We start from the raw sequence: 57,671 nt of genomic DNA on the forward strand, positions 1-57,671 counted from the left end.
GTAAAGGGGGCGGATGATCTCTTCTTTTTGCCACTCAGCCAAAATGAACGGGGCTCTAGCGTGTCGCCCCTTCGTGTGAACCACATACGATTCGATGAACCTGACCACCCGGTCCGCTCGGGGCTCCGACCACCGGAACACCCCAGGGGCAGCGTCGGCCGGACCGTACGGGGACAACTCCAAAGCCTCACCACCTCCGGTGTATGTGTTGCACCTTTGAACATCTACCGTTACTGTCGCGTGGTCAGCTACGCCAACCAGCAGAGGGGGACACCCCGTGTTTAGCCGTAGAGCCACCGTTGATCCGAGCCCTGACACCGTCGCCACCCAGGTAAGCCCTGTCGCTGTTGTTGATCACAACGGGCGGACGGACGTCGCTGCCAACCTCTACCGGTCCGGCACCCCCGTGGAACGGGAGGTGACCGCAAAGATGATGTTGAACGCTGGGCAGCGGCTGCTAGATGACGTCAAGGCCCTTGAGGTACTTGAGTGGTTCTCTGGGGGCGCAACCACCACCCTTCGCGCCGAAGCGGAAGCGTTGATCATTCGGGCGCTGTGGATGGCTCCCACTGGGATCGGAATCAAGATCGGTAGTGCCTGGTTCCGGCTTCAAGGGCTCACCCCTGAGGGGGTTGTCAGGTACGGGCGCAAAGGCCCGGACGGTGAACTGATCAACGTCGGGGAAGTCGTCGCGACCGACGTTGAAGATGTGGCGCTGTAGCACCGACTGAACCAGGGGAGCCCTCCGGGGCTCCCCTTCCGTCGCCCCGAACATCCTGAGAGGATCCGAGAGTGACCGAATTTAAGCGCCGCGACGTCGTGACCGTCGAGGGGTACGAAGGTACGTACACCGTTGACATGGTTGTTGACACCACACCTTCGCTGGTGGCCGCCATCGGGCCGCATTCCTTCTACTTGAAGCACGACATCACTGGGGTATCCCTGTTCACCAACGCGCTTTCTATGACGCTGGTGAAGGCTGCCGAACGTCCGAGCTTCAAGAACACCCCGAGGCGCACCCGATGACCAGCGCTGAACCCATCCGAATTGAAGAAGGGATGTGGGTCCGCTTTGAAGGCAGGCTAGGACGTGTCTTGACCGTGAGGCGCTACCACACCGAGGCGCTTAAGTTGGTTGAGGTTAATTGGCGCTACGGCGGAACCGGGGTGTTCACTCGGAACTACAGGGGAGATCAGGACGACATCAAAGAACTTGAAGTGATCGGATGGGCGTTGCCGCCCCGTGAACCCCGACCGCATCCGTCGGTGACCGATCCGACTCTGCAAACGTCGATAATGCTCGGGGAAGCCCGGGACGTCTGAGGAACCAAACCATAGGGGAACCCGATGAATGGCATTCGCACGGAACCGCAAACCGCCAACGAAACGAAGATAGGACATTTGATCCTAATTGACGGTGAAATCAAGACCGTTGCTGACCGCTGGTCTGTTTCCTCCCGTGACCCCAAGGAAAGCGAACGAACGGTAACATTCCGGTTCGCCGAGGGGGGCACCGCGTCAGGGCTCCAAGGGCAGACGGTTTACCGCGTCATAGACTGAGTCGAACAACCTAAAGGGCACCCCTCCGGGGGTGCCCTTCTCTGTTGGCGCTGCCGGGCGGATTCGAACCGCCGACACTGACCCCAAGTGGGTCCGCTCTACCACTGAGCTACGGTAGCGAAGCTAAGATGTCCCGATGGATGAACGGTTGTACGTCCAACGCGTCCGGGAGTGTTTGAAGCTCGGAGGGAATCAGACCACCCCGAAGTTTTACGCCTTGGCACAGCTCCACAAAGAGCTAAACGACCAACCGCCGATAGAGGCGTCTGTGTACGTCCTCAGCACCATGAATAGCACCATGACGGCATGGAAGCGGCTAAAGGCAATCCGGTTGCACCTGGACCGCATCGAAAGCCGACGGTTAGAGCAGGGGTGGAGGGATTCGAACCCTCACGCGTGAGCTTTGGAGGCTCACCGACACAACCAGCGCTCACCCCCCGGAAAGACGCTAGGGGAGGGCTCAGAACGGGTTTCCGCCCAGGAACCCGGAGCCCTCAACCCTCAACCGTCGATTCTTGACGACGTCTAGCCTTACGCGCTTTCTTTTGGGCTGCCCGTTGAGCCCGATACTTTTCGGGATTCTTCTCCCGGTACGCGGCTTTGTCGCGTTTCTTCTTAGCCCGGTGACCCTCGGGGTTACGGTTCCGTCGCTTTTCCTTCTCCGACCACCGGGAGCCAATGCGCCGTAGGTGCCACCAGCCGCACACCTCACCAGCCGGACAGGGGTACGGGGTGACGCCTCGGTCATCTGGGTTGCTCTGCTGTAGCCGAGTGGTGATCAATGCCGCCACCGGGAGCGCCGCGCGCTCCGAGGGGAACCGCTTCTTCCTGGGGGTTGGGCACTCTCGGTAGACCATGACCGGGATGGTAGCGGGCACAGCCCCTACGGCACCTCTGGACACTCTGGAGCCCTCAACCTCGACAGCATGTCACGCTAGCCGGCTAGCGACTGCTCAATGTCATCTTCGTCGGCATCATCCGACGTGATCCCCAGGTTTTGCCGATCCTTCGGGCTGAACCCGAAACGGCCACCAAACTTCAACATCGTGTCCGAGGCGTCACGCATAATCTGGGCAGCGGGGTTCTTCACCAAACCGCCATCCCGACCGGGGATCAAAGAACCGTGTTCCTGAAACGACGCTCGGGCATCATCGAACATTTCCCAAGCGGAACAGTAAACCACCAGGGCGGCATAATCGACCAATTCGATTTTGCCAACCTTAGCCAAATACGAAGTAATACGGCACCATTCCGCGAACGCTTCCCCCTTAAGGTCAGCGGGTGGCCTCGGAATCCCCGTCGTTGAATTGTGCGACGAAGTGACAGAACGGTTCCCGGGATTACCGTGCAAAAGCTTAACGTTTGCGGGCTTCCTGTCCGCCATACTGTCACCTCCAAAATATGCATAAAACCATTCGAGCCGATCCGAGAATATACGGCCAGAATGTATAAAACCCGTGGCGAATTCCCACGAACCCGGCAAGATCCGCAGCGACACACACGCGCCTAAGAGCGTGGGTCTGGCTTATGGGCCGGATGTCCTTTTTGACCCCCCCTCCCCTGTGACCTGGGGAGGTGCTGTGTGCATATTATGTGATGCTTTATGCAGAATGGTTATGCGTTTTACTGTATAGCATTCGTCATAGTATGCGCTCTATAAGCGGTTGCCCCTGCCACTGTTGCACCTGGGGCACGCTGGTCTGAGGTTGTGTATCTGATTAGTACCCCCTCTAGATAGGGGGATAATGTGGTCTGCCGTCGTGGCTATACGACGGTTACACAGTACGCATAATGGGCTACCTTCTAGGATGGTAGCTCTATTGCGTAAATACTCAGCGTCGTATCCGCGCTGAGTGGAGCTAAGTACATGGGTTCTTTTGGGTCGGTGTCTGGTGCACCGACTTTCCCCTAGTGGTATTAGGGTTTTGCATTTGGTACAACTACTGTATATAGGTGACCCCCTTTGATTGGGGGTCACTAGTGTATTACCTATATAGGTATAGGCAGCGCCTTTGTTGGCGCTGCTATCTATGTAGGTTGTTCGGGGCTCGGGTCACTCCGTGCCCCTTACCCCTCACTATATATACGGGTTCGGTTCGGGTACGGGGCGAACCGAATAACGGTGTGATCTGGGTTACACACGGGGTTTGGGCTGGTCACGCAACCCCGACGGACCCAGAGAACCTGTGTCGTAGCGTCTTCTCAGCGCCACGACGGACCACCCTGGGGTGACGGTGTCCCCACACCGGAGCCCCTTTGAACGGTCCCGAAGGGTAGATGTCCAACGTCAGGGAGGTTCAGCGTGGAGAACAGCCGTAGGAAGCCCCGTACGCCCCGCGTAGGGCACATCGGTCAGGCATACCTAGAGGCAATGGAGCGGAAGCGCCTCAAGGCTGCTGAGGGCATCCGGAAGGTCGCTGACGCTGGGAACCACCAGTGACCCCGGTGTCAGACCTTCTCCGCCCCCTGGGGCGCTTCACTGACCACCGGACGTACCCAGCCGCTGTGTCGTCCGTGGAACGGGTGTTGAGCACCCAGGGAGAAGGCGTAGCCAAACAGCACGTTAGGCGGCTGGTGGAGTTGTTCGAAGACTTGTACCTCAGCCGTCATATCCGGTGATCCGGGCAACCGTCGATGCACCCGACGTAGCCCGAGCTTTCTACAACGCTCACGCGTTCATTCCCGCTAGATCCCCCATCCCGTTGGCTCTCATCCGGGTCACCCCTCAGGGTGTTTACACCTCGGGCACCGATTCGTACGCCGCCGGTACGGACTTCGCCAAGGCGTCCGGGTTCCTCGGGGAACCCACTGACGTTCTAGTCGGTCGGGATGATCTGTTAGCGCTAGAGCGGTGTGCCCGTGAAGCAAAGAAGGTTGTTGCGACCGTTGAAGTTCGCTCCGACGGATTGACAGTGGAGCCCATCGGGTGTCACCCGGTGACGGTCCCCGTTCACCTCAGCCCCGAACAACTTGAGTTGCACCACCGGCTAACGGACATCATCGGGGCAGCGGAGAAACGCCCTGGGGTGATCCCAGGTGTCATGACGCTAGACCCGGTGCTGTGGTCGCGGTTCGCCAAGGTCAAAGCCGATAAGTCTGAGCGTATGGCGGACGTGTTGATGACCGACGGATACGAACCGGTGCTTATCAAGATCGGACCAACCTTCAAAGGGCTGCTGATGCCCATTGAACGAGAGATACACGAAACCAACATTGGACCGGAAGGATTGTGGTAATGGAAGGTGTCGAGAGGGAAACCGATGGTGTCGTTTGGGCTTCCATGATGCTGGCCGCGTCTCAGCGCGAACGCAACCCAGCGGCTGAACGGTATTGGCGGGTTGTGGTCGCTGCCGAATCCCTGAGGCTGGTTCAGTCGGTGAACGCCCTTCCTCCGTCTGAGCGTCCAATCGGCTGGGATCCCGAGTGAATGCCGACGGCTAAACCTCGGTGGTGCTTTCACTACTCCCCGAAGAAACTCCGGTATCCCGACCGGCTTGACGCTCACATCGCGTTGACGATGGCTCAGCTTCACGGGCGCTCCGAGCGCCGTTACTACTTCCACCCGTTGTGCCGTGGATGGCACCTAACCTCAATGGAGGAATTCACCGATGGCCGTTGATGTGCCTGTGATGCCGGACGATGATCTGTCTGAGCTGATTCCCTATGACCAACCGGTCCGGTTCGTCACGGACACCGAGGGGGTTACGGTTGATCGGGCTCCCGACCCGGAGCCCTACCGAACCCCTCCGATGAACCCGGAGCGTAAGGCTGAGTGGGTGGCTGATCTTCGGTCAGGGAAGTACACCCAGGGGAAGAACACTCTTCGGGACGCTGACGATCACTTTTGTTGCCTCGGGGTTGCCTGTGACCGGGCAGTGAAGAACAACGTCATTCCCGAGCCCAATCAGCATTGCGACGGTGAGTGGGTTTACCTCAGTCATGAAACCGCTCATCTTCCCGACGCGGTGAAGGATTGGATGGGGCTAGCGGACTGGGATCCCATGGTCACCATCGACGGTGTTACCGCCCCGCTTTCCCACCACAACGACTACGGTCGGACGTTCGCGCAGATTGCCGACGCTATCGAGGCGCAACTCTAGGCACCCATACAGAACCCCCCCACACCTTCGGGTGTGGGGGGGGTTCTGGGTTTTATAGTTCCTCAATGGGGATGATTCTGTTATCCCTGTCCCTGAGCTGTTGTTGAACCGGACGGTACGTCCTGGGGTCCGTGTGTCCAACGGCTATCAGATCATCAATCGGCTTACCGTGAGTGGTACACAGCATCGCTGTACTTGTCTCCGCACCAGACGACATCGTGTAGCACTTGACATCATCGGAGGTGTCGCACACTGCACATATTCGTTCGTATATCGGCATCGCACCCTTCCCGAAGGTAGCCCCGTTCCACGGAGCCGAGGTTACCCCGGGTAGTTGACGTCAAGGCGCAACCCACACCCGGTGGGGGAGCACACGTTACTACTACTTGCGGCGTACTGCTGGTGGTAGTCCTCGGCGAAGTAGTAGCTGCCGAGCGGGGCGATCTCAGTGGTGATCTCACCCTTGCCGGCCCGCGTCACGATCGGCTGGAACGCGTCCCGGGACGACTCCGCGATGGTCCGCTGCTCGTCGGTGGTCGTGTAGATCGCCGAGCGGTACTGGGTACCGACGTCGTTGCCCTGGCGCATGCCCTGGGTCGGGTCGTGGTTCTCCCAGAAGACCTTCAGCAGATCCTCATAGTTGATCTTGCTGGGGTCGTACACCACCTGGACGACCTCGGCGTGCCCGGTCCGGCCGGAACACGTCTCCTCGTACGTCGGGTTCTTGGTGATGCCACCCGCGTAACCGGCGGACGTGGTGTAGACGCCGGGCAGCGTCCAGAACAGCCGCTCGGCACCCCAGAAACAGCCCATGCCGAAGACCGCGACCTGAAGGCCCTCAGGGAACGGGCCCTTCAACGGGGTGCCCAGCACCTCGTGGCGGTCGGCGACCGGCATGGCGATCGGACGGCCCGGCAGGGCCTGGTCGGGCGAGACCATATCGGCGTTCATACGGCGCAAAAACACGGTGGGATCTCCTCTCGTACCACTCCCAGCGTGTAACACCGGAGGGTCCACCTTCCTTACCCGGGTGACAGTGAGTCAGGCCCCGCCGGGGAGCGCCGCCGCGATCCGGTCCGCGTACGTCTGGGCCTCGGTGTCGTCGTCGTACCGCGTACGTGGCCAGAAGAAGCCCCGCAACCCGTCGCCCTTGGTACGCGGGACCACGTGGGTGTGCAGGTGGGGCACCGATTGGGACACCTTGTTGTTCATCGCCACGAAGGTCCCACCGGCGCCCAGGGCGGTCTCCACCGCCACCGCCAGTCGCTGAACCATGGCGAAGTAGTCGGGCAGCAGGTCGGCCGGCAACTCCTGCAGGGTCACCAGGTGCACCCGGGGCACCACCAGGACATGCCCCTTGAACACCGGCCGGGTGTCCAGGAACGCCACCCCGTCCGGGGTGTCGACCACCCGGAACGCCGGCACCTCGCCCGTCACGATCCCGCAGAACACGCAACCGCTCATCGGGCCAGGCTATGCGGCGGCCTCGCGCGTCACGGCGCCCCCCACGCGTGAATCGGCTGTGGTAATCATCTACGTGAATGGATGAACACTGGGTGATCCCGGCCGTCGGCGTGCGCGTCGATGCTCCGAAAGGACCAAGCTTGCAGATCAGAAGAGCCCTCACCCTGGCACTGGCGGCGCTGACCGCCGGGCTGCTCACCGGCGCGGCCCCGGGCCACGCCCAGGCGGCCGCCGCGCCGACCGCCACCCCACTGCCGCTGAGCATCGTGGCCGACGTGGTGTCGGCCGGTGACCGGGTCTTCGTCAGCGGTGGCAGCTCCGCCACCGATGTCGTGGTGACCAGCGCGACCGGCACCGTGGTCGGCACCCTGTCGGGCCTGCCCGGCCCCACCGACCTGCTGCTCAGCGCCGACCGGCGGACCCTCTACGTGGCGCTGCCCACCGCCAACGCCATCGCCGCCTTCGACACCGGCTCGCTGATCGAGTCGGCCCGGTACGACACCGGCGCGGGCGAGTGCCCGTCGTCGCTGGCGTTGACCGGCCGGTACCTGTGGTTCGGCTACGGCTGTGACCAGTGGGGCGGCAACATCGGCCGGATCGACCTGGGCCGTCAGCCGGCCCGCCTCAGCACCGGCGTGGTCAGCGAGGACTTCTACTACGCTCCGCTGCTGGCCGCCGCCGCTCAGAACCGGGCGGTGCTGCTCGCCGGTCAGCCGGGGTTGAGCCCGGCGTCGGTGTACGCATACGAGATCGGCGCCGCAGGAGCGCTGACCATGCTGCGGACCAACCAGTTCTCGGCCGTCGGCAGCAACCTGCGCGACATCGCCCTCGACCCGACCGGCACCACCCTCTACACGGCTGCCGGCTCGCCACCGCTGGTGCAGGCGTTCCCGTTCGCCGACATCGCCACCCCCACCGCGACGTACGCCACCGGTCCGTACCCGCGAGCAGTCGAGCTGTCGCGTCTCGGCACCCGGATCGTCGCCGGCGCCGACGCCGCCTACGCCCCGGACGTCTTCGTGTTCGCGGCGGACGGCACCGAACAGGCCCGCTACGAGTTGGGCGATGAACTCAGTGCCGGCGGGCTGGCCTGGGCGCCGAACGAAGCCCGGGTCTACGCGGTCACCTCAGACTGGACCGGAGCCCGTCCGGCGACCCTGCACGTCCTGCCCGTTCCGGCCGGCTGACCGGGCACCAGGAGCGCGAGGGTCGGGCCGGTCGGTCCGACCCTCGCCCGGGAGCGCGGGTTCCGTTCCAGCCCTCGGGACGGGGCACTAGCCTCACCAGAATGAGTCACGGCTTCGAGACGCTCGCCATCCACGCCGGTCAGGACCCCGAGGCCCGCACCGGCGCGGTTATCCCACCGATCTACCAGACCAGCACGTACGCCCAGGACGCCGTCGGCGCGCCTCGCCTCGGCTACGAGTACAGCCGCTCCGGCAACCCGACCCGTGACGCGCTACAGGAGTGCCTGGCGGCGCTGGAGGGCGGGCCGGTGGGGCTCGCCTTCGCCAGCGGCCTGGCGGCGGAGGACACCCTGCTGCGGGCCGTGTGCCAGCCCGGCGACCACGTGGTGATCCCGGACGACGCGTACGGCGGCACGTACCGGCTCTTCGCCCGAGTCGCCCAGCGCTGGGGCCTGGAGTTCAGCCCGGCCAAGGTTTCCGACCCGGACGCGGTCCGGGCGGCCGTGCGGCCCGGCCGAACGAAGATCGTCTGGGTGGAGACGCCGACCAACCCGCTGCTCGGCATCGCCGACATCGCCGCCCTGGCCGCCGTGGCACACGACGCGGGCGCTCTGCTGGTGGTGGACAACACCTTCGCCTCGCCGTACCTGCAGCAGCCGATCGCCTTCGGTGCGGACGTGGTGGTGCACTCCACCACCAAGTACGTCGGCGGGCACTCCGACGTGGTCGGTGGCGCCCTCGTCGTCGCCGACGCCGGGCTCGGCGAGGAGTTGCGCTACCACCAGAACGCGATGGGCGCGATCAACGGCCCGTTCGACGCCTGGCTCACCCTGCGGGGCATCAAGACCCTCGGGGTACGCATGGACCGGCACTGCGACAACGCCGAGCGGCTCGCCGCGTACCTCGACGGTCACGCCAAGGTCGCCCAGGTGCTCTATCCGGGGCTGCCCTCGCACCCCGGTCACGAGGTCGCCGCCAAGCAGATGCGCCGGTTCGGCGGCATGATCTCGTTCCGCGCCGCCGGTGGTGAGGACCACGCCGTGGACATCTGCAACCGGGCCAAGCTCTTCGTGCTCGCCGAGTCGCTGGGTGGTGTGGAATCCCTGATCGAGCACCCGGGTCGGATGACACACGCAAGTGCTGCCGGCTCGCCGCTTGAAGTTCCCGGCGATCTCGTGCGACTGTCTGTCGGCATCGAGACGGTCGACGACCTACTCGCCGATCTGGAGCAGGCGCTGGGCTGACCGCTGGGGGAGGATGGCCGTGCAGGACATCATGGCGACCTGGGTCGGAGCGACCGCCAAGCAGATCGCCCGGGGCGTACGCCGAGGTGACGTCTCGGCGACCCAGGTCGTCGCCGATCACCTCGAGTACATCTCCCGAGCCGACAGTGAGCTGGCCGCGTTCCGCGCCGTTCGCGGCGGTGAGGCGATCACCGAGGCGGAGAAGGTCGACGAGCAGGAGGACCTGGCCAACCTGCCGCTGGCCGGGGTTCCGGTGGCGGTCAAGGAGAACACCCCGGTCGCCGGCCTGCCCACGTGGAACGGGTCGGCCGCCGCCCGCACCGACGTGGCGGAGGCCGATCACGAGGTGGTGCGTCGGCTGCGCGGCGCCGGGGCGGTGATCCTCGGCGTGACCCGGATGCCGGAGCTGGGGCTGTGGGCACTGACCGACGACGACAGCGCGGTGACCCGTAACCCGTGGGACAGCACGCGTACCCCCGGTGGGTCCTCCGGTGGTGCCGCCGCCGCGGTCGCCGCCGGGCTGGTGCCGATCGCGCACGCCAACGACGGTCTCGGCTCGATCCGGATTCCCGCGGCCTGCTGCGGACTCGTCGGCCTCAAGCCCGGTCGGGGCGTGGTCCCCTGCCAGCTCGGGGCGGACGACTGGTTCGGCCTCACCGAGCACGGCATGTTGACCAGCACGGTCGCCGACGCGGCGGTCGGCTTCTCGGTGCTCGCCGGCCGGCGTCCCGAGAAGCTGGTCCCTCCGCAGCGGCTGCGGGTGGGTGTCTCGCTGCGCTCCCCGGTGCGCGGTGTCGCACCGGACGCACCCAACCGGGACGCTGTCGCCGCCGCCGGTCGGCTCCTCGCCGCCGCCGGGCACGACACGGTGCCGGCCGATCCGGTCTACCCGACCGCGCTCGGCCTGCAGGGCATCGCCACCTGGTTCGCCGCAGCCGCCACCGATGTCCGGGCCTCCGGTCTGGACCGGCGTGGGCTGCAACGGCGTACCCGCCGGCACGTCGCGCTGGGCGAGTGGGCGCAGCGTCGCGGCTACGTGCGGGAGGCGGACCGGGCAGCCTGGCGGCAACGGTCGGTCGACTTCTTCACCGACCACTCGGTGGACCTGCTGCTCACCCCGGCGCTGGCCAGCGCGCCACCGGAGGCGGCCCGCTGGTCGGAGCGGTCCTGGCGGGCGAACATGACAGCCAACATCCGGTACGCCCCGTACGCCGCACCCTGGAACATCGCCGGCCTGCCGGCGGTCGTCGTGCCGGTCGGCCGCCGCCCGGACGGCCTGCCGGTCGCCGTGCAGCTGGTCGGTCCGCCCGGCTCGGAGCTGCTGCTGCTCGGTGTGGCCGGTCAGTTCGAGATGGCCGCCCCGTGGACGCGCCACGCCCCCGGCTACCCCCGGGTCGGCACGGAGTCGCCGGCCACCGCCTGACCGTCGACGGTGTGCGCGCTGTCGGGCACTCCGGTGTCGCCGCCGAGGGCTCCGCAGGCGGGTGGCACGATCGGGGCATGACGGAACTGGTCGGTCTCGACGACGTGCGGGCCGCACGGGAGTTGCTCGCTGGCGTCACCCGCACCACCCCACTGGAGCCCTCCCGGCCACTCAGCGCGGCGCTGGGCGGGCCGACGTGGCTCAAGTGCGAGAACGTGCAGCGCGCCGGCTCGTACAAGGTGCGGGGCGCGTACGTGCGGATCTCCCGGTTGTCGGCGGCGGAGCGGAAGCGCGGCGTGGTCGCGGCGAGCGCGGGCAATCACGCGCAGGGCGTCGCTCTCGCCGCCGGCCTGGTCGGCACGCACGCCACAGTCTTCATGCCGGTCAACGCGCCGCTGCCGAAGGTGGCCGCCACCAAGGGGTACGGCGCGCAGGTCGAGTTGGCCGGGAACACCGTCGACGAGTCGCTGGTCGCGGCGCACACGTACGCCGAGCGCACCGGCGCGGTGCTGATCCACCCGTTCGACCACCCCGATGTGATCGCCGGGCAGGGCACTGTGGCGCTGGAGATCCTCGAACAGTGCCCGGACGTGAAGACGATCATCACCGGGGTGGGTGGCGGCGGTCTGATCTCGGGCATGGCGGTGGCCGCGAAGGCGTTGCGCCCGGACGTCCGGATCATCGGCGTGCAGGCGGCCGGGGCGGCGGCGTTCCCGCCCTCACTGGTGGCCGGGGAACCGGTCCGGCTGCCCATCTTCTCCACCATCGCCGACGGCATCGCGGTCGGCCGGCCGGGCGAGATCACCTTCAACCATGTGCGCAAGCTGGTCGACGAGATCGTCACGGTCTCCGAGGAGGACATCTCCCGGGCCCTGCTGATGCTGCTGGAGCGCGGCAAGCAGGTGGTCGAGCCGGCCGGGGCGGTCGGAGTGGCCGCGCTGCTGGCCGGCGTGGTCGAGGTGGAGACGCCGGTGGTCGCGGTGCTCTCCGGCGGCAACATCGACCCGTTGCTGATGCTGCGGGTGATCGAACACGGGTTGGCCGCGGCGGGTCGCTACCTGCGGGTGACCGTCCGCTGTTCGGACCGGCCGGGGCAGCTCGCGTCGCTGCTCACTCAGATCGCCGAGCACCGGGCCAACGTGGTGGACGTGGAGCACCAGCGGGCCAACCCGCACCTCGGCCTCGGCGAGGTGGAGGTGGCGCTGTCGGTGGAGACCCGGGGTGTCGAGCACTCGGACACCCTGATCAGCGCCCTGCGGGCCAGCGGCTACCAGGTGGTATTCGCGGCCGAGGCGTGACACCGGTGGGTGCCACGCCTCGGATGCGCGGTGTTTCGACAACGGGTGCCGGCGTCGGTCGAGCCGGCCGGAAGCGGGTAGCGCGACCGGCGACGGTCAGCCGGAGAACGGCTCGAAGCTGACCACTGTCACCTTGATGTCGGCGCCGCTGGGGGCCGTGTAGGTGCAGGTCTGCCCGGCTCGACCGCCCAGGATCGCCTTGCCCAGCGCGGACTCGGGGCTGTAGACGGTCAGGTCGGTGGTGGCCGCGATCTCCCGGGAACCGAGCAGGAAGGTCTCGGTGTCGTTGGTGTCGTCGTCGAAGTAGATCGTCACCACCATGCCCGGCGACACCGCGTCGGCGGTCGGGGCCTCGCCGACCTTCGCGGTGCGCAGCAGCTCCTGCAGGTAGCGGATGCGACCCTCGGCCTTGCCCTGCTCCTCGCGGGCGGCGTGGTAGCCGCCGTTCTCCCGCAGGTCGCCCTCCTCGCGCCGAGCGTTGATCTCAGCTGCGATCGCCGGGCGGTTGGCGATGTGCTCGTCGAGCTCGGCCTGGAGGCGGTCGTACGCGTCCTGCGACAGCCAGGTGGCGGGCGCCTCGTTGCCAGTGGACACAGGCGTTCTCCTCAGTTGTGCGTGGCTGGCTGACAGGTGAACTACCAAGTTACCAGTGCGGTACGACACAGCGTGTCGGCCATCACCGCCGGTGTCCGGATCCGACACCGGCGGTAGGCGCCCCGCCAGCCCGGCTTCTGGTGCTGTTCGAGCAGCTCAGGACGGTGCTCGGCAGCGCAGGACCTCACCGATGAACGGCCGCGCGGTGGTGGCCAGGCGGTGCTGGGTCGTGACGTGCCGATCCCCGGGATCGGCGGTCACTGTGACCTGTTCCCGGCCGACCTCGGCGCCGGCACGGTCCCGGGCGCGCAGCACGCAGACCGCCGATCCGCCGGGCGGAACTGTCACCCGAAAGTCGACAAGCACCTGCTTGTCCGTGATGTCGGTGTACGTGATCACCTGGGCGTCGTAGACCGGGTCGCCGTACTGGCGGTAGAGCCGCACCGAGATCACGGTCAGCGTCGCGACGAGGGCAAACAGTGCCAGCGCGGCCAGCAGCGTACGGCGGCGCTTTCCGCCCGGTGCCCGACGGCGGCCGTAGCGCCCGGCCGGGAATACCGGCGCGCCTGGTGAAATTGTGGCGTGCGTCTCGGTCACCGGCGGGTATCTCCTGGCGTTGTTGTCGGCGGCATCGGCAAGAATGACAGAGCCCCATCCTCCCACCCGGTCCAGCGGCAGGAATGGCAGGTCATGCCCGGCGCTGGTGGCCGGTGACAGGGTGCGGTGAGGAAAGATCCCGGCAGGTCAGCCGGTCGAGCCCGGTCGGGTCCACCGTCCGGCACAGACGAGGAGCGCCGAAGTTGGCAGAGCAACTGCGTCTCATGGCCGTGCACGCGCACCCGGACGACGAGTCGAGCAAGGGCGCGGCGACCACGGCGAAATATGTCGCTCAGGGGGTGGACGTCCTGGTCGTGACGTGCACCGGTGGCGAGCGCGGGAGCGTGCTCAACCCCAAGCTCGACCGACCCGACGTGTGGGCCAACATCGGCGAGATCCGGCGTGCCGAGATGGACGCCGCGCGGGCGATCCTCGGCGTCGACCAGGCATGGCTGGGCTTCGTCGACTCGGGGCTGCCCGAGGGTGATCCGCTGCCGCCGCTGCCCGAGGGCTGTTTCGCCCTCCAGGACGTCGAGGTCGCCGCGGGCCCGCTGGTGCGGCTGATGCGCGAGTTCCGTCCGCACGTGGTGACCACGTACGACGAGGAGGGTGGCTACCCGCACCCGGACCACATCATGTGCCACAAGGTGAGCGTGGCCGCGTTCGAGGCCGCCGGTGACCCGGAGCGCTACCCGGAGCTGGGCGCGCCCTGGCAGCCGCTGAAGCTCTACTACGACATCGGCTTCTCCAAGGGCAAGATCATGGCCCTGCACGAGGGCATGCTGGCCGCCGGTCTTGAGTCGCCCTACGAGGAGTGGCTCAAGCGGTGGGAGGACCGCCCCGACAAGGGCCCGCGGATCACCACCCGGGTCGAGTGCGCCGAATACTTCACGGTCCGTGATGACGCGCTGCGCGCCCACGCCACCCAGGTCGACCCGGACGGCTTCTGGTTCCACGTGCCGATGGAGCTCCAGCAGCGCGCCTGGCCGACCGAGGATTACGAGCTGGCCCGCTCGATGGTCGACAGCCCACTGCCCGAGTCCGATCTCTTCGCCGGGGTGCGGGAGACGGCGCACGCGCGCTGATTCCCGGCGGGGCTACCCTGGTTACCAACCGCACATCGGAGGAACGCCATGCTGACCGCTGCCCAGGTGCTCGCGGAGAACAACTTCGGGGACACCCGCACGGGTGGTCTGGCCGGGCCGATGGGCCTCTTCCTCATCCTGCTGCTGGCCACCGCGACCATCCTGCTGATCCGCAACATGAACGCTCGGCTGCGCCGTCTGCCGGACCGTTTCCCCCAGCAGTCCGGGCCGACCGACCCGACCAGGGCCGATGCGACAGTCGTCGATCCGACAGACGGGACCGGGGCGCGTGATTCATCCACGCCCGCTCCCAACGGGCACCAGCAGCACCTGAACGGGTAGTCCGCGCGTGAATCACGCCGAACCGGGTGGTCGCCCCCTGTTGCGGCCACCCGGTTTGGCTTAGCCTTCCGCCGGGGGGACCAAAAGTCTCCGAGCCGTGTGCGGGAGGGGGCGCCGATGACCAGCACAGCACCGGCCGCCCACCGCGACGTCGGTCGGTCGGCTGACGGGGGAGGTCGATGACCTCCGGTCCGGCCGACGACCCGTTCGATCGGCTCGGGGTGCGTGGCACACCGGGCCGGCTGCTCGTGCTCACCGCCGCCGTCACGCTGACCGCCCTGGCCGCCGCCGCGGTCGGGTTGACCCTCCCGGTCCGGCTGCCGGCCGACGACCCCCTCGGCGGTCCGGCCCGCTTCGGCATCGCCGTCGCCGTCCTGGCCCTCGCCCAGCTCGCCCGGCTGCGATTCCGCTCGGCCGCGGGCATGGTCAGCATCACCTGGGGCGAGGCGGCCCTGATCGTCTGCCTCTACCTGACTCCAGCCGGCTGGCTCCCGTCCGCCACGCTGCTCGGCACCGGGCTGGCCTGGACGTTGCTGTCACTGCACAACGACCGCCGTCCGGCCCTGGAGATCGTCCGGATCGCCGCGTCGCTGGCCGCCGCGTCGGCGCTTGCCGTCTCCGTGACCACCGCGCTCGGGCGGCCGCTGCTCTCGCCACCAACCCCGATCCTGGCGCTGGCAGTGATCGCCGGTTCGGTGACGTACCTCCTGGTGACCGCCTGGCTCGGCGGCGTGACGCTGGGCCTGCGGCACGGGCTGCCGATCGGGCCGGCGCTGTTCGCCGCGCTGCGCGGCAAGCTGCTGATGTTCGTCGGCAACGTGGCGGTCGGCCTCGTGGTGGTCGCCCTGCTGGAACTCGACCCCCGCTGGTTGCTGTTGCTGCCGCCGCTGCTGTGGCTGTTGCAGCAGACCTACCGTTACCGGCTGCGCTCCGATCAGGAGCGTCGCACCTGGCGTGCCTTCGCCGAGGCCACCGCGGCCCTCAACCAGCTCGACGAGCGCGGCGTGGCCAGCGCGGCGGTCACCGGGGCGCTGACGCTGTTCAACGCCGAGCTGGTGGACGTCGACGTGGCCCGGGTCGACGGCCGGTGGCACCGCTACCGGGGCGACGCCAGCGGTCAGCTTGTCGACCGGGAGACCGGCCCACCGGACCAGTCGGAGCCGGACGAGCACGAGCTGAGCCGGGCGCTGTCGGTCGGCGCCACGCCGGTCGGTCGGCTGCGGGTGCGGTTCCCCCGCTCGGCCCCGCCCACGGCCCGGGAACGTGACGCGGTGGCCGCGTTCGGCGACGCCCTCGCCGCCGCGTTGCACGACGCCGCGACCCACCACGAGCTGCGGCTGGTGACCGCCCGTTCGTCGTACGAGGCGGTGCACGACCCGCTCACCGGGCTCGCCAACCGGGCGGCGATGCTGAGCAAGGGCGACCAGTCGCTGCGACAGCTCAGCCACGACCACCCGGTGGCGCTGCTGCTGCTGGACATCAACCAGTTCAAGGAAGTCAACGACACCCTCGGCCACGCGGCGGGTGACCAGTTGCTGCGACTGACCGCGAACCGACTCAACGCGCTGGTCCGCGCCGGTGACCTGCTCGGTCGACTCGGTGGCGACGAGTTCGCCCTCCTGCTCACGGCGGTGCCGGTGCTCGGCGACCGGGCCGCCCCGATGGCCCACGCGCTGCGTCAGGCCCGCGAGATCGCCGAACGGCTGGCCGCACCGACCGAGGTGGCCGGCGTACGGATGTCCATCGAGGTCTCGGTCGGGGTGGTGGTCGCCGCCGCGGGCACCGCGGACCTGACCGAGCTGCTGCGGCGGGCCGACATCGCGATGTACCAGGCCAAGGAGGGCGGCGGCAACGTCGCCGCGTACGACGGCGCGCGCGACGCGGCCAGCACCGACCAGCTCGCCCTGCTGGCCGAGCTGCGTGAGGCGTTGAAGGTCGACGACCAGCTGGTGCTGGCGTTGCAGCCGGCGGTCGACCTGGCCACGGGTGCGCCCACCGGGGTGGAGGCGCTGATCCGTTGGCAGCACCCCCGGCGTGGGTGGCTGAACCCGGCCGACTTCATCCGACCGGTGGAAAACAGCGAGCAGCTCGGCGCCTTCACCCGCTACGTGCTGAACAAGGCGCTCAGCGTGGCCGCCAGTTGGGCCCGCGAGGGGTTGGACGTCCCGATCTCGGTCAACCTCTCGGCGCGCAGCCTGCTCGACCCCCGGTTGCCGGCGGAGATCGCCGAGGCGCTGCGCCGCCACCAGGTGCCGCCGCACCGGCTCGTTCTGGAGATCACCGAGACGGTGGTGATGAGCGAGCTGGAGGTCATCGACGAGGTGCTGGCCACGCTCCGGTCGATGGGCGTGCAGCTCGCTGTCGACGACTTCGGCACCGGCTTCTCGTCGCTGACCTTCCTTACCCGGATCGCTGTGGACGAGTTGAAGGTGGACCGTTCCTTCGTCATCCGGATGGCCGACTCGCCGGAGGCCGCCGCGATCGTCCGGACGACGGTCGGCCTCGCTCACGAGTTGGGGCTGCGGGTGGTCGCCGAAGGGGTGGAGACCGCCGAGCAGCGAATGGCCCTGGCCGAGTTGGGTTGCACCTCCGCGCAGGGCTACCACTTCTTCAAGCCGATGCCGGCGGACAAGATCGGTGCGGTGCTGGGGTCGCTGCGCGACTCGGCGGAGTCGAACGTGTTCCGGCTCCGCGCCGACGGCGCGTCCTGACCGTCCGGGTGGAGCCCGCGCGGTCCGCGCCGGGGCTGGCTATGGTCGTCAGGTGAACCGACTCGCCGACGCCACCAGTCCGTACCTGCTCCAGCACGCCGACAACCCGGTCAACTGGTGGCCGTGGTCGGACGAGGCGTTCGCCGAGGCGAAGCGGCGGGATGTTCCAGTGCTCATCTCGGTGGGCTACGCGGCCTGCCACTGGTGCCACGTGATGGCGCACGAGTCGTTCGAGAACGAGCAGGTCGGCGCCCTGATGAACGACAACTTCGTGTCGATCAAGGTGGATCGTGAGGAGCGCCCGGACGTGGACGCGGTCTACATGACCGCGACCCAGGCGATGACCGGCCAGGGTGGTTGGCCGATGACCGTCTTCGCCACCCCGGACGGCACCCCGTTCTTCTGCGGCACCTACTTCCCGCGACCCAACTTCGTCCAGTTGCTCCAGTCGGTCGCCACCGCCTGGCGGGAGCAGCGCGAGGCGGTGCTGGGCCAGGGCGCCGCAGTGGTCGAGGCGATCGGCGGCGCGCAGGCCGTGGGCGGCCCCACCGCGCCGCTGGACGCCCCGCTGCTCGACGCGGCGGCCGCGAAGCTGGCCAGCGAGTACGACGCCACGAACGGCGGGTTCGGTGGCGCCCCGAAGTTTCCGCCGCACATGAACCTGCTCTTCCTGCTGCGCCACCACCAGCGCACCGGCGACCCGGGCAGCCTGGAGATCACCCGGCACACCGCCGAGGCGATGGCCCGGGGCGGCATCTATGACCAGCTCGCGGGCGGCTTCGCCCGCTATTCGGTGGACGCGCACTGGACGGTGCCGCACTTCGAGAAGATGCTCTACGACAACGCGCTGCTGCTGCGGGTCTACACCCAGCTGTGGCGACTCACCGGTGACCCGCTGGCCCGTCGGGTGGCCCGGGACACCGCCCGGTTCCTCGCCGACGAGCTGCACCGGCCGGGGCAGGGGTTCGCGTCCGCGTTGGACGCCGACACCGAGGGCGTCGAGGGGCTCACCTACGCCTGGACGCCCGCCCAACTCGTGGAGGCGTTGGGCGAGGAGGACGGCCGGTTCGCCGCCGACCTGTTCACCGTCACCGACCAGGGCACCTTTGAGCACGGCATGAGCGTGCTCAAGCTCGCCCGGGACGTGGACGATGCCGCGCCCGAGGTGCGTGCCCGCTGGCGGCAGGTGGTCGGGCGGCTGCTCGCCGCCCGGGACGCCCGCCCCCAGCCGGCCCTCGACGACAAGGTGGTGGCCGCCTGGAACGGTCTGGCGATCACCGCCATCGCCGAGTTCCAGCAGGTCGCCGCCGTGTACGCGTCCCCGCAGGACGAGGACGCCAACCTGATGGACGGCGTCACCATCGTCGCCGACGGGGCGATGCGCCAGGCCGCCGAGCACCTGGCAACCGCGCACCTGGTGGACGGCCGACTGCGCCGGGTCTCCCGGGACGGCAAGGTCGGCGAGCCGGCCGGCGTCCTGGAGGACTACGGCTGCGTTGCCGAGGCATTCTGCGCGCTGCACCAGCTCACCGGCGAGGGCCGCTGGCTGACAGTGGCCGGCGAGCTGCTGGACACCGCCCTCACGCACTTCGCCGCGCCCGGCGGCGCCTTCTACGACACCGCCGACGACGCGGAGCGGCTGGTCGCCCGGCCGGCCGACCCGACCGACAACGCCACCCCGTCCGGCCGGTCGGCGTTGATCGCCGGGCTGGTGGCGTACTCGGCGCTGACCGGGGAGACGCGCTACCGGGAGGCCGCCGAAGCGGCCCTCGGCACTGTCGCACCGATCGTCGGTAAGCACCCCCGGTTCACCGGGTACGCGGCCATGGTCGGGGAGGCGTTGCTCTCCGGGCCGTACGAGATCGCCGTTGTCACCGGCGACCCGGCCGGCGACCCCCTGGTGGCCGCCGCCCGCCGGCACGCCCCGCCCGGAGCGGTGGTCGTCGCCGGGCGCCCGGACCAGCCGGGTGTGCCGCTGCTCGCCGACCGTCCGCTGGTCGAGGGGCGGTCCGCCGCGTACGTCTGCCGGGGTTTCGTCTGCCAGCGGCCGGTCACCTCGGTCGAGGAGCTGGTAGCCGAGCTGGGCTGAGCGCACGGCCACGCCCGGTAGTCGCCCGCGCTGCCCGCCGGGTGGTCCCGCCAGAGCTTCCGAGGCGGGTCGCCAGCCCTCCCGGTGGGCCCGTCGGCGGCCCGGATAGGCTGGCCGCGCTATGGATTCCCGTACCGGTCTGCCAGTTGTCGGCGTGGTGGGTGGCGGCCAGTTGGCCCGGATGACCCACCAGGCCGCGATCGCCCTCGGCCAGTCACTGCGTGTGCTCGCGACCGCCCCCGACGACGGCGCGGCGCTTGTCGCCGCCGACGTCCAGTACGGCGACCACACCGACCTGGCCGCGCTGCGCACCTTCGCCAAGGGCTGCGACGTCGTCACCTTCGACCACGAGCACGTACCTTCCGAGCACATCCGCACGCTGGCGGCGGAAGGGGTGCCCCTCTACCCGCCGGCGGACGCGCTGCTGCACGCCCAGGACAAGCAGATCATGCGGGAACGCCTGACCGAGCTGGGTGCGCCCAACCCGGCCTGGCGGCCGGTCGGGGAGCCCGCCGACCTCGTCGGCTTCGGCGAGCAGGTCGGCTGGCCGGTGGTGCTCAAGGCGGCCCGGGGTGGGTACGACGGCCGAGGCGTCTGGATGGTCGACGACGCCGCCCAGGCCACCGAGTTGGCGAGCACGCTGCTCGCCGGCGGCACCCGGCTGATCGTCGAGGAGCGGGTGCCGCTGCGGCGGGAGTTGGCAGTGCAGGTGGCCCGTTCGCCGTTCGGTCAGGTGGCCGCGTACCCGGTGGTCGAGACCGTGCAGCGCGACGGCATCAACGTGGAGGTGCTGGCCCCGGCGCCCGGCCTGGACGAGGAGTTGGCGGTCTCCGCTCAGCAGCTCGCCATCGACCTGGCCACCGCGCTCGGGGTGATCGGCCTGCTGGCCGTGGAGTTGTTCGAGGTGCGCGACGCCGCCGGCCGGCCCGCGATCGTGGTCAACGAGCTGGCGATGCGTCCGCACAACTCCGGGCACTGGACCATCGAGGGTGCCCGGACCTCGCAGTTCGAGCAGCACCTGCGGGCCGTGCTGGACTACCCGATGGGTGACACCGCGCTGACCGCCCCGGTGGTGGTGTCGGCGAACGTGCTCGGCGGTGAGCCGGGCGGGATGTCGATCGACGAGCGGTTGCACCACCTCTTCGCCGCCGAGCCGGGTGCCAAGGTGCACCTGTACGGCAAGCAGGTGCGACCTGGCCGCAAGATCGGGCACGTCACGGTGCTCGGTGACGACCTGGACGACCTGCGGGCGCGGGCCGCGCGGGCCGCGCGCTGGCTGCGCGAGGGCCACGAGTGAGTACGGTTTCGGGAACGAGAAGAGGGCCGCAGTGAGCACGGTTGGCTTGATCATGGGCAGCGACTCGGACTGGCCGACCATGCGGGCTGCCGCCGAGGTGTTGGACGAGTTCGGCGTGGCGTACGAGGTCCGGGTGATCTCGGCGCACCGGACTCCGGTCGCGATGATCGAGTACGGGCGCGACGCCGCCGACCGGGGCCTCAAGGTGATCATCGCGGGGGCTGGGGGCGCTGCCGCGCTGCCCGGCATGGTGGCCTCGGTGACGCCGCTGCCGGTGATCGGTGTGCCGGTGCCGCTGAAGCACCTCGACGGCATGGACTCGCTGCTGTCCATCGTGCAGATGCCGGCCGGGATCCCGGTCGCCACAGTGTCGATCGGCAACGCCCGCAACGCCGGCCTGCTCGCCGTAAGGATCCTCGGTGCCGCCGACGAGGGCCTGCGCGCCAAGATGACGACCTACCAGCAGGACCTGGAAAAGCTGGTAGCAACAAAGGAAGCCGCCCTCCAAGCCACCCTGCAGTAACCCCGCCCCGCCCTACCCCCGCGATCTTGCACTTCCTGTAGCTGTTTCGCGGCTTTTGTCCCTTATGTCGCGACAGAAAGTGCAAGATCGCGCGGGACGGACGCGGGTGGCGCGAACCCGGCCCACTCACCGTCCCCGCTCACGCACGCCGCAGGGACCCTCCGTTTTATCTCATGCCGCGCAGGGCGGTCTGTAGGCGTTCCTGGGCGCGGCGGCGGCGCTCGTTGCTCGCGCCGAGCACCAGCAGCAGGATGCCCACCGGGATCAGCGCCAGCCACGGGCCCAGGCTGAACAGGGCGTGGATCGCCGTGATCGCGGTGACCGACGCGCCGACGATCACCGGGGCCTGCTGTCGACTGGACGACCCGAAGATCAGCACCGCGACCGCGCCGAGCAGCAGCAGCATCTGCCGCACAGTGCTGGACTCGGTGGCCAGCACGATCGCCAGCGTCGGCACGAAGGCCGCGACCAGCGCCGGCCCGTACGCCACCCAACTGCTCATGTCGGGCCGGTGGCGCAGCTCCAGGACTCCGACGAGGAGGGCCAGCACGGCGAACGGCAGCGTGTACGCCTCGGGCAACGCCACGTCGGCGACCCGCATCAGGATCCACCACGCGGTGATCTCACAGACCACCACCGCCCAGAACAGGATCCGGCGTTCCACCGGCCGGCGACCGGGTCGGGTCGCGGCCACCCCGAGGACAGCGCCCCAGGCGGCCAGCAGGGCGGCGATGTGGCGGGGCGAGTCGAAGGCGAGGGCCAGCGCGATCAGCGCGGCAGCGTACCCGGTCCACTCGACGGTGGAGGCCTCCCGCTGCGCCTCGGGGCGGCGCAGCCGGGGCAGGGTCGCGGCGAGCACCTGCAGGACCGCGCCGACGGCGAGCACCCCGAACGCGGACCAGACCGCCGCCAGCCCGGCGACCAGGCCGGCGGTGAGCACGAAGAGCTGCGCCATGAGTGAGGCGAAGAGCCAGCCGAGGATGCGCGCCCGCTGGGTGGTGCCGAACAGCGCCGCCACCGCACCCACCCCGACCGCGCTGCCGAGAGTGAACAGGGTCATCTGCCGGTCGGCCAGGCTGCCGGCGAGCCCGGCGCTGCCACCGGCCAGACCGATGGCGAACACCAGCACCCGGGCCAGCCGCAGCGAGCGGGCCCGCTCGACCAGCGCCGGCGGTGGGGTCAGTGCGAGACCGAGCATCGCGATGGTGAAGACGGAGAGCGCGGCGACGGTGCTGGCGGGCCAGCCCTGGCCCAGCGCGATGGGTGCGATCAGCAGCGTGACGGCCGCCCCGGGCAGCACCACCGGCACGGCCCGGGACCGCCGCCCACCGCTGAACCCCGTGGCGGCCAGCGCGGCGGTCGCGGTCAGCAGCAACGCCGTCAGCACGTGGGTCGGGTTGACCACGTCCGACGGTGGGGTGAGCAACTCCGGGGGCGGACCCTGCCAGATCCGGGTCAGTGTGCGGTGCGGCTCGACCAGGGCGGTGACCAGCGCGGGTGCGATCGAGGCGAGCGCCAGGGCGGTCGGCAGCGCCGCTGCGGCCAACGCACCCGCTGCCGGGTTGACCCGCCACCGTCGTCGCTCCGGGTCGTCCGGCAGTCGCCGGAGGGCGCCGTCGAGTCGTACCGCCCAGCGCCGGACCGGCTGGGCCGCGCCGGTGGGCGGCACGGTGGCCGCGCGGATCAGCTCGGCCAGTACGCCGAGCAGGGCGGCGGCGGCCGCGTAGACGCCGGCGGCGAGGCCGGTGGGGATGGCGGCGAGGGCGCTGATGGTGGCCCCGCCGACCACCGCCACGCTGACCCAGGGCAGATATTGCGGCACCAACCGCCGGACGGCGGCCACGGCGGCCAGGCCGAGGCTGGTAGCGGCCAGCGCGGCGGTCAGCACCACCTGCGCCGAGTGTTCGAACTCGGCGGACAGCGCCGCCACCGCACCGGGGAGGGCCAGCAGGGCGGCACCGATCGCCGCGCCGCCGATCTGCGCCAGGTGCGGCGGCATCCCCTCGGTTTCGATGTCGGCGACCTGCGGACCGGCGAGGACGCGGGCCAGCGTGGCCACCACCACGCCGATCAGCGCGATGCTGCCCAGCGCCAGGGCCGTGGTCCACGGGCGGACCAGTCCGGCTCCGGCGGCGTGCAGCGCGACGACCCCGGCCACTGTGGCCCGGGACAGCCCGGCGCGCGCCTCCTCCGTGGCCACCGCGGCCATGCCGAACACGGTGGCGACCATTCCGCCGACCAGGACCGGCGACCACCAGGCCAGATCGAATGCGGCCGGTGCGCCGATCGTGGCGAGCACCACCGCCACGCCGGACACGTCCCAGCGCCACGGTGGCGGGAGCAGGATGCCGGCGGCGAGGGCCAGCAGCGCCAGCGCGACCGGCGCCTGCCAGGTGGCACCGCCGACGGGGGCGGCCGGCCAGTCGCTCAGGTCGCCCCTCCAGATCGGGCCGGGGGTGGCCAGCACGCCGACCCCACCGCGCACCGCCGACCAGCCGGCGAGGACGCCGATGAGGGCACCGCCGACGGTGAGGCCGAGGATCGGACCGCGTCGCCACTCCTCCGGCATGCTGCGGGCGCCCACGGCGACCACCAGGAGCAGGGCGGCGGCCACCGCCAGTTGCCCGCCCGGGGCGAGCACCGCCCCGATCCGTACCAGCGTGGCGACCAGGGCGGTGGTGACCGCCGCGGCGGCCAGGTCGGAGCCGTCGAGGGTGAGGTCGGCTCGACGGCCGGCGTCGATGGAGGGGGCCAGGAAGAGCAGCACCGCCGCGACCAGCAGCAGCGCGCCCACCCAGGCGTCGGCGACGGTCGCGCCGGGCGCCCCGAACGCGGCGGCGGTGACCATCAGCGCGCCCAGCCCGGTGCCGACCGACAGCGGCGCGGGGATGTGACGTTGGGAGACCTGCACGACGGCGGCGTAGCCCAGGGTCACGCAGACCGCCAGGAAGCTGGCCGCCAGGATCGGGACGGTCACCTCGCGCAGGCTCGCCGGGGTGGGGGTCGGGTCGCTCGGCATGGTGGCGGCCACGAACGCCGCCACCGCCCCGGGCAGCGCGAACGCGGCGCCACCGGCGGCCCAGGCGGTGACCGTGTCGGAGGCGGCCGAGGCGATCCGGATCCGGGGCGCCAGCGTGACCAGCGTGCCCGCCACGAACAGGGTGATCAGGACTGCGGCGGTGAGGGTGGGGCTGGTCAGGCTGGCACCCGCGCCGAACAGGCCGACCACGGCCGCCCCGATGGCGTGTGCCACCGCGGCTCGGTCGGTGCGGGCGGACAGCCCGATGACTCCGATGCCGATCGCGGTGATCACCATTGGCCAGGGTGCCGTCGCCCAGCCGAGACCGAACGAGGCCGGAACGGCGAGCGCGGTCAGCGCCGCGCCGGCGACAGCGAACTCCCGGCGGATCTCGGTGGGCAGGGCCAGCACCGCCGCGATGGTGAGCAGGAACGCGGCACCCGCGAGCTGCCAGGTGGTCGGCCCGACGGCGGCGGCCAACTCGCCCTGGTACCGGCTGAGGTCGGGGTTCCAGGCGGGCAGTGCCGCACGGACCGGTGCCACCCCGGCGCGTAGCGCGCCGCCGGCGACCACCAGACCACTGACGGTCAGGGCCACCGCGGAGGCGAACTGTGGGCCACGTCGGGCCGCCTCCGGGACCGCGCGCACCGCCAAGCCGGTCACCGTGATGACCGCCGCGATCAGCAGCAGCGCCCGGCCGGGGAGTGCCACCGAGGCGATGCGGCTGAGCGAGCCGATCACCGCCAGGGTGACGATGCCGGCCGCGACGTCCGGCAGCGGCGGGCGACGCAGCACCAACGCGCCGGCCAGCCCGATCACGGCGGCCAGCAGCAGCACCACCCCGGCGCCGGTCGCGGTCGGCACGGTCTGTGCCCGCAGCAGGGCGGTGACCGCGTACGCCAGCGAGACGGCGACCGCCACGGCGTGCAGGAACCAGGTCAGCTCACGCAGGCCGGGCACCGGCCGGGTCGGCCGCGGGTCGGTGGCGCCGCCGCTGGCGTCGATCAGCTCGGCGGCCTCCTCCGGGTCGCCCTCGGGCCGGCTCTCGGCGTCGCGTTGGCGGGGCGCGGACGGCGTGCCCGGCGACGGCAGGTCCTGCCGGACGGGGCGTTCGACGGTCACGCCGGAGCGGGCCAGGCCGAGGTTGACGAGGGCGACCAGGGCCAGCACCAGGGCCCAGCCGCCCGGGCCGGTGATCTGGTCGTACGCCAGCAGAGGCAGCACCGGCTGGGCGGCGAGCACTGTGGCGAAGCGGGGCGCGCGCAGACCGGTCCAACCGGCGTACCCGAATGCGACGGCGGCGGTGACCGCGAAGATCACCCCGGCGAAGACGGTGCCGGAGCCGCCGCCGGCGCCGATCCGGTCCACCGCCCAGAGGGCGTTGCCGGCGAGCGGCACCAGCAGCAGGCCGACCGCGGCGATGGTCTCGGCGGTCGAGGTGAGCCCGCGCCGGGCCAGTGCCGGTGGGGCGAGCAGCATCAGCACGGTGGCCAGGAGCAGGATGCCGAGCCGGGCCAGCGCGTCCATCGAGCTGGTGGCCACCGCGGCGAAGACCACAGCGGCCACGCCGAGCAGCAGCGCGCCCAGCCCGAGTGGGATGTTCTGCACCTCGCGCGAGGACGCCTCCGGCGGGTGCTCCGGGTCGTCGACGTCCAGCCAGGCGGCCCGGGGCGGGGGCGGCGGCGGATCCTCCGGGGCGGGCGGAGTGCCCTGGCGGGGCACCCGGGGTGGCGGTCCCATGGTGGCCGTCGGTGGCCGCCGGCCGGGGCGACGGCGCAGCACCCGGCGTGGCCGGGTGGCCTGCTTGATCCGTTCCTCGCCGGCGTGGGCGAGGATGTCCCGCTGGAAGAGCGCGGCCTGCATCTTGGCGGCGATCTGCCGCTGCTCGCGGGCGATGGCGGCGTCGCGCGCCTTCATCTCCGCGATCGAACGCTCAATGTCGGCCAGGTGTTCGACCCACTGTGGTTGATCTGCCCCACAGTGCGGGCATCGGACGGCCGGCTTGATCTCCCGGCCGCACGAGGAGCATTGAAAGGTCGCCACGACACCCCTCCACCCGCACTGTGGACTCCCACTGTCGCAGCATGCCCAATGCTGGCGCGGATTTCGACTCTTGTCGGCGGGTCCGGGGCAAACAACGACACCGGCCGGTCACCGAGATGCTCGATGGCCGGCCGGTGGTGCGTCGGTTGGGTCAGGGGCGACCCATGCCCCGGTACTCCCAGCCCGCCTGGGCCCACAGTGCCGGGTCGAGGCAGTTGCGGCCGTCGACGACCTTGCGACCCTTGACCAGGTCGCCGAGGGCGACCGGATCAGCGTTGCGGAAGTCGGCCCACTCGGTGAGGACGCAGACCAGGTCGGCCCCGTTGACCGCCTCGTTGATGCTGCTCTCGTAGGTCAACTCGGGGACCGCACGGCGGGCGTTCTCGGTGCCCTGCGGGTCGTACACGTGCACGTCGGCGCCGGCCTTGTGCAGCAGCGCGGCGACGGCGAGCGCCGGGGCGTCGCGGACGTCGTCGGTGTTGGGCTTGAAGGTGGCGCCGAGCACCGCGATCCGGGTGCCGGAGAAGTCCGGGCCGGCCGGGCCGGAGCGGCGGCCGAGCAGGTCCGCGGCGAGCTGGAGCACCCGGGTACGCCGACGCAGGTTGATCAGGTCGACCTCGTGCAGGAAGCGCAGCGCCTCGCCGGCGCCCAGCTCCTGGGCGCGGGCCTGGAAGGCCCGGATGTCCTTGGGCAGGCAGGCGCCTCCGAAGCCGAGGCCGGCCTGGAGGAACCGGTTGCCGATCCGCGGGTCGTAGCCGATGGCGCGGGCCAGCTGGGTGACGTCGCCACCGGAGGCCTCGCAGACCTCGGCCATCGCGTTGATGAAGGAGATCTTGGTGGCCAGGAAGGCGTTCGCGGCGACCTTGACCAGCTCGGCGGTGGAGAAGTCGGTGACCACCAGGGGCACCTCGCGGTCCTCCGTGGCGGCCAGGTCGAACACGCCCTTGTGCGCGGCGTAGAGCATGCCGTTGGCCCACTCGCTCTTGACGCCGACCACGATCCGGTTGGGCCGCAGGACGTCGTCGACGGCGAAGCCCTCCTGGAGGAACTCGGGGCTCCACGCCACCTCGACGTCCAGGTCGTTCGGGGTGTGCTTGCCGACGAGCTGCTCGACCCACTCGGCGGTGCCGACCGGCACGGTGGACTTGCCGACGATCAACGCCTTGCGGGTCAGGTGCTGCGCGAGGCTGGTGACCGACGCCTCGACGTACGACAGGTCGGCGCCCATGCCGTCGGCCCGCTGCGGGGTGCCGACGCAGATGAAGTGCACGTCACCGAACTCGGCGGTCTCGGCGATGTCGGTGCTGAACCGGAGGCGGCCGGCGGCGAGGTTGCGCCGGAGCAGCTCGTCCAGGCCGGGCTCGTGGATCGGCACCTGACCGGCGTTCAGCATCGCGATCTTGTCGGCGTCGACGTCGAACCCGAGAACCTCGTAGCCCAGTTCGGCGTAGCAGATGGCGTACGTCGCACCGAGGTAACCAGTCCCTAGGAACGTCACCCGCGGCCGGGGCGCGCCCGAGGGCGGGGTCACCGCGGCGATGGCGGGGGTCGGCTGGATGGTGGGGTAGGGGATCGTCACGCCTGTCTTCTCCGCTCGCGCTGGCGTCGCGTCGTCGCGTCGCATTCTGCTGCGGCGCCTGGGCGGGGCACCGGAGGGTGGCTCACTGTCTCAATCTCCATCATCGCTGAGCGCGTTAGGTGCACCGTCCTGCCCATCCCTACGCGCCGGTAACATCACCTGAACTGCAGTCGCTAGTCTTCAGTCTGCGCGGTCGGCGGTCAGGAGTCGTCACAGACTGCGCATGATAGTGGTGAAGGGGAGGGCCGAGATGGCCGCAGGGGAGTCGTTCGACGTCTACCGGTTGCCCGAGGAGCACGAGGCGATCCGGGAAGCAGTGCGAGAGGTCTGCGCCGCGAAGGTGGCTCCGCACGCCGCGGAGGCCGACGAGACCGGGGAGTTCCCCAAGGCGTCCTACGACGCGCTGCGAGCGGCCGACTTCCACGCCCCGCACGTTCCCGAGGAGTACGGCGGCGCGGGCGCGGACGCGCTGGCCACCGCCATCGTGATCGAGGAGGTGGCCCGCGCCTGCGCGTCCTCCTCGCTGATCCCGGCGGTGAACAAACTTGGCACCATGCCGCTGTTGCTGTCCGGTTCCGCCGATCTCAAGACTCGTTACCTGACGCCGGTCGCGGCCGGTGAGGCGATGTTCTCGTACTGCCTCTCCGAGCCGGAGGCGGGCAGCGACGCGGCGTCCATGACCACCAGGGCGGTACGTGACGGGGATCACTGGGTGCTCAACGGTGTGAAGCGCTGGATCACCAACGCCGGGGTGTCCGAGTTCTACACCGTCTTCGCGGTCACCGACCCGTCCGCCCGGTCCCGGGGCATCTCGGCCTTCGTGGTCGAGAAGTCCGATGCCGGGGTGAGCTTCGGCGCGCCGGAGAAGAAGCTCGGCATCAAGGGCTCGCCCACCCGCGAGGTCTACCTCGACAACGTGCGGATCCCGGCCGACCGGATGATCGGCGCGGAGGGCACCGGCTTCGCGACCGCGATGAAGACCCTGGACCACACCCGGGTCACCATCGCGGCGCAGGCCGTCGGGATCGCGCAGGGCGCGCTCGACTACGCGAAGGGGTACGTGGCCGAGCGTCGCCAGTTCGGCAAGGCGGTCGCCGAGTTCCAGGGGATCCAGTTCATGCTGGCCGACATGGGCATGAAGCTCGAGGCGGCCCGGCAGCTCACGTACGCGGCCGCCGGCAAGTCGGAGCGTGGCGACGCGGATCTCACCTACTTCGGCGCGGCGGCGAAGTGCTTCGCCTCCGACGCCGCCATGGAGATCACCACCGACGCGGTGCAGTTGCTCGGTGGCTACGGCTACACGCGGGACTACCCGGTCGAGCGGATGATGCGGGACGCCAAGATCACCCAGATCTACGAGGGCACCAACCAGGTCCAGCGGATCGTGATGGCGCGGCAACTGCTGGCCGGCGTCGTCTAGGTTCTTCGATCCCGCCGACCGGCCGCCGCGACGACCGGTCGGTGTGCGGTAAAGGGACCTATGGCACCGCTACGTGGGCCTGCGGTCCCTGTCCCCGGCATGGTCGGATGGCGTTGGGTTGGCGGGATGGAAGGAGTCACGATGATGACCAGACCGATCATCGTCGGCTACGACGGTTCCGGGGTGCTCGCGACGCTCTGCGGTGGGCACTGAAGGTCCCGGGTTCGTGGGCCGTCGTCTGACTGGCTGAAGACGCCGTGCCCGCACCGCACGCAGGTTGACCCAGAGGATGAGAACGATGAATCGGGACACCAGTACGCGACAGAGTACGACCGCCCTCGCGAGTGCCGCAGCGGCCGCCGGGTACGCACCCTCGGTGCACAACACCCAGCCGTGGCGGTGGCGGATCGCCGCCGACGGGCTCGAACTGTTCGCTGAACGCAGCAGACAACTGAACGCGACCGATGCCCCGGGGCAGCTCCTACTGCTCAGCTGCGGAGCCGCGTTGGACCATGCCCGGGTCGCCCTCGCTGCGGAGGGCTGGACCGCCGAGGTCGAGCGGCTACCCGACGGCACGCAGCCTGATCTTCTGGCCCGGCTGAGGCTGACCGGCAGGACGCCGGTAACGGCCGAGGCGGTTCGCCTGGCGCAGACAATGCAGTTCCGGCACACCGACCGTCGACCCGTCAGCGATGAGCCACTGTCGGCGGACGCGCTGCGAGCCATCAAGGAGGCGGTGTCGCCCGAAGCGCGAATCCAGATCCTGTCGTCGGACCAGATCCTCGAACTGGCCGCTGCGGCGTCCAGGGCCGCCGCTGTTGAGGCCGCCGAACCCGAGATCCGGGAAGAACTCGAGTACTGGACCGGACGGGCCCGACCTGCGGGTGCCGGCTTGCCGGCCGAAGTGCTTCCCGAGCGGGAGCAGCAAACGACCGTCCCCGGACGCGACTTCGGTCGAGCGGGAACGCTGCCGATCGGCCCAGGACATGATCGAGTGGCTGTCTACGCAGTGCTGTACGGCGACGAGGACGATCCGTGCGACTGGCTACGCGCCGGCGAGGCACTGTCGGCTGGCTGGCTACGGGCCACCGAACTCGGCGTGTCCGTCGTACCCCTCAGCGGTGTCATCGAGGTGGCGAGCACGCGACAGACTCTGCGGGCTCTGTTGGCCGGTCTCGGCCACCCGCACCTGGTGCTTCGGCTCGGGATCGCCGACTCGGAACACGCCGGCCCGCCACGCACCCCACGGTTGCCGGTCGCGCAGATCGTTGACACGTCCGGCGCGTGAGTCCCGCGCAGGCCGGGGTTGGGAGTAGACGCCCCGCTCGGCGCCGTAGGGGTGCAGTCGTGGATGTGTGACCTGACGAAGGCCGGCCCCGCCAAGGCGGGGCCGGCCTTCGTGCAATGCGACCTACGTGAGCCAGGGCAGCTTCTTGACCAGGGGAGTGGTGGCCCACCAGCCGCCGAGACCGAGGGTGGTGCCAGCTCCAGCGGCGGCGATCCCGATGAGCAGCACGGCCAGGATGAGATGGTCGTCGATGACGGGATTCGTTGTGGGGGGCAGTGCGACGGTGTACATCATGGTGAGCATCAGCGCCCCGGCGCCAGCGGCGATCCGCATCCCGATTCCCAGCAGCAGGGCGACGCCGATGGCGGCCAGACCAACCATGAACGCAGTGTCGGCGAACGCGGTACCGGCCAGGTTGTGGTATGCGCCAGCGAAAGGCCCTTCCGCTCCAGCGAGGAACCCCTTCGTGGGGTGGCCGCCGTCGATCCAGCCCTTACCGGCCGGGGTTGCGTAGCCCAGGCCGAACAGCTTGTCCACGAACGCCCACAGGAAGATGAACCCCATTCCGATCCGGGCGGCGAACCAGGCGTACCTCGCCACTGCCCGGGCGGTAGCGCCGCCGCCGGTGGTCCGTGCCGCCTCCGTCCCCGATGCGAGGTGGGGGATCCTGTCGTGACGCGGGGGGACGATGGTGGTCATTGCATCCTCCAAGTTCGCCGCCAGCTCGGTCGTCCGGCGCTCAACTACAGTTCACGGCATCCCGGGTGATGCCAGTAGGACCAGTGGGCATCGATGCCGCAGGACCAAATCCCCTGCTCGCCGGGACCTCCGTCCCGCTCCGAGGATGGGGCGGGACTGGGACGTTCGTCCGGGCGGCTACGGGCCCTGCGGTCAGGCGAACTCGATCATGTCGTCCACGTCCCGGCGTGGGGACGGCCTACCTGACTGTCCGTAGCCGATTCGCATGACCATCTGAGGCGTGCCGTACTTGCCGAGCGCCAGTCGTAGTTGCTCGCGGGCCCGGGTGACCTCGATGGGTTGGGACAGCATCGAGACGGCGAGGCGGTTGTCGGTGGCGGTGAGGAGTACGCGTTGCAGCGCCTGGCCAGCGGTGATCTGGTCGGTGGCGCTGTCGCCGTACGAACCGAGCACAGCGACGAGTGGTTCGGGTTCGAAGTCCCGGCCGGGTGCGCGGGCGCGTACCCCGAAGGCCCGTTGGGGAAGCAGGTCCTGTGGTTCCGGGACCGGGCCGCCCGACTCGATCGGGACACCGTCACCGGCGGGTGATGTCCGGACCCACCGCGTCAGCTCAGCCTGGTAGTCGGAGTCGCGTTCCAGAAACCGGTTGGCGCTGTGAGCGATTTCGGCGACCGTCTGGACCGCGCCAACTCCGATGACCATCTCCAGCCACGCGCCCTCGGCGCGGGCGGCCTCGATCAGACGCCACCGGGCATCTGCCGGGACCGGGTTGGGCCAGAACGGCCTGCGGTTGCTGTGCCGTCGGAAGATGGCGGCGTACAGGTCCCGCTCGGCGGGCGTGGCGGGCCGTGGGCGGCCGGGGACCAGCCGGGCCACGGCATCCAGGTCATGTGGGCACGGGCGGAGGTGGACGTCCGGCGGTGTGCCGGTGACCGCAAGCGCTAGGCGTAGGTTGAACACGGCGGCACCGCAACTGAGCCGCGCCGCCCAGCGGGTGGGGTCGCTGGCCGGCAGTAGCCGGTCCGGATCCATCCGCACCTCGATCCCACCGGCGGAGAGCCGGAAACGCCAGGGCTGGCTGTTGTGCAGTGACGGTGCGCGAATCGCCGCGGACACCGCGGGACGCAGCTCGGCAGGAGTGAACGCGGTGCGGATCATGGTGACATACCTCGGAGTCGCAGAGTCGCAGGTCAGCCAGGTCAGGTTCTGGTTTGAGCCCTGCCCCCACGATCGCCTCGACCAGGCCGGGCCGGCAGGGCCGGACGTCCCAAGGAGCCGGGCCCCAGTCCCCTGTCTGTCGGTGAGCAACGGGACCTTCGGCCCTGTGTCCGCCGGAGCCGCACCGGTAGAAAAGGGAGATGATCCGTGTCTTCCTCCTCGACGACCACGAGGTCGTACGCCGTGGTCTGGCCGACCTGCTCCACGCCGCCGGCGACATCGAAGTGGTGGGTGAGTCGGGGTCGGCACGGGAAGCCACCGCGCGCATCCCCGCCTTGAAGCCGGACGTGGCTATTCTCGACGCCCGGTTGCCCGACGGCAGTGGCATCGATGTGTGCCGCGACGTTCGGACTGTGGACTCGTCGATCCGAGGTCTGATTCTCACCTCCTATGAAGACGACGAGGCGCTGTTCGCGGCGATCATGGCGGGTGCTGACGGATATGTGCTCAAGCAGATCCGCGGCACCGACCTCGTCGACGGGGTCCGCCGGGTGGCCGCGGGCCAGTCGTTGCTCGACCCTGCGGTGACCCAGCGCGTGTTGGAGCGCATCCGCAACGGCGTCGAGCAGCCGCGCGAGCTGGAGATGTTGACCGAACAGGAGCGCCGGATCCTGGGGTACGTAGCCGAAGGGCTGACCAACCGCGAGATTGCCGGAAAGATGTTCCTCGCCGAGAAGACCGTCAAGAACTACGTGTCGAGCCTGCTGGCGAAGCTGGGGCTGGAACGGCGTACCCAGGCGGCGGTGTTGGCCACCCGGCTGTTCGGCCGGCACCCGTGAACCTCACTCGCCCAGCGGAACGCTCCAACGCAGGCGCGTGCCGCGCGGTTGGGCTGGTTGCACCGCGAAATCACCACCCAGGCCGAGGGCGCGCTCGCGCAGGTTGACCAGGCCGCTGCGGGCAGCATCGGGGCTCGTGCCCACCCCGTCGTCGTCGACGGTGAGGGTGAGCCGTGGCCCGTCGACCTGGACCAGCACCTTGACCTGGCTGGCGCGCGCATGCCGGATCGTGTTCGACAGCGCTTCCCGGAGCACCGCGAGCAGGTCGGGACGTACGGCGTCCGGCACCGCGCTGTCGATCGGTCCGGATATCTCCAGCGCCGGCCGGAAACCGAGCGACCTGGCGGCGTCGTCAACCGCATCGCGGATCTCGGTGCGCAGGACGGCACTCATGGGAGCCCGTAGTTCGAAGATGGCCCGCCGAATGTCCCGGATCGTGGAGTCGAGTTCGTCGACTGCCGCGTTGACCCGTTGACCGACCTCGGGCCGGGCGATCAGCGGTGCGGTGCTCTGCAACTGCAACCCGGTGGCGAACAGTCGCTGGATCACCACATCGTGCAGGTCGCGGGCGATCCGCTCACGGTCCTCGAGGACGACGAGGAGTTCCCGCTCCTCCTGCGCACGGGCGCGCTCCATCGCCAGCGCCGCCTGCGCGGCAAAGCTGGCCAGCAGTGGCACGTCGTCGTCACTCTGCCGCACCTGACCGGCCGGGTATGCCACGACCAACACGCCGTACAGGGTCTCGCCCGCCGACAGCGGGGACACCACTGCCGGCCCCTCGGTGACCGGAGCGGGCCAGGGCGCAGCCTTGGCCAGGCTCTCGATGGCTGTGTGTCGTCGGCCCGTCACCGAGGCGGCGAAGGTGGTCTCGGCGGCCGGCAGGACCGCACCAACCAGCGGAGGAGTGGTTCCACTGGTCGAGTCGACGACCTCGATGGTGAACCGTCCAGCCTCCTCGTCGTAGAGCAGGACCAGAACCAGTTCGGCGTCTGCGACCTCGCGAGCGTGGCGGGCGACGAGACCCAGCGCCTCCGTGCGGCGGACCTCACCCAGCAACACGGTCGTGATCTCGGCGGTGGCCGCCAGCCAACGCTCGCGACGGTGGGCGACGGCGTACAGCCGGGCGTTCTCGATCGCGACGCCGGCAGCGGCAGCCAACGCGACGGCGATCTCTTCGTCATCCTCGGTGAACTCGACCGCGCCTCGCTTCTCCGCCAGGTAGAGGTTGCCGAAGACCTGATCCCGGATGCGGATCGGAACGCCGAGGAAGCTGTGCATCGGGGGATGGTTCGCCGGAAATCCGTAGGACTGTGGATGCTCCGTGATGTCCGGCATTCGTACCGGACGGGGGTCGGCGATCAGCAGGCCGAGCACACCCCGGCCATGCGGTAGGTCGCCGATCCGGGCATGTGACTCGGCGTCGATACCGTGCGTGATGAACTCCGTCAGGAGCCGGTCCGGGCCGATCACACCCAGCGCGCCGTAGCGGGCACCGAGCAGCTCACATGCGGCTTCGACGATGCGTCGCAACGTGCTGCGTAGATCGAGATCGGAGCCGATCGCCACCACCGCGTTGAGCAGAGCGCGTAGCCGCTCACGACTGGTGACCACCTCACCGACCCGATCGAGCATCTCCTGCAGCAGCTCGTCCAGACGCACCCGGGACAGCGGGCTCAGCCCCAACAGAGGGACGTCCCGCTGGTCGTCGTCGGACCCGCGGTGCCCGTCGTCAGCAAAGTGCGACGTATCCATTCCCTGATGCTACGAGCAGCCAACGGAATTGACGTGCCGTGCCGTTCGGGGTTCCCGTCTCCTCGCCGGACCAAGCGGTCGATGGTCCGTGCTCCGACACCGGCGGGCCGGACCACCGACGGATTCGTCACCGGTCGGGGGCCGTCTCGCTCGCCGGCCGCAGGGGGCAACCCCGCAGGGCGTACGCCAGCAGACCCGTCACCGCCAGGGTGGCGGCGCAGGCGGTGGCGGCGGTGGTCCCGGCGGGTTGGATCAGCCAGCCGGCGACCTGCATCTTCAGATCCCGGCTGGGCCCCATCATCGGCAGCACCGCGATGAGGGTCCAGGTCAGCGGGGCGATCCAGGCCAGGGCGGCACCCAGCACTGTGGCGCCGAGCGCGGTGAGCCCGAGCAGCCCCGCGGTGTTGCGCAGCATGAGGGCGAACGGCTCGTAGCGCGTCTCGGTGAGCATGCTGAGCGACAGCAGCGCGGTGATCGCGCCGGCGGCGAGCAGCAGGTGCCCGGCACGGCGTACCGGCCAGTTGACCGCCATGGTGTGGTCGAGGGCGTCGTCGGCGCCGTTGAGGGTGGTGCCGACGGCGACCACCGCCAGCATGATGGCGAGGCTGGCCGTCCGGGCGCTGATGGTCGTCGAGTCGGTGTAGGCCAGCGACAGCGCCCAGGTCAGCGCGATCAACGAGGTCGCGGTGGTCAGGGCGAGAGGCACCCGGCGGGAGCGCAGGTGCAGCCCAAGCCACCTCACGGCTGATCCCCCGGCAGGATCGCCACCAGCTCGTCGTCCCGGCAGGCCAGTACGCCCTCGCGTACCGCTGCCATCCGCCGTCGTTGCTCGGCCTCCGGCAGGCTCACCAGCGCCTGGTACGCGCTCCTCAGCAGCGCCATCTCCTCGGGTGCCCATCCGGTCTGCGGGACCGGTGGTCGACCGGTCAGCCAGGCGGCGGCGACCATCCGGGCCCGGTATACGTCGCCCCGGATCGACTGTTCGCCGCACTCCTGCTGCCAGGCGGCCTCCAGCAGGGACGGCAGGAAGTAGTCGCCGGACAAATCGGCGCGGCCGACGCGGTCGATGGTGGGGGTGTCGAAGACGATCGTGTCGGCGGAGTGCCGGGCCGGTGCGGTGTCCGGGTCCAGCCGCGCCCAGTAGGTGACCTGTTGGGTCTCCACCGCGCGGACCGGTGCGTTGGGCAGCTTCGCCGCCATCATGTCGAGCGCCTGGCGGGCGGGGCCGACGACGGCGGGCAGCAGCCCGGCGTGTGCCCGCGTCACGCAGACCTGTGGGCCGTCGTTGTCGCAGACCAGCTCGATGGCGACCGGGTCGACGACCGCCGCCCCGCGGGCTCCGCCGACGGGCAGGAGCGGTACGGCGACCGCGACCCCGAGCAGCGCCGGGAGCACGGCGAACGCGATCGCGCGGCGACGGACCGCGCCGAGCAGCAGCAGGCCGGTCGCGGCGAGGGACACCAGCCACAGCGCCTGGAGCAGGCTGACCCGCGTCGCGATCGTCTGGAAGTCGTCCAGGCCGGTGATCGCCGGCACGAGCAGCACCGCCGCCGGTTCCGGGCGGAACTGCGCGAGATCCGTGCCCATGGCGGGCGACATGGCCAACTCCGGCACCAACCCCACCAGGACGAAGCCGACCACGGCGAGTACCGGCGCGGTGATCACCCGGGGCACGGCCCGGCCGGCGGCCATGCCCAGCCAACCCGCGGCGATCAGCGCCGGAACGCCGACCGCGAGGACGACGATCGTCGCGCTCGGGAAGTAGTTCGACGTCGGCACCACCCATCCGGCCGCGATGAGAAACACCAGGAGGTACGCGGTTACCACCGAGACCGCGAGAGCGCCGGCGGTCGGGACGACGCGCTGCCACCGCGGCCGGACGGTGCTGGCGAACAACTCGTTGACCCGGTGGCGCGCGTCGCGCCGGCCCATCCACGCCCCACCGGCCAGCGCGAGCGGCAGCAGCACCATCAGCAGCGACCGGGCCATCACCGCCAGCTGCATCCACCGTCCCGCGAAGAACTGGGTGGACGACAGCAGCAACGCCGCACCGCTCACCAGTATCAACAGGGCGGTGCCCAGCGCCGCCGAGCGGCGCAGTTCGATGCGGAGGATGCGTCCCGTCATGCCGACACCCGCCCACGGTAGGCGCGCAGCACCGACGAGTAGCCGCGTTCGGTGGCGCTGTCACCGGCGTCGCCGGCCCCACCCTGTTCGGTCAGTTGCCCGGTGGTGCCCTGCCACACCAACCTGCCCTCACTGATCAGCACCACGTCGGAGCAGGCCACCGCGACGTCCTCAACCAGGTGGGTGGAGACGAGTACGCAGCTGTCCAGGCCGATCTCTCGCAGCAGTTCGCGGAAGTCGAGGCGCTGCTCCGGGTCCAGGCCGACCGTCGGCTCGTCGAGCAGCAGCACCGCCGGGTCGTTGACGATCGCCTGGGCGATGCCGGCGCGGCGCAGCATCCCGCCGGACAGCGTCTTCATCCGGGAGTCGGCGCGGTCCGCCAGACCCACCCGTTCGACGGCCCGCTGCACCGCACCAGGGATGACGGCCTTCGGCATCTCCTTGAGCCAGGCGATGTACTCGACGAACTCCCGGACGGTGAAGCGCGGGTAGAAGCCGAAGTGCTGCGGCAGGTAGCCGAGGCCGCGGCGTACCTGGCGGAGGTCGGCGTTGCCGGTGACCTCGCCGCCGAGCAACGTCAGCCGCCCACCGGCCGGCTTCAGCACAGTGGCCAGGGCTCGCATCAACGTCGTCTTTCCGGCGCCGTTGGGGCCGAGCAGCCCGTGCACACCGGTGCCCAGCCTCAGGTCGAGTTCGTTTACCGCGAGGTGTCGGCCGGCCCGGACCTGCAACTTCTCGGCGTGCACCGCCCACGCGTAGGTGGACGGGGCGGTCTCGGCCACGCTGACCGTACGCATCATGATCTCTCCCATTCGGCAGTGGCTCGATGTCGTCATCGGTGCAGAAGGTTCTGGTGCGGTTCGTGCGGCCGTCGCCACGCCCGAACGAGTACGACGGCCGTCAACGCCACTGTGGCGAGCGCCCATCCCGGCAGGCTGCCGCCGGTGAGGACCGTCGGAAGTTGCCCGTCGGCGAGGCTCGGCCCGACCACACCGGCGGACCAGGCGACGGTCAACGCGAGTGCGGCGCGGTCGACCCCCACCACAGTGCCCAGCGCCAACGCGCCGGCGGTGAACCCCAGGGCGGGCAGCAACCAGAGGCCGGGGGAGTGACCGGTGACCCAGCCCGCCACCGCCAGCACCGGTATGACCGCCGACAGCACCCCCAACGTGCGGCGCATCAGCAGCGGCAGGCCGGTGCGGGGCATGGTGGCCGTCAGTTCCCAGGCCGGGTCGAGGCGCCGGCTCCAGACCGCGGCCACCGGCAGCAGCGGCGCCACCGGCGCGATGAGCAGCACCAGGGACGGCAGGCTGTTGAACGTCCACTCGAACAGGGCCGCGGCCAGCATCAATCCGGTGGCGGTGACCAGCCAGGGCAGCACCCGGGCGGCGACACCCGTGCGCAGCAGCCGACGACGGCGTACCGGGCCCGGGCCGGTGGCGATTCCGGTGGCGATTCCGTCGGCCACCCGGTCCAGCAGGTCCCGGGTGCCCGGGTCGACGGCGTCCGTGAGCACCGCTCGGCAGGCGGCGCAGGTTTCCAGGTGCGCCTCGACCGCCCAGATGGTCGTGTCGTCGACGCCGGCAGCACCAGAGGCGTACTGGGAGATGAGGGTGGGCGTCGGGTGAGTGGTCATGACAGCGCCTCCCGGAGGGCGATTCGGGCTCGTCGGGCCCGGGTCTTCACGGTCCCCTCCGGCATACCGAGCAGCAGTGCGGTCTCCCGCGCGGTCAGCCCGTCGAGGACCATCGAACGCAGCACCTGACGGAGTTCCGCAGGTAGCTCGTGCAGGGCACGCTCCAGGTTGGCGTCCATCCCGCCGGCCAGCGCCTCGTCCTCGGCCGCCGGGGCCACGGTCTCGAAGGTCTGCACCGACGGAACCCGCTCCCGTCGGGCCCGGTGGCGGAACGCGTCGATCAGCCGGTGCGCGGCGATCGTCCACAACCAGCCCACCGCGCTGCCGGAGGTGGAGGACTGCGCCTGACTGCCGGCCGAACGCCAGACCGCCAGGTACGTCTCCTGCAACACCTCGGCCACCACGTCCTCGTCGGCGCAGCGCCGGCGCAGTCGCGCGGTCAACCACGGGGCGGTACGCCGGTACAGCGCGTCGAACGCGCGCCGGTCGCCCCGAGCGACGCGGCGAAGGAGTTCACCCTCGTCGAGCCCGTCCACACTTCGTTTCACACCAGGCAAGACGACGCGTACCCCGGCCCCGGTTCTGATTCTGATATGACCTCGGTCACATTGGATCTGTGCGGACGGAGCGGGGTGACTCCCCACACACCGGGAACGTCACCCGTCGCCGAGGTGTTGCCGAGCGAGAGGATCACCCTCGGATCATCGCCCCACCCGGCCGCCCCCGCCACGACCCTGCCTCGTCACGTCCACGCTGCCCGCCGTCGGGCATCCCACACCGTGCCGCCACGTCCACGCGGTCCCGGTGACGCCCCGCGCCGCCGCTCGTGACGACGCCTCCCGCAGAGAGATCGAGATGATGAAGCAGTTGGTGGAGAAGCCCGGACGCGATTCCGCCGTCGCGCAGGAAGTGCTGCCCGGCGACCTGATGACCAACCGTCAGCGGGCGCAAATCGTCCTCGTGCTGGGCGCGTTGATCGCGATCGGGCCGTTGACCATCGACATGTACCTGCCCGCGCTACCCGCCATCACGGCGGGCCTGCAGACCACCGAGACCGCCGTGCAGTTGACGCTGACCGGCACGCTGGTCGGCCTCGCGTTGGGCCAGTTGCTGATCGGGCCGCTCTCCGACGTGGTCGGGCGGCGGGTGCCGCTGCTGGCCGGGTTGGCCGCGCACATCGTGGCCTCCGTGCTGTGCGTCTTCGCACCCAACATCGCGGTGCTCGGTGGGCTGCGCGTACTCCAGGGGCTCGGCGTCGCCGCCGCCACAGTGGTCGCGACGGCAGTGGTCCGCGACCTGTTCAGCGGGGCCTCCTTCGCCCGGATCTTCTCCCGGCTGATGCTCGTCATGGGCCTGGCGCCCATCCTCGCGCCGACCCTGGGCAGCGGCCTGCTGAGCTGGACCGACTGGCGGGGCGTCTTCGCGGCGCTGGCGGTGCTGGGCGCGCTGTTGATCGTCGTGGCCGCTCTCCGGCTCCCGGAGACCCTTCCGGTGGCGCGTCGGCGGCACGGCGGGGTGCGCGCCACGCTGCGCGACTACCGGGGCTTGGTCAACGACCGGGCGTTCGTCGGCCTGGTGCTGGTCGCCGGGCTGGCGATGGCGGCCCTGTTCGCGTACGTCTCGGGTTCGTCGTTCGTGCTCCAGCAGGAGTACGGCCTCGACGAGCAGCAGTTCGGCATCGCCTTCGGGGCCGGCGCGGTGGGCCTGATCGGGGCCACCCAGTTCAACGTTCGGCTGCTGCGCCGCTACACCCCGCAGCAGATCCTGGTCAGCGCCCTGATCGCCGGAACGGCGGCCGGCCTGCTGCTGGTCATGTTCGCGGCGACCGGCGTCGGTGGCCTGGGCACCCTGCTCGCGTCACTGTGGCTGGTCCTGGCCGCCGCCGGCCTGGCCCTGCCCAACGCGCCGGCGCTGGCCATGAGCCGGCACAGCGAGGCCGCTGGCACCGCCGCGGCGCTGCTCGGCGCTGTGCAGTTCGGCATCGGCGCGGTGTCGGCGCCACTGGCCGGTCTGTTCGGCACCGGGAGCGTACCGATGGCGATCGTCATCGCGGGCGGCATGGCCGCCGCGCTGATCGTCATGCTCCTCGTGGTTCCCCGCGCCAGCCTCGGCACCGTCGACCCGGATCTTGCGGTCGCGCTGCACTAGCCCGGAAGAGATGGAGGGGCGGGCCGGTCCACCGGCCCGCCCCGACGATCAGCGGATCTCGGTGGTGTCCTCGGGGCGCGGTTGGCCGCGCGGTGGGGCGGACCAGGGTGATTCGCCACCCACCCGGCGGGGCAGCGGCTCGGTCGGTGTCGAGTCCGCCGGGTAACCCAGAGTGAGGGGCGCGGTGTCGCGCTCCGCGGGCGCGGGGGCCGGCCAGTCGGTCAACGTGAAGTCGTCGTTGCGGGGGCCTCCGTCCGACGCGGGGGTGGGTGCCGCGGCCGGTTCGGTCGCCGGGCTCGGCCACTGCCGCCAACGCTGTTGGCTGAAGGTCGCCATCAGCAGCAGCAGGCCGAGCAGGAAGAGCGTGCCGTTCTCCACGGGCAGTCGCAGCGGCAGAGGATCGCCGAACACCTTCCACTCGTGCGGGATCGCGTCCCGCACCGAGAAGGGCGCCACGAACATCCCGATGTACGGGATGACCAGCAGCGCACCGGCCACCAACGGGCCCAGCGGTGAGAAGCGCAGCGTGCCCAGCAGGCCCAGCAGGACACCGCCGACACCGAGGTACACGGCCGGCTCGATCAGGTTGGCGGTGTTGAACGTGCCGATCTCCACCCAGCGGTCGACCGTCCGGCTCGACCCGTCCTGCCCCAGTGTGACCAGCACCCAGGTGATGGGCGCCACCACCAGCCCGGCGAGGAAGCTCCAGAGATGTCGCATCCGCGCACCGTACCGTTTTCGACATGACTGAGCACCTCTCCGCCGCTCCAACCGGCAAGCCGACGTCGTACTCGCGCGTCACTCTCAGCAAGATCATGACCGCAGTGGACGTCAACCTCTACGGCACGGTGCACGGCGGAGTTCTGATGAAGTTCGTCGACGACGTGGCCGGGGCCGCTGCCGCCCGACACAGCGGCGGGACCGCGGTGACCGCGGCGATCGACGAGATCGTCTTCTCCGAGGCGGTCCGGGTCGGCGACCTGGTGCACGCGCACGCCCAGGTGAACTGGACCGGCCAGACGTCCATGGAGGTGGGCGTGCGGGTGGTGGCCGAACGGTGGGACTCGGCCGAGGACGCGCCGGTCCGGGTGGCCACCGCGTACCTGGTGTTCGTCGGCGTGGACGTGGGTGGGGCGCCGCGGGCGGTCCGCCCGGTGCTGCCGGAGACGGCGGAGGACGAGCGCCGGTACAAGGAGGCGGAGATCCGCCGCGCGCACCGGCTGGCCCGCCGCCGTGCCATCCAGGCCCACCGCGCCGGCTGACCCACATGAGGTGGCGGGTTGGAGTGTGGGACGGGCACGCGTCGGTTGGCCTACCCGGTGCGCAGAATGGCGCTTCGAGGTAGGGCAAGATGGCGCCACGGCCCAGTCACAGTGTCGTGTCGGGCCAGGGGGAGGGTGGAGCAGTGGGTGACATGCTGTGGACGCCGCCGGCGGACGTACGTGAGCGGTCCCGGATCGGTGCCTACCTGCGCTGGCTGCGGGAGCACCGCGGGTTGGACTTCGCCGACTACGACGCGCTGTGGCGCTGGTCCACCACCGACCTGGACGGGTTCTGGCGCTCGATCTGGGACCACTTCGAGGTGATCGCGCACACCCCGCCGACCGCCACCCTGGCCGAGCGGCGGATGCCCGGCGCCCGTTGGTTCCCCGACGCCACGCTGAACTACGCGGAGAACGTGCTGCGGATGCCGGGGCGCTCCGACGACGACCCGGTGGTGATCTCCCACGGGCAGACCCGGCCGCCGGTCACATTGACCGCCGGTGAGCTGCGCGAGCAGGTCCGCCGGGTGTCGGCCGGGCTGCGCCGGCTCGGCGTCACCGCCGGTGACCGGGTGGCGGCGTACGCCCCGAACATCGCCGAGACGTACGTCCTGCTGCTGGCCACCGCCAGCCTTGGCGCGATCTTCTCGTCCTGCGCGCCCGAGTTCGGCACCCGCAGCGTCACCGACCGTTGGCAGCAGATCGAACCGACGGTGCTGGTCGCCGTGGACGGCTACCGGTACGGCGACAAGCCGGTGGACCGGCGCGCCGAGGTCACCGCGATCCGGGCCGCCCTGCCGTCGCTGCGCCACACCGTCAGCATCAGCTACCTCGACCCGACGGGCCCCGCCCCCGAGGGCGCGCTGGGCTGGGCCGAGCTGACCGCGCCCACCGACGAGCCGTTGACGTTCACGCCGGTGCCGTTCGACCACCCGCTCTACGTGCTGTACTCCTCGGGCACCACCGGGCTGCCGAAGCCGATCGTGCACGGTCACGGCGGCATCCTGCTGGAGCACCTGAAGATGCTCGCCCTGCACCACGATCTGGGCCCGGCCGACCGGTTCTTCTGGTTCACCACCACCGGCTGGATGATGTGGAACTTCCTGGTCTCCGGCCCGGCGGTGGGGGCGACCATCGTGCTCTTCGACGGCAACCCGGGGGTCCGGGCTGAGCCCGGCCGGCCGGCCGAGCCTGACCTCGGTGGGCTGTGGCGGCTGGCGGCGGAGACCGGGACGACGTACTTCGGCACCTCAGCGCCGTACCTGCTGGCCTGCCGTAAGGCCGGGTTGGTTCCCCGGGAGGCCGCCGACCTGTCAGCGCTGCGCGGCGTCGGTTCCACCGGTGCGCCGCTGCCCGCCGAGGGCTTCCGCTGGGTGTACGAGACCGTCGGCGACCACGTCCAGCTCCAGTCGCTCTCCGGTGGCACCGACGTGTGCACCGGTTTCGTCGGCGGCGTGCCGCTGCTGCCGGTGTACGCCGGTGAGATCGCCTGCCGGGCGTTGGGCGCCAAGGTCGAGGCCCGTTCCGCCGACGGCACGCCGGTCATCGGCGAGCTGGGCGAGCTGGTGATCACCGAACCGATGCCGAGCATGCCGGTGGGTTTCTGGAACGACAGGGACGGCACCCGCTACGCGGAGGCGTACTTCGGCGTCTACCCGGGCGTCTGGCGGCACGGTGACTGGATCACCATCAACGAGCGGGGTGGCTGCGTGATCACCGGCCGCTCCGACGCCACCCTCAACCGCGGTGGGGTGCGGCTCGGCACCGCCGAGTTCTACTCGGTGGTGGAAGGGCTCGACGAGGTGCTCGACTCGGTCGTCGTGCACCTGGAGGACGACGAGGGCGGCGCCGGTGAGCTGCTGCTCTTCGTGGTGCTGGCCGAGGGTCTGGAGCTGGACGACCCGATGCGCGCGAAGATCTGCCGTGAACTGCGTACGGCGCTCTCACCCCGGCACGTGCCCGACGAGATCCACCAGGTGCGTTCGGTGCCCCGTACCCTCTCGGCGAAGAAGCTGGAGGTGCCGGTCAAGAAGATCCTCACCGGCACCCCGGTAGACCAGGCGGCGGCCAAGGGTGCCCTGGTCAACCCCGAGTCCCTGACCGCCTTCGCCGCCCTGGCCCAACGCCGCACGACGTCCTGACCCCCATCCCCCCGCGATCTTGCACTTGCTGTCCCGACCTAAGGGGCATCCCGCCCATCTCGACAACCGAAACTGCAAGATCGCCGGGCCGGGCGGGCGGGGCCGGGGCGGGCCGGGGCGGGGCGGGTTACGGGAGGGTGTGGGTGACCTTTTCGGTGGCTTGGCGGCTGGCCAGGCGGGCCGGGTCCTGGTTGGCGCAGAGGACGACTGTGGCGGCCCGGGTCAGTGGGGCCAGCAGCCAGTCGACCGGGTCGGGGTGACGGCCGGCGTCAACCAGGACCCGCGCGCCGGGCTCGATGCCCAACTCGGTGGCGCGGGCCTCGGCACGACCCAGCAGGTGCGCGTCGGTGGGGCCACTGCCGGATTGCGGCGTGAAGTGGTCACCGTGTCCGCGTACCTCGACGACGTAGTCGGCGAACCCGGGCGGCACCTGCCTAAGCGGGGCGGCGAGCGGGGCCAATCCGAGGGCGTACCGCTCGTCGGCGGACCAGGACTGCGCCTCGTCGAACCTGTCGGCGGCGGCGAAGAGCACCCCCACGTCGCCCGGCGTGTCGACGACGCTCAGCTTGGCCGACCAGCAGGCCAGCAGCACCGCAGCGGTCTGCCAGTGTGGCGGCAGCAGCACGCCGGCCGGGGTGCCCGGCGCGAGGCCGACCTCGTCGACGAGGAGGTTGGCGGTCTTCGCCACCCAGTTCGCCAAGGTGACGCCGGAGAGTTCGGTGCGGTCGCCGGTGGCGTCATCGTACCAGGTGAGCAGCGGTCGGGTCGGGTCGGTCGCGATCGCGTCGGCGAACACCCGGGCAATGTTGTCGGCCATCGGCGCGAACGATACGCCCCTGTGGGCCGTACTCGATGACGATGGCAAGTCGGCGTACCGTCGGGTCGCAGTCAGCGTCGGCCCCGCGCCCCGGCGTAGGCTTTACCCCCGGAGTGTTGTTCCCCACAGGCCCGCCAGTTCAAGGAGTCGCCCCGTGACCGCCGGTCGCCCGCCCCGCGTGCTCATCGACGCCACGAGTGTCCCCACCGACCGTGGTGGTGTCGGTCGATACGTCGACGGTCTGCTCGGTGCCCTCGGCAAGGTGTGCGGGTCGGGGGTGGAGCTGGCGGTGGTCAGTCTCCGCACCGACCTCGAGCGGTACACCCGCATGCTGCCGGGCGCGGAGATCATCCCGGCCCCGGCCGCCGTGGCGCACCGCCCGGCCCGGCTGGCCTGGGAGCAGACCGGCCTGCCGCTGCTCGCCCAGCAGGTGGGCGCAGAGGTGCTGCACTCGCCCTTCTACACCTGCCCGCTGCGGGCCGGGTGTCCGGTCACGGTCACCGTGCACGATGCGACGTTCTTCACTGAGCCGGAGCATTACGACAAGTCGCGCCGCACGTTCTTCCGCAGCGCCATCAAGACCTCGCTGCGCCGCGCCGACCGGGTGATCGTGCCCAGCAAGGCCACCCGGGACGAGCTGATCCGGCTGCTCGACGCCGACCCGACGCGGATCGACGTGGCGTACCACGGCGTCGACCAGGCTGCCTTCCACGCTCCCACCGAGGAGGAGAAGGCCCGGGTACGCGCGCGTCTGGGGCTGGGCAACAGCAGCTACGTCGCCTTCCTCGGTGCCAAGGAGCCTCGGAAGAACGTGCCCAACCTGATCCGTGGGTGGGCGCGGGCGGTGGCTGACCGGGTCGACCCGCCGGCCCTGGTGATCGCCGGTGGGCAGGGGCACGACGAAGACATCGACCGGGCGGTGGCCGAGGTGCCGTCGCACCTGCGTCTGCTGCGCCCCGGTTACCTGCGTTACGCCGACCTGCCGGGTTTCCTCGGCGGTGCCCTGGTCGCCGCGTACCCGTCCTACGGCGAGGGGTTCGGGCTGCCGATCCTGGAGGCGATGGCGTGCGCCGCCCCGGTGCTGACCACGCCCCGGCTCTCGCTGCCCGAGGTGGGCGGCGACGCGGTCGCGTACACCTCGGAGGACCCGGAGCAGATCGGCACCGACCTGGCTGCCCTGCTCGACGACGAGCAGCGGCGGTTGTCGCTGGCGAAGGCGGGGTTCGACCGGGCCAAGGAGTTCACCTGGGAGTCCAGCGCCGAGGTGCACATCGCGGCGTGGAGTCGCGCCCGTTCCTGATCCTCCGCGCCGCTGCGGGTGACCCGTGCCACTTTGGGCAGGTACGTCGGGCATGATGTGCGGATGCTCTATGCGGTCATTCCGGCAGGTGGCAGTGGCACGAGGTTGTGGCCGTTGTCCCGCGCCGGTCATCCCAAGTTCCTCCACCCGCTGACCGGCACCAGCGCCTCACTGCTCCAGGCGACAGTCGAACGGCTCGCGCCGCTGACCACACCGGACCGGACCCTTGTGGTCACCGGTGCCGCGCACGTCGCGGCGGTGGCACGGCAGCTGACAGTGCTGCCGGAGGAGAACATCCTGGTCGAGCCCTCTCCCCGGGATTCCTGCGCGGCGATCGCGTTGGCCGCCGCGGTGATCGCGACGCGTGACCCGAACGCGGTGATGGGCAGCTTCGCGGCCGACCACCTGATCCGCGACCCGGACAGCTGGGTCTGCACGGTCCAGGAGGCGGTCCGCGGGGCAGAGCAGGGCATGCTGATGACCGTCGGGATCACTCCGACCCGTGCGGAGACCGGCTACGGCTACCTGGAGACCGGCGATCCGACCGAGGGTGTGCCGTGGCGGCCGGTGGCCGAGTTCAAGGAGAAGCCGGCAGCCGAGGTCGCCGAGGCGTACGTCAGTTCGGGCCGGCACCTGTGGAACGCGAGCATGTTCGTGTGGCGGGTGGACGTCTTCCTCGCCGAGCTGGCCCGCCAGCAGCCGGCACTGCACGCCGGCGTCGCCGCGATCGCCGCCGCCTGGGGCACCCCGGAGCAGGACGACGTCCTGGGCGCGATCTGGCCGACCCTGCCGAAGATCTCCGTCGACTACGCGGTGATGGAGGGCGCGGCCACGGCGGGTCGGGTCGCGACGGTGCCGGGCGACTTCGGCTGGAACGACGTCGGTGACTTCCACACCCTGGGCGACGTGCTGCCGGCCGACGACGCGGGCAACGTGGTGCTCGGCACGGAGGCCAAGCCGGGCGTGCTGCTGCGGGACAGCAGCAACCTCGTGGTCGTCCCGCAGTCGGGTCGGCTGGTGGCCGTGCTCGGTCTGCGCGACCTGATCGTGGTGGACACCCCGGACGCGGTGCTGGTCTGCCCGCGCGACCGGGCGCAGGACGTCAAGGCCCTGGTCGACGAGCTCAAGGAGCGAGGCGAAGAGGGCTACGTCTGAGGGCTGCCAGTGCCGGCGCGACCTGTTGCGCGGTCCCGCCGGCCAGTGGTTCGGGCAGCTGGTCCGGTGGGAACCAGCCCAGCGCCTCGGCCTCGTCGCTGACATGCTCCACCGCCGCCGGCGGGGCGAGCACGGCGAACCGTACGTCGTGGTGCGCGGACCCGCCCTGACACTGCACCGGGTGCACGTCCACGTCGATCGGCACCGGGTCGATGCGCAGGCCGGCGATTCCGGACTCCTCGGTGGCCTCGCGGAGGGCGGCGGCGACCAGGGTCTGGTCGACCGGCTCACAGTGCCCGCCGAGCTGCACCCACCACCCGAACTTGACGTGCAGGCAGAGCAGCACCCGCGAGCCGGTGGCGTCCAGCACCAACGCGCTGGCGGTGACGTGCCCCGGTCGGTGCTGCCGGCTCATCGCGATCGGACCGGCGGCGAGCAAGGTGAGGGTCCGGTCCCGCGCGTTGGCAGCGCCCGGGCTGGTGGGCTGCCAGCCCTCCAGCAACGCGGTGGCGTCGGCATGCAACGCGGCGTACGCCTCGGGGCCGGTCGTCTGGGCGGTCGGGCCGGTGATCACGGTGTCGGGCACCCCGCCACTGTACGAGCGTGTGCTCCGTACGCTGGCACGGTGACAGTGCGACTCGTCGAATTCGTGGTGGCCGGCAACGAGGCCAGCGATCTGCTGCCGGTGCGGTCGGCGGCGCTGCTGCGCGCGTACGCTGCCCGGCGGGGTTTCTGGACCGTGCTGGACGAGGGGCCGGTGGAGCGCTGCCTCGCGTTGCTGCTGAAGCGCGACGACGGGGAGTGGACGGCACTGCACGTGCGCGCGGATGCCGGTGTGGAGAACGGGCGGACCGAGGACGGTGAGGCGCTCGCCCACCACGACGGCTGGGTGTACGTGTTCGGCTCCCACTTCGGCTCGAAGGCTGGCCCGCTGCGACCTCGGCGCGCCTTCGTGGCCCGGTTCCGTGAGGACGACGCGGCGGCCGGGCCGCTGCCGGTGCACGTGGTACGCAACTCGTTTCGACTGCACCGAGCGGTGAACGATGCTCTAGCCGCGGCGCCGCTGACCCTCCTGCCGGCGGGGGAGCGGGTGCGGGAGCGGTTCATCGTGGAGACGCTGGCCCGGGGGACCGTCCGGGAGAAGAGCTGGGTGAGCCGGTTGGCCCCGGACGACCTGCCGTTGAACGTGGAGGCGGCGGCGTTCACCCCGGCCGGGACGGTGCTGCTCGGGCTGCGTTTTCCGGTCACCGACGCCGGTGAGCCGATCCTGGTCGAGGTGGCCGGTGTGCCGGGCATGTTCACTGCCGAGCGGGCGTGGCCGCGGGCCTTGGGCGCGTACGTGTTGACAGGTGTCACTCCGCCGGGGCAGCTGACCGGCTTCCGCGCGATCACCCCGACGGTGGACGGCGGGTACGCGGCCGTGATCGGCTCGATCGACGCGTTGGGCAAGGGGTCGGTCCTGCTCGACGACCACCCGGGTGGGGGTGAGGTCACCTCCCGACACGTTCGCTTCCGGCTCACCGGTGGCGAGGCGGGCGACGGGCGGCGGCTCGTCGGGGAGCAGGTGGCGGACCTGGCCCCGTTCCACCACGTCGAGGGGGTGGCGGAGCTGGACGGACGGTCGTTCTACGTCACGGACGAGGACCATCGGGTCGCGCTCTGGGTCGGCTGAGTCGGCGCGGGACCGGGATGACCGGACGGCACCTCTGCGGAGCAAGGGCCGCAGACCCTCGTGGTGCCGTCCGATCACCGGGGCCTCCCCGGTCCCGGTGCCCCGGCAGCACGGGCGTCATGGACGCGCGGCGCCGTGTTCGGGCATGGGAAGCATGCCGAACCGGCCCCGGAGGCGTCGAGGTTTTTCAGTCCAGGCTTAAAGATGGAGATTACTGCCGGCCAGGTAGAGTCGAACGGTCATCCGGCATCCCCCTGCCGGCGACACAGGAGCGCTCCATGCTGAAGATCCACTTTTCTGGGGAGGACATCCTCCGGACCCGGGTGGCGCCGGCGGCGGACCCGGTCTGGGAGCTGGTCCTCAGCCTGCACGTGCTGCGCGGCCGCACCCGCGATCCGCTGACTGCCAACTGGCGGCGCAGCGTGGCCCGGGACCTGCGCCAGGACTCGGCCTCCGAGCAGCTCCGCCTGCTCTTCGCGTTGAACCCACCGCGTGGCTACTTCCCCGACTTCCTCACCCCGTACGCCAGCGTCGAGGGCTTCGAGGCCGGGCTGGACGCGCTCCGCCGTACCCCCGCCGAGTTGCTGCACCGGGACCTGAGCGTGCTGGCCGCGGAGAATCAGCTGCCCTCCTCGGCGGCAGCGCTCGCTCGCGGTGAGGTGTCGGCGCTGCACCACCTGGCCGAGTCGATGGAGCAGTACCGGTCGGTGGCGATCAGCCCGTACTGGAGCCGGATCCAGGCCGCGGTCGCGGCGGACCGCACGCGGCGGGCGCGGGCGCTGCTCGACGGCGGCGTCGAGGGCCTGCTCACCAGCCTCCGGCCGGCGATGCGCTGGGAGAGCGGGGTGCTGGAGATCCACAGCTACCCGCACAGCCGGGAGCTGCACCTGGACGGCCGTGGGCTGCTTCTGGTGCCGTCGTTCTTCTGCGCGACCACCCCTGTCGCACTGCTCGACCCGGCGCTGCCACCGGTGCTGGTCTACCCGGTGGACCGGCTGGGCGCGCTGGTCTCCGCCGACGCCAGCGCCGCGTCCGGTGCCGCCCGCGAATCACTCGCCGCGCTGCTGGGCCGCACCAGGGCGGCGGTGTTGCAGGCCAGCGACGAGGGCTGCACCACCGGCGAGGTCGCCCGCCAGCTCAACATCTCACCGGCGGCGGCGAGCCAGCACGCCACGGTGCTGCGCAACGCTGGTCTGCTGGTCAGCCACCGCGAACGCAACAGCGTGCTGCACACGTTGACCCCGCTGGGCCGGGCCATGCTGGACGCGTGACCCGGCCGTTCGCGCCGGCCGGAAGCGGTCCTACAGGGCGAGCGCGGCGTTCGCCGGGCTGCCGGGCGGTGGCGGCAACAGTGTCGACCCGACGCCCTGGGCGGCCAGGGCGACGCGCAGCCGGTGCAGGTCGGCACCGAAGCGGACCAGACCCATCGGCTCGATGGGCGTCGGGGCCGAGCCGAGCAGCAGGTCGGCGCCGTCCGGCCACCCGGGCATCTCGGCGACCAGACCGGCGCGTACCTCGGCCTCGTCGACCACTGTGAAGACAGTGCCGGGGGCGACCACCCCGGCGACCGCGTCGATCGCCCGTCGCACCGCGGTCAGGTCGGCCGGTGTCGGGCCGGGACCGTCGGTCAGGGTGGCGGCGTCGGAGAGCCCGGCGGCGCGTGCCTCGGCGGTACCGAGCGAGAACAGGTCCTGTGCCGCGTCGCGGATCAGCGCCCGTGCGCCACCGGCGTCGTCCGGACTGGTGGCCGGCAGGTAGCCCCGCACCACAGCGACGGGCACCTGATCGCACTTGCCCTTGATCAGTTCGCCGGCACCCGCCAACTCGTCCACCACTGCCATCTGGGTCAACTGCAACTCGTTGCCGTACGGGTCGACCTCGCCCCGGTGGTCGCGGATGGCCGGCATCCCGGCCACCCCGAGCGCCACGTCGGTGAGCCCGTTGCGCCAGGGCCGGCCCATCGTGTCGCTGATGATCACGGCCAGGTCCAGGTCGTAGCGCTCCCGCAGCGCGTCCCGCAGCGCTCGCGCCGAGGCGTCCGGGTCGACCGGCAGCAGCACCAGTTGGGTCTTGTCCACGTTCGACGCGTCGATCCCCGCCGAGGCCATCACGAAGCCGTGGTGGGTCTGCACGATCCGGGTCGCCCCCCGGCTGGCCACCACCCGGGCGGTCTCACCGGCCAGGACCTCGTCCCGGGCGGCCAGCCGTTCCGGCCCGTCCGCCGGCACGTCGACGAGCCGCCCCTCCGCCTTGGAAACGATCTTGCTGGTCACCACCAGCACGTCGCCGTTGCGCAGCCACGGCGCGGCGGTAGCGATCACCGCAGCCAGGTCGTCACCCTCGGTCACGTGGCCGATGCCGAGCACCGGCAGAATCTCCAGCCTCACGTCAACTCCACCGCGGCGCGGACCATGGCCGCCGTCGCCGCCTCGTCGGTCATCCGCAGCGGCACCGCGCGGACCGTCACCTCAGGCACCACAGTGCCCGCGTCCTCCTCGGCCACCAGCCAACCGTCGAGCAGGCCGCCGCTCGCCCGGCCGCCGTAGAGCCGACCCACCCCCGCCGCGCTGCACTCCACACCGAGCACGGCCAGACAACGGTCGGCCATCCCCCGCACCGGCGCGCCGCCGATGATCGGGGAGACACCCACCACCGGCGCCGGGCCGTCGGCCACCGCCGCACGCAGCCCCGGTACGGCCAGCACCGGCGCGACGCTCACCACCGGGTTGCTCGGCGCGATCAGCACCAGGTCGGCCGAGGCGATCGCGTCCAGCACCCCGGGGGCCGGCTTCGCCGTCTCCGCGCCGACGAACACGAAACGGTGCGTGGAAATGTCCGCTCGGTACCGTACCCACCACTCCTGGAAGTGGATCGCCCGCTGGCCCTGGTCGTCCTCCACCACGGCATGGGTCTCCAGGCGGTCGTCAGTCGCCGGCAACAGGCGTACGCCCGGCTCCCAGCGGCTGGCCAGCGCCTCGGTGACCGCGCTCAACGGGTAACCGCCGTTGAGCATGGTGCTGCGGACCAGGTGGGTGGCGATGTCCTTGTCGCCGAGGCCGAACCAGGTCGGCTCCGCCCCGTACGCGGCCAACTCCTGTTTGACGGTCCAGCTCTCGCCGACCCGACCCCAGCCTCGTTCCGGGTCGGCGCCCCCGCCGAGGGTGTACATGACGCTGTCCAGGTCGGGGCAGATCTTCAACCCGTGTAACCACAGGTCGTCGCCGACGTTGACAACGGCGGTCACCTCCGCGCCGACGTCACGGGCGTACGCCCGGACCCCGAGCAGGAACCGGGCGCCGCCGATGCCGCCGGCCAGAACCACGATGCGCATGTCGACCATCCTCGCGCACGTGACGCCTCCGATCCGTGGGTGGCCCGCGAGACTAGGCTCACGTGCACCCTGTCCGTTGATGCCCCGAGGGGGAACTCGTGACCAGCCCCGCCGAGCCCGCGTCCGCCGACGCGACGCAGGCCCGCCAGCTGACCAAGCCGTTACGGGAGCTCGCCGCGCTCGCGCTGCTTGGCGCCAACGCCGTGTTCCTCTTCGTGGGCCTGCTCCGGCTCATCGCCCCGAACGACTACAGCTCCTTCACCGACCGCGCGGGTAGCGCCTTCTACGCGTTCGTCGGGGTGGAGGCGGTGGGCCTCCCGCTGCTGGCGGTGCTGCTGGCCACGCACATCTCGCCGGTGTTGGCGAAGGCGAAACTGATCACGCAGGTAGCTGTCGTCGAGTACGCGGTCAGCGCCCTGTTCGGCACGCTGACCATGCTGATCTGGACGGTGGGCCGGCTGGCCGAGGCCGAGGTGCTCGACGCGCTGCTCGGTGTGCTCACCCGGTTCGCCTGGATGGTGATCTTCGCGATCGCCGCCTGGGTGGTCTACACCATCTGGCGCGCCCACTACTACGTGCCGCGACCCAAGCCGCAGCCGGGCGTCTACGGCCAGCCCCAGCCGGGGTGGCCGCAGCAGCAGGGGGGTTGGCCTGCCCCGGGTCAGCCCGGCGGCCAGCCGCAGGGCGGATGGCCCGCCCCCGGCCAGCCTGGCGGCTACCCGCAGGCGGGTCAGCCGGGCGGTTACCCGCAGGCCGGCCAGTACGGCCAGCAGTCGCCGCCGTTCCAGTCCCCGCAGTCGGCCCCGCCGCACCCGCAGTCGGCCCCGCCGTTCCCGCAGTCCGCGCCGCCGTTCCCGCAGTCCGCGCCGCCGTTCCAGGCACCGCAGTCCGCGCCGCCGGCGAACCCCGCCCCCCAGTCGGCGCCGCCGTCCCCGGCCGCGCCGCCGCCGTTCGGGCAGCCGCCGTCGGCCGACCCGACTCAGGCGATCCCGCGCCAGTCCGCGGACCCGACCGAGGTCATTTCCCACCCGGCCGATCCGGACACCGACCGGACCCAGCACATCAAGCCCACCGACCACCCCGACCAGCCCCGCTGAGTCCGCCAACCCCGTCGGCCCCCACCAACCCTCGTCGGCCCTCACTGACCCTCACTGACCCTCGTCGATCATGAAGTTATTGCCCGATCACGCGGCGTGTCGCGGCAATAACTTCATGATCAACGGGGAGAGCCGCCGGGAGGGGTGGGGGTGGGGGTGCCGTTTCCCACGGTGCGGGCTGGGCGCGGTGGGACAGGCTCGGGCTGCGCATAAGGTGAGTGGATGGTTGATCGCACCCACTCCGGCCCGAGCGATGCGAGCGTGCGGCGGGCCCTGGGCCGGGCCGGGAACGGGCGGGCGCTGGATGTCGACGAGGCGACGGCGCTGCTGTCCGCTCGTGGCGACGCGCTCGACGAGTTGCTGCGGCTCGCCGGAGGAATCCGCGACGCCGGGCTGCGGGACGCCGGGCGGCCGGGTGTGGTCACGTACTCCAAGAAGGTCTTCATTCCGCTGACCCGGCTCTGCCGGGACCGCTGCCACTACTGCACCTTCGCGACAGTGCCGCACCGGTTGCCGGCGCCGTTCCTGGACCGTGACGAGGTCCTCGCGATCGCCCGGGCCGGTGCCGCGCAGGGCTGCAAGGAGGCGCTGTTCACCCTGGGTGACCGGCCGGAGGAACGTTGGCCGGCGGCCCGGACCTGGTTGGACGAACGCGGTTACGACTCGACCCTGGACTATCTGCGCGCCTGTGCGGTGGCGGTGCTGGAGGAGACCGGCCTGCTGCCGCACCTCAATCCTGGGGTGCTGTCCTGGTCGGAGCTGCAACGGCTCAAGCCGGTCGCGCCGAGCATGGGCATGATGCTGGAGACGACAGCGACGCGGCTCTGGTCCGAGCCGGGTGGCCCGCACTTCGGCTCACCGGACAAGGAGCCGGCGGTCCGGTTGCGGGTGCTCGAGGACGCGGGCCGGGTCGGGGTGCCGTTCACCACCGGCATTTTGATCGGCATCGGGGAGACCCCGGCGGAGCGGGTGGACGCGCTCTTCGCGATCCGCCGCGCCCACCGGGAGTACGGCCACCTCCAGGAGGTGATCGTGCAGAACTTCCGCGCCAAGCCGGACACGGCGATGCGCGGCATGCCCGACGCGGAGCTGCACGACCTGGCCGCCACTGTGGCGGTGGCCCGGCTGCTGCTCGGCCCGAAGGCCCGGATCCAGGCCCCGCCGAACCTCATCGCCGGCGAGTACGACCTGCTGCTGCGCGCCGGCATCGACGACTGGGGCGGCGTCTCCCCGCTCACCCCCGACCACGTCAACCCGGAACGCCCCTGGCCGCAGATCGACGAGTTGGCCCGGCACACCGAGCTGGCCGGGTTCACGCTGCGGGAGCGGTTGACGATCTACCCGGAGTACGTGCGCGCGGGTGACCCGTGGCTCGACCCGCGGTTGCTGCCGCACGTCGGCGCCCTGGCCGATCCGTCGACGGGCATGGCGGTCGAGTCGGCGATGCCGCAGGGACGACCGTGGCAGGAGCCGGAGGAGGTGTTCGGCGGTCGGGTCGACCTGCACGCCACCATCGACACCACCGGTCGCACCGACGACCGGCGGGGCGACTTCGACAGCGTCTACGGCGACTGGGCCGAGGTCGCTGGCAAGGTCACCCCGGAGGCGACGGCCCGCCGGACGGGCGTACCCCTGGCAGCGGCCGGGAGTGGTGCGGACCGTGACCTGGCGGCCGGGCTGCGGCTCGCCGCCGACGACCCGGCGGCGCTGCTCGACCCCGGGCACACCGATGCCGCGCTGGCGCTGTTCGGCGCGGACGGGCCGGCGCTCGACGAGTTGTGCCGCCTCGCCGACGATGTGCGCCGCGCGGCGGTCGGCGACGACGTCACCTACGTGGTCAACCGCAACATCAACTTCAGCAACGTCTGCTACGTGGGCTGCCGGTTCTGTGCGTTCGCGCAGCGTGAGCGGGACGCCGACGCGTACCGGCTCTCTGTCGAGCAGGTCGCGGACCGGGCCGAGCAGGCGTGGGCCCTCGGTGCCAGCGAGGTGTGCCTCCAGGGCGGCATCGATCCGAAGATGCCGGTCACCGGGTACGCCGACATCGTGCGCGCGATCAAGGACCGGGTGCCCGAGATGCACGTGCACGCGTTCTCGCCCATGGAGATCGTCACCGCCGCCGCGAAGGCCGGGGTGCCGGTCCGTGAGTGGCTGCTCCAGTTGCGCGAGGCCGGGCTGGACACCATCCCGGGCACCGCCGCCGAGATCCTCGACGACGACGTGCGCTGGGTGCTGACCAAGGGCAAACTCCCGGCCGCCGCCTGGGTCGAGGTGGTCAGCACCGCCCACGAGCTGGGCATCCGGTCCAGCTCCACCATGATGTACGGCCACGTCGACCACCCCGGGCAGTGGCTGGCGCACTTCCGGGTGTTGGCCGGGGTGCAGGACCGCACCGGCGGGTTCACCGAGTTCGTGGCGCTGCCGTTCGTGCACACGAATGCTCCGATCTATCTGGCGGGTATCGCCCGACCCGGGCCGACCTGGCGGGAGAACCGGGTGGTGCACGCCATGTCCCGGCTGCTGCTGCACGGCCGGATCGACAACATCCAGTGCTCCTGGGTGAAGCTCGGTGACGAGGGCACTGTCGCGATGCTCGAGGGCGGCTGCAACGACCTCGGCGGCACCCTGATGGAGGAGACCATCTCCCGGATGGCCGGCTCCGACAATGGTTCTGCGCGTACCGAGGAGCAGTTGCGGGCCATCGCGACGGCCGCCGGTCGTCCGGCGCGCAAGCGGTCGACTGCGTACGGTCACGCCCGGCCCTGACGTCGAACCTTTCCCCGCCACCGGCCGTACCACGCGATGCCGGTGGCGGTCGCGGCGAGGACCGCCACCGGTGTCCCCTCAGGGGCCCGGCGGCGTCGCGAGACGGCACCGGACCCGTCCGTCTCCGCGGGCGCGCTCGCGCCACCGCCGGAAAGGTTGCCCATGACCAGTGATCAGCGGAAGCGGCAGTGGCCGCGACTGACCCGCCGGCAGACGTTGACCGCCGCGGCCAGCGCCACCCTTGGTGCCGCCGCCCTCACCGTGCCGGGCCTGTCGGCCGCGCAGAACGCCCCCGGCGCGGCCGGACGAGCCGACGAACCGATCGTCGTGCACCTGCGTGACGCCAACTCGGGAACGATGGACGTCTTCGTCGGTGAGACGCGCATCGAGGTACGCGACCGCGGCCTGGCGGACCGGCTGCGGCGCGCCGCCCGGCGCTGACCCGACCCTCCGCCCCGCCATCCTGTCCCCGCCCAGTGAGGTTGGTCCGTCATGTCTTCCCACCGCGAGGCCCCGGAGATAGCCAAGGATCCGGTCGCCGACAGCTCCGACCTGTACGCGTTCGTCAGCCCCGACAAGCGCGACACTGTCACGTTGATCGCCAACTACGTGCCGTTGCAGCTCCCCTCCGGGGGTCCGAACTTCTTCGAGTTCGGCGACGACGTGCGCTACGAGATCCATATCGACAACGACGGTGACGGTCGTCCGGATGTCACCTACCGGTTCGAATTCACCACCGAGATCACCAACCCGAACAGCTTTCTCTACAACACCGGTCCGATCGATTCGCTGGACAGCAAGAACTGGAACCGGCGGCAGTTCTACAGCCTGACCCGGGTGGCCGACGGCCGCGAGCACCGGCTGGCGCACAGGCTGCCCTGCCCGCCGTGCAACGTCGGCCCGCTGTCC

51 protein-coding genes and 2 tRNA genes (2 of these 53 only partly in view) are annotated in these 57,671 nt (G+C 70.6%); 29 read left to right on the top strand and 24 right to left on the bottom strand.

Translation table 11 applies throughout. The features are described 5' to 3' along the window. On the bottom strand, window positions 1–108 hold the 5' portion of the coding sequence (locus tag PSH03_RS29695; RefSeq protein WP_238691059.1) for a terminase large subunit. 1,629 nt of this gene lie to the left of the window's left edge; 108 of the gene's 1,737 nt are visible here — the first part of the coding sequence; its start codon is at window positions 106–108; its stop codon lies off the left edge, out of view. A gap of 310 nt (window positions 109–418) precedes the next feature. Between PSH03_RS29695 and PSH03_RS29700 the strand changes: the two genes are divergently transcribed. The 3 genes from PSH03_RS29700 to PSH03_RS29710 all read left to right on the top strand — a co-directional run bounded on the left by PSH03_RS29700 (window position 419) and on the right by PSH03_RS29710 (window position 1,322). After that, window positions 419–721: a hypothetical protein gene (locus PSH03_RS29700; protein ID WP_238691060.1), complete on the top strand. Its 303-nt coding sequence runs from the start codon at window positions 419–421 to the stop codon at window positions 719–721. A 71-nt stretch (window positions 722–792) separates the two neighbouring features. Next, window positions 793–1,026, top strand: a complete 234-nt coding sequence (locus tag PSH03_RS29705; protein ID WP_238691061.1) for a hypothetical protein — start codon at window positions 793–795, stop codon at window positions 1,024–1,026. Continuing rightward, window positions 1,023–1,322, top strand: a complete 300-nt coding sequence (locus PSH03_RS29710; RefSeq protein ID WP_238691062.1) for a hypothetical protein — start codon at window positions 1,023–1,025, stop codon at window positions 1,320–1,322. The genes PSH03_RS29705 and PSH03_RS29710 overlap by 4 nt, the downstream gene beginning before the upstream one ends. A 282-nt stretch (window positions 1,323–1,604) precedes the next feature. On the opposite strand, the gene PSH03_RS29715 is transcribed toward PSH03_RS29710, so the two are convergent. The 4 genes from PSH03_RS29715 to PSH03_RS33115 all read right to left on the bottom strand — a co-directional run bounded on the left by PSH03_RS29715 (window position 1,605) and on the right by PSH03_RS33115 (window position 3,537). Further along, window positions 1,605–1,678: transfer RNA gene (locus PSH03_RS29715), tRNA-Pro, on the bottom strand. Between the two features lie 248 nt (window positions 1,679–1,926). Then, a tRNA-Trp gene (locus PSH03_RS29720) sits at window positions 1,927–1,997 on the bottom strand. Window positions 1,998–2,493: 496 nt separating this feature from the next. Further along, window positions 2,494–2,943: a phage terminase small subunit P27 family gene (locus PSH03_RS29725; protein ID WP_238691063.1), complete on the bottom strand. Its 450-nt coding sequence runs from the start codon at window positions 2,941–2,943 to the stop codon at window positions 2,494–2,496. A 270-nt stretch (window positions 2,944–3,213) separates the two neighbouring features. Beyond that, window positions 3,214–3,537: an HNH endonuclease gene (locus tag PSH03_RS33115; RefSeq protein WP_372494921.1), complete on the bottom strand. Its 324-nt coding sequence runs from the start codon at window positions 3,535–3,537 to the stop codon at window positions 3,214–3,216. A gap of 958 nt (window positions 3,538–4,495) precedes the next feature. On the opposite strand from PSH03_RS33115, the gene PSH03_RS29730 reads away from it, so the two are divergent. Both PSH03_RS29730 and PSH03_RS29735 read left to right on the top strand, forming a co-directional pair. Next, window positions 4,496–4,795, top strand: a complete 300-nt coding sequence (locus PSH03_RS29730) for a hypothetical protein (RefSeq protein WP_238691064.1) — start codon at window positions 4,496–4,498, stop codon at window positions 4,793–4,795. A gap of 372 nt (window positions 4,796–5,167) precedes the next feature. After that, the gene (locus PSH03_RS29735) at window positions 5,168–5,659 is read left to right on the top strand and encodes a hypothetical protein (RefSeq protein WP_238691065.1); all 492 of its coding nucleotides are present in this window, start codon (window positions 5,168–5,170) and stop codon (window positions 5,657–5,659) included. Between the two features lie 321 nt (window positions 5,660–5,980). Here PSH03_RS29735 and msrA read toward each other — a convergent pair whose 3' ends face one another. Then, window positions 5,981–6,625 (bottom strand): peptide-methionine (S)-S-oxide reductase MsrA, encoded by a 645-nt coding sequence (gene msrA, locus PSH03_RS29740; RefSeq protein ID WP_308194407.1) that lies wholly within the window; start codon window positions 6,623–6,625, stop codon window positions 5,981–5,983. 75 nt (window positions 6,626–6,700) lie between these two features. Further along, complete coding sequence (locus PSH03_RS29745; RefSeq protein WP_238691066.1) at window positions 6,701–7,123, bottom strand: HIT family protein; 423 nt, start codon at window positions 7,121–7,123, stop codon at window positions 6,701–6,703. A 140-nt stretch (window positions 7,124–7,263) separates the two neighbouring features. Here PSH03_RS29745 and PSH03_RS29750 point away from each other — a divergent pair, with 140 nt between their 5' ends. From PSH03_RS29750 to ilvA, 4 genes are all read left to right on the top strand, one after another. Beyond that, window positions 7,264–8,310 carry a YncE family protein gene (locus PSH03_RS29750; protein WP_238691067.1) on the top strand — a complete coding sequence of 349 codons (1,047 nt, stop codon included), beginning with the start codon at window positions 7,264–7,266 and terminating at the stop codon, window positions 8,308–8,310. Between the two features lie 101 nt (window positions 8,311–8,411). Further along, window positions 8,412–9,554: a cystathionine gamma-synthase gene (locus PSH03_RS29755; protein WP_210784919.1), complete on the top strand. Its 1,143-nt coding sequence runs from the start codon at window positions 8,412–8,414 to the stop codon at window positions 9,552–9,554. A gap of 13 nt (window positions 9,555–9,567) precedes the next feature. Then, entirely contained in the window at window positions 9,568–10,977 is a 1,410-nt protein-coding gene (locus PSH03_RS29760; RefSeq protein ID WP_210784918.1) for an amidase, read from the top strand. A gap of 77 nt (window positions 10,978–11,054) precedes the next feature. After that, window positions 11,055–12,275: a threonine ammonia-lyase gene (gene ilvA, locus PSH03_RS29765; RefSeq protein ID WP_210784917.1), complete on the top strand. Its 1,221-nt coding sequence runs from the start codon at window positions 11,055–11,057 to the stop codon at window positions 12,273–12,275. Window positions 12,276–12,371: 96 nt separating this feature from the next. Here ilvA and greA read toward each other — a convergent pair whose 3' ends face one another. Next, on the bottom strand, window positions 12,372–12,869 hold the full coding sequence (gene greA, locus PSH03_RS29770) for a transcription elongation factor GreA (RefSeq protein ID WP_091394193.1): 498 nt from the start codon (window positions 12,867–12,869) through the stop codon (window positions 12,372–12,374). A 156-nt stretch (window positions 12,870–13,025) separates the two neighbouring features. Continuing rightward, the gene (locus tag PSH03_RS29775; RefSeq protein WP_210784916.1) at window positions 13,026–13,466 is read right to left on the bottom strand and encodes a DUF4307 domain-containing protein; all 441 of its coding nucleotides are present in this window, start codon (window positions 13,464–13,466) and stop codon (window positions 13,026–13,028) included. A gap of 203 nt (window positions 13,467–13,669) precedes the next feature. Between PSH03_RS29775 and mca the strand changes: the two genes are divergently transcribed. The 6 genes from mca (at window position 13,670) to purE (ending at window position 21,513) form a co-directional block, all read left to right on the top strand. Next, a complete protein-coding gene (gene mca / locus PSH03_RS29780) occupies window positions 13,670–14,551 on the top strand; it encodes a mycothiol conjugate amidase Mca (RefSeq protein ID WP_210784915.1) in 882 nt (293 codons plus the stop codon). A gap of 48 nt (window positions 14,552–14,599) precedes the next feature. Next, window positions 14,600–14,893 (top strand): hypothetical protein, encoded by a 294-nt coding sequence (locus PSH03_RS29785; RefSeq protein ID WP_210784914.1) that lies wholly within the window; start codon window positions 14,600–14,602, stop codon window positions 14,891–14,893. A gap of 179 nt (window positions 14,894–15,072) precedes the next feature. Next, window positions 15,073–17,604: a putative bifunctional diguanylate cyclase/phosphodiesterase gene (locus tag PSH03_RS29790; protein WP_210784913.1), complete on the top strand. Its 2,532-nt coding sequence runs from the start codon at window positions 15,073–15,075 to the stop codon at window positions 17,602–17,604. A 52-nt stretch (window positions 17,605–17,656) separates the two neighbouring features. Continuing rightward, window positions 17,657–19,693: a thioredoxin domain-containing protein gene (locus PSH03_RS29795; protein WP_238691068.1), complete on the top strand. Its 2,037-nt coding sequence runs from the start codon at window positions 17,657–17,659 to the stop codon at window positions 19,691–19,693. A gap of 121 nt (window positions 19,694–19,814) precedes the next feature. Further along, window positions 19,815–20,990, top strand: coding sequence for a 5-(carboxyamino)imidazole ribonucleotide synthase (locus PSH03_RS29800; RefSeq protein WP_210784911.1), 1,176 nt, complete (start codon window positions 19,815–19,817; stop codon window positions 20,988–20,990). A gap of 31 nt (window positions 20,991–21,021) precedes the next feature. Beyond that, complete coding sequence (gene purE, locus PSH03_RS29805) at window positions 21,022–21,513, top strand: 5-(carboxyamino)imidazole ribonucleotide mutase (RefSeq protein WP_210784910.1); 492 nt, start codon at window positions 21,022–21,024, stop codon at window positions 21,511–21,513. Window positions 21,514–21,679: 166 nt separating this feature from the next. Here the strand turns inward: purE and PSH03_RS29810 are convergent, their stop codons facing one another. Together PSH03_RS29810 and PSH03_RS29815 are read right to left on the bottom strand one after the other, a co-directional pair. Continuing rightward, window positions 21,680–26,575 (bottom strand): SCO7613 C-terminal domain-containing membrane protein, encoded by a 4,896-nt coding sequence (locus PSH03_RS29810; RefSeq protein WP_238691069.1) that lies wholly within the window; start codon window positions 26,573–26,575, stop codon window positions 21,680–21,682. 151 nt (window positions 26,576–26,726) lie between these two features. Continuing rightward, window positions 26,727–28,154 carry a UDP-glucose dehydrogenase family protein gene (locus PSH03_RS29815; RefSeq protein ID WP_210784908.1) on the bottom strand — a complete coding sequence of 476 codons (1,428 nt, stop codon included), beginning with the start codon at window positions 28,152–28,154 and terminating at the stop codon, window positions 26,727–26,729. Window positions 28,155–28,404: 250 nt separating this feature from the next. On the opposite strand from PSH03_RS29815, the gene PSH03_RS29820 reads away from it, so the two are divergent. After that, complete coding sequence (locus PSH03_RS29820) at window positions 28,405–29,574, top strand: acyl-CoA dehydrogenase family protein (RefSeq protein ID WP_210784907.1); 1,170 nt, start codon at window positions 28,405–28,407, stop codon at window positions 29,572–29,574. Between the two features lie 298 nt (window positions 29,575–29,872). Further along, complete coding sequence (locus PSH03_RS29825; protein ID WP_210784906.1) at window positions 29,873–30,862, top strand: Acg family FMN-binding oxidoreductase; 990 nt, start codon at window positions 29,873–29,875, stop codon at window positions 30,860–30,862. Between the two features lie 123 nt (window positions 30,863–30,985). Here the strand turns inward: PSH03_RS29825 and PSH03_RS29830 are convergent, their stop codons facing one another. Both PSH03_RS29830 and PSH03_RS29835 read right to left on the bottom strand, forming a co-directional pair. Beyond that, the gene (locus PSH03_RS29830) at window positions 30,986–31,561 is read right to left on the bottom strand and encodes a hypothetical protein (RefSeq protein WP_210784905.1); all 576 of its coding nucleotides are present in this window, start codon (window positions 31,559–31,561) and stop codon (window positions 30,986–30,988) included. A gap of 192 nt (window positions 31,562–31,753) precedes the next feature. Beyond that, window positions 31,754–32,719: an Acg family FMN-binding oxidoreductase gene (locus tag PSH03_RS29835; protein WP_247669681.1), complete on the bottom strand. Its 966-nt coding sequence runs from the start codon at window positions 32,717–32,719 to the stop codon at window positions 31,754–31,756. 200 nt (window positions 32,720–32,919) lie between these two features. Here PSH03_RS29835 and PSH03_RS29840 point away from each other — a divergent pair, with 200 nt between their 5' ends. Then, on the top strand, window positions 32,920–33,558 hold the full coding sequence (locus tag PSH03_RS29840) for a response regulator (RefSeq protein ID WP_210784904.1): 639 nt from the start codon (window positions 32,920–32,922) through the stop codon (window positions 33,556–33,558). Between the two features lie 3 nt (window positions 33,559–33,561). Here the strand turns inward: PSH03_RS29840 and PSH03_RS29845 are convergent, their stop codons facing one another. From PSH03_RS29845 to PSH03_RS29870, 6 genes are all read right to left on the bottom strand, one after another. Next, the gene (locus PSH03_RS29845; protein WP_238691329.1) at window positions 33,562–35,190 is read right to left on the bottom strand and encodes a GAF domain-containing sensor histidine kinase; all 1,629 of its coding nucleotides are present in this window, start codon (window positions 35,188–35,190) and stop codon (window positions 33,562–33,564) included. Window positions 35,191–35,437: 247 nt separating this feature from the next. After that, the gene (locus tag PSH03_RS29850) at window positions 35,438–36,052 is read right to left on the bottom strand and encodes a hypothetical protein (protein WP_238691070.1); all 615 of its coding nucleotides are present in this window, start codon (window positions 36,050–36,052) and stop codon (window positions 35,438–35,440) included. Then, on the bottom strand, window positions 36,049–37,437 hold the full coding sequence (locus PSH03_RS29855) for a hypothetical protein (RefSeq protein WP_238691071.1): 1,389 nt from the start codon (window positions 37,435–37,437) through the stop codon (window positions 36,049–36,051). Before PSH03_RS29855 ends, PSH03_RS29850 begins: the two co-directional genes overlap by 4 nt. Then, a complete protein-coding gene (locus PSH03_RS29860; RefSeq protein WP_210784928.1) occupies window positions 37,434–38,234 on the bottom strand; it encodes an ABC transporter ATP-binding protein in 801 nt (266 codons plus the stop codon). The genes PSH03_RS29855 and PSH03_RS29860 overlap by 4 nt, the downstream gene beginning before the upstream one ends. A 35-nt stretch (window positions 38,235–38,269) precedes the next feature. Then, window positions 38,270–39,073, bottom strand: a complete 804-nt coding sequence (locus PSH03_RS29865) for a zf-HC2 domain-containing protein (RefSeq protein ID WP_210784900.1) — start codon at window positions 39,071–39,073, stop codon at window positions 38,270–38,272. Continuing rightward, on the bottom strand, window positions 39,070–39,621 hold the full coding sequence (locus PSH03_RS29870) for an RNA polymerase sigma factor (RefSeq protein ID WP_210784899.1): 552 nt from the start codon (window positions 39,619–39,621) through the stop codon (window positions 39,070–39,072). Before PSH03_RS29870 ends, PSH03_RS29865 begins: the two co-directional genes overlap by 4 nt. Window positions 39,622–39,928: 307 nt before the next feature. Here PSH03_RS29870 and PSH03_RS29875 point away from each other — a divergent pair, with 307 nt between their 5' ends. Further along, a complete protein-coding gene (locus PSH03_RS29875) occupies window positions 39,929–41,221 on the top strand; it encodes a multidrug effflux MFS transporter (protein WP_238691072.1) in 1,293 nt (430 codons plus the stop codon). A gap of 48 nt (window positions 41,222–41,269) precedes the next feature. Here the strand turns inward: PSH03_RS29875 and PSH03_RS29880 are convergent, their stop codons facing one another. After that, window positions 41,270–41,941: a hypothetical protein gene (locus PSH03_RS29880; protein WP_210784898.1), complete on the bottom strand. Its 672-nt coding sequence runs from the start codon at window positions 41,939–41,941 to the stop codon at window positions 41,270–41,272. Between the two features lie 23 nt (window positions 41,942–41,964). On the opposite strand from PSH03_RS29880, the gene PSH03_RS29885 reads away from it, so the two are divergent. Next, window positions 41,965–42,483 carry an acyl-CoA thioesterase gene (locus tag PSH03_RS29885; protein ID WP_091394150.1) on the top strand — a complete coding sequence of 173 codons (519 nt, stop codon included), beginning with the start codon at window positions 41,965–41,967 and terminating at the stop codon, window positions 42,481–42,483. Window positions 42,484–42,626: 143 nt separating this feature from the next. Next, window positions 42,627–44,624, top strand: coding sequence for an acetoacetate--CoA ligase (locus PSH03_RS29890; RefSeq protein WP_238691073.1), 1,998 nt, complete (start codon window positions 42,627–42,629; stop codon window positions 44,622–44,624). A gap of 127 nt (window positions 44,625–44,751) precedes the next feature. Here the strand turns inward: PSH03_RS29890 and PSH03_RS29895 are convergent, their stop codons facing one another. Further along, window positions 44,752–45,441, bottom strand: a complete 690-nt coding sequence (locus PSH03_RS29895) for a TIGR03089 family protein (RefSeq protein WP_210784896.1) — start codon at window positions 45,439–45,441, stop codon at window positions 44,752–44,754. Window positions 45,442–45,595: 154 nt separating this feature from the next. Here PSH03_RS29895 and PSH03_RS29900 point away from each other — a divergent pair, with 154 nt between their 5' ends. Continuing rightward, window positions 45,596–46,741, top strand: a complete 1,146-nt coding sequence (locus PSH03_RS29900) for a glycosyltransferase family 4 protein (protein ID WP_112582435.1) — start codon at window positions 45,596–45,598, stop codon at window positions 46,739–46,741. A 63-nt stretch (window positions 46,742–46,804) separates the two neighbouring features. Further along, window positions 46,805–47,896, top strand: a complete 1,092-nt coding sequence (locus tag PSH03_RS29905; protein WP_210784895.1) for a mannose-1-phosphate guanylyltransferase — start codon at window positions 46,805–46,807, stop codon at window positions 47,894–47,896. Here PSH03_RS29905 and PSH03_RS29910 read toward each other — a convergent pair. Beyond that, window positions 47,865–48,482, bottom strand: coding sequence for an NUDIX hydrolase (locus tag PSH03_RS29910; protein WP_210784894.1), 618 nt, complete (start codon window positions 48,480–48,482; stop codon window positions 47,865–47,867). The genes PSH03_RS29905 and PSH03_RS29910 overlap by 32 nt on opposite strands. Before the next feature lie 39 nt (window positions 48,483–48,521). Here PSH03_RS29910 and PSH03_RS29915 point away from each other — a divergent pair, with 39 nt between their 5' ends. Both PSH03_RS29915 and PSH03_RS29920 read left to right on the top strand, forming a co-directional pair. Continuing rightward, window positions 48,522–49,568 carry a DUF4185 domain-containing protein gene (locus tag PSH03_RS29915; protein ID WP_238691074.1) on the top strand — a complete coding sequence of 349 codons (1,047 nt, stop codon included), beginning with the start codon at window positions 48,522–48,524 and terminating at the stop codon, window positions 49,566–49,568. A 278-nt stretch (window positions 49,569–49,846) separates the two neighbouring features. Further along, complete coding sequence (locus PSH03_RS29920; RefSeq protein WP_210784892.1) at window positions 49,847–50,839, top strand: ArsR/SmtB family transcription factor; 993 nt, start codon at window positions 49,847–49,849, stop codon at window positions 50,837–50,839. A gap of 30 nt (window positions 50,840–50,869) precedes the next feature. Here PSH03_RS29920 and PSH03_RS29925 read toward each other — a convergent pair whose 3' ends face one another. Beyond that, complete coding sequence (locus PSH03_RS29925; protein ID WP_210784891.1) at window positions 50,870–51,955, bottom strand: coenzyme F420-0:L-glutamate ligase; 1,086 nt, start codon at window positions 51,953–51,955, stop codon at window positions 50,870–50,872. Continuing rightward, window positions 51,952–52,899 (bottom strand): 2-phospho-L-lactate transferase, encoded by a 948-nt coding sequence (gene cofD / locus PSH03_RS29930; protein ID WP_210784890.1) that lies wholly within the window; start codon window positions 52,897–52,899, stop codon window positions 51,952–51,954. Before cofD ends, PSH03_RS29925 begins: the two co-directional genes overlap by 4 nt. Window positions 52,900–52,997: 98 nt before the next feature. Here cofD and PSH03_RS29935 point away from each other — a divergent pair, with 98 nt between their 5' ends. From PSH03_RS29935 to PSH03_RS29950, 4 genes are all read left to right on the top strand, one after another. Beyond that, entirely contained in the window at window positions 52,998–53,996 is a 999-nt protein-coding gene (locus tag PSH03_RS29935) for a hypothetical protein (protein ID WP_238691075.1), read from the top strand. Between the two features lie 222 nt (window positions 53,997–54,218). Next, window positions 54,219–56,762, top strand: a complete 2,544-nt coding sequence (locus PSH03_RS29940; RefSeq protein ID WP_238691076.1) for a bifunctional FO biosynthesis protein CofGH — start codon at window positions 54,219–54,221, stop codon at window positions 56,760–56,762. Between the two features lie 162 nt (window positions 56,763–56,924). Further along, entirely contained in the window at window positions 56,925–57,203 is a 279-nt protein-coding gene (locus PSH03_RS29945) for a hypothetical protein (RefSeq protein WP_210784887.1), read from the top strand. Window positions 57,204–57,254: 51 nt separating this feature from the next. Continuing rightward, window positions 57,255–57,671: the 5' end (the start) of a DUF4331 domain-containing protein gene (locus PSH03_RS29950; RefSeq protein WP_238691077.1), read on the top strand. The gene runs 978 nt beyond the window's last position; 417 of the gene's 1,395 nt are visible here — the first part of the coding sequence; its start codon is at window positions 57,255–57,257; the stop codon falls past the right edge of the window.

Origin of the sequence: Micromonospora salmantinae (assembly GCF_022230905.1) — a bacterium.
Taxonomy (GTDB): Bacteria; Actinomycetota; Actinomycetes; order Mycobacteriales; family Micromonosporaceae; genus Micromonospora; species Micromonospora salmantinae.

Excerpts from the sequence above, each read along its gene's own strand:
- PSH03_RS29710 (WP_238691062.1), top strand. The coding sequence starts at position 1,023 with ATGACCAGCGCTGAACCCATCCGAATTGAAGAAGGGATGTGGGTCCGC.
- PSH03_RS29725 (WP_238691063.1), bottom strand. The coding sequence starts at position 2,943 with ATGGCGGACAGGAAGCCCGCAAACGTTAAGCTTTTGCACGGTAATCCC.
- PSH03_RS29735 (WP_238691065.1), top strand. The coding sequence starts at position 5,168 with ATGGCCGTTGATGTGCCTGTGATGCCGGACGATGATCTGTCTGAGCTG.
- PSH03_RS29745 (WP_238691066.1), bottom strand. The coding sequence starts at position 7,123 with ATGAGCGGTTGCGTGTTCTGCGGGATCGTGACGGGCGAGGTGCCGGCG.
- PSH03_RS29755 (WP_210784919.1), top strand. The coding sequence starts at position 8,412 with ATGAGTCACGGCTTCGAGACGCTCGCCATCCACGCCGGTCAGGACCCC.
- PSH03_RS29760 (WP_210784918.1), top strand. The coding sequence starts at position 9,568 with ATGGCCGTGCAGGACATCATGGCGACCTGGGTCGGAGCGACCGCCAAG.
- ilvA (WP_210784917.1), top strand. The coding sequence starts at position 11,055 with ATGACGGAACTGGTCGGTCTCGACGACGTGCGGGCCGCACGGGAGTTG.
- PSH03_RS29785 (WP_210784914.1), top strand. The coding sequence starts at position 14,600 with ATGCTGACCGCTGCCCAGGTGCTCGCGGAGAACAACTTCGGGGACACC.
- PSH03_RS29790 (WP_210784913.1), top strand. The coding sequence starts at position 15,073 with ATGACCTCCGGTCCGGCCGACGACCCGTTCGATCGGCTCGGGGTGCGT.
- PSH03_RS29800 (WP_210784911.1), top strand. The coding sequence starts at position 19,815 with ATGGATTCCCGTACCGGTCTGCCAGTTGTCGGCGTGGTGGGTGGCGGC.
- PSH03_RS29820 (WP_210784907.1), top strand. The coding sequence starts at position 28,405 with ATGGCCGCAGGGGAGTCGTTCGACGTCTACCGGTTGCCCGAGGAGCAC.
- PSH03_RS29825 (WP_210784906.1), top strand. The coding sequence starts at position 29,873 with ATGAATCGGGACACCAGTACGCGACAGAGTACGACCGCCCTCGCGAGT.
- PSH03_RS29830 (WP_210784905.1), bottom strand. The coding sequence starts at position 31,561 with ATGACCACCATCGTCCCCCCGCGTCACGACAGGATCCCCCACCTCGCA.
- PSH03_RS29835 (WP_247669681.1), bottom strand. The coding sequence starts at position 32,719 with ATGATCCGCACCGCGTTCACTCCTGCCGAGCTGCGTCCCGCGGTGTCC.
- PSH03_RS29840 (WP_210784904.1), top strand. The coding sequence starts at position 32,920 with ATGATCCGTGTCTTCCTCCTCGACGACCACGAGGTCGTACGCCGTGGT.
- PSH03_RS29845 (WP_238691329.1), bottom strand. The coding sequence starts at position 35,190 with ATGCTCGATCGGGTCGGTGAGGTGGTCACCAGTCGTGAGCGGCTACGC.
- PSH03_RS29855 (WP_238691071.1), bottom strand. The coding sequence starts at position 37,437 with ATGACGGGACGCATCCTCCGCATCGAACTGCGCCGCTCGGCGGCGCTG.
- PSH03_RS29860 (WP_210784928.1), bottom strand. The coding sequence starts at position 38,234 with ATGCGTACGGTCAGCGTGGCCGAGACCGCCCCGTCCACCTACGCGTGG.
- PSH03_RS29865 (WP_210784900.1), bottom strand. The coding sequence starts at position 39,073 with ATGACCACTCACCCGACGCCCACCCTCATCTCCCAGTACGCCTCTGGT.
- PSH03_RS29875 (WP_238691072.1), top strand. The coding sequence starts at position 39,929 with ATGATGAAGCAGTTGGTGGAGAAGCCCGGACGCGATTCCGCCGTCGCG.
- PSH03_RS29880 (WP_210784898.1), bottom strand. The coding sequence starts at position 41,941 with ATGCGACATCTCTGGAGCTTCCTCGCCGGGCTGGTGGTGGCGCCCATC.
- PSH03_RS29885 (WP_091394150.1), top strand. The coding sequence starts at position 41,965 with ATGACTGAGCACCTCTCCGCCGCTCCAACCGGCAAGCCGACGTCGTAC.
- PSH03_RS29895 (WP_210784896.1), bottom strand. The coding sequence starts at position 45,441 with ATGGCCGACAACATTGCCCGGGTGTTCGCCGACGCGATCGCGACCGAC.
- PSH03_RS29905 (WP_210784895.1), top strand. The coding sequence starts at position 46,805 with ATGCTCTATGCGGTCATTCCGGCAGGTGGCAGTGGCACGAGGTTGTGG.
- PSH03_RS29920 (WP_210784892.1), top strand. The coding sequence starts at position 49,847 with ATGCTGAAGATCCACTTTTCTGGGGAGGACATCCTCCGGACCCGGGTG.
- cofD (WP_210784890.1), bottom strand. The coding sequence starts at position 52,899 with ATGCGCATCGTGGTTCTGGCCGGCGGCATCGGCGGCGCCCGGTTCCTG.
- PSH03_RS29940 (WP_238691076.1), top strand. The coding sequence starts at position 54,219 with ATGGTTGATCGCACCCACTCCGGCCCGAGCGATGCGAGCGTGCGGCGG.
- PSH03_RS29945 (WP_210784887.1), top strand. The coding sequence starts at position 56,925 with ATGACCAGTGATCAGCGGAAGCGGCAGTGGCCGCGACTGACCCGCCGG.